This window comes from Romboutsia sp. 1001713B170131_170501_G6 (assembly GCF_015668195.1).
Taxonomy (GTDB): domain Bacteria; phylum Bacillota; class Clostridia; order Peptostreptococcales; family Peptostreptococcaceae; genus Romboutsia_C.
Genome location: NZ_JADPFC010000009.1, coordinates 22,528 through 63,319, shown reverse-complemented (window position 1 = coordinate 63,319; position 40,792 = coordinate 22,528). Strand labels below are relative to the sequence as shown.

Below are 40,792 nucleotides of genomic sequence, written 5' to 3'. Positions count from 1 at the left end.
TACCTGGTTGATAGGTCGAAGGTGTAAGTGCAGTAATGTATTTAGCTTATCGATACTAATAGGTCGAGGACTTGACCAAAATAAACCTAAAGGTTTATATCGCCAACCAAATCATTATTAAAATTTTAATAAGGAAGATTTCGGTTGCTAAAAATAAATGATTAGCTCTAAATGATATGCAGTTTTCAGAGTATTAACTCTAAAAGATAAAGATTATGTGGTTATTATAGCAAAGAGGATACACCTGTTCCCATACCGAACACAGAAGTTAAGCTCTTTAGCGCTGATGGTACTTGGGGGGCGACCTCCTGGGAGAGTAAGACGTAGCCACGTAATCTTTTTTTTATACGAAAAATAGTAATATTTATATTTTAAAGCATATAATAAAAAATAAGTCTTTATAAAAATCAATACTAAGCCATACAATATTTCTAAAATCATTCATTTATTTAATGCAAATGCGATAAATTTGTTATATAAAATGATATCTAAATAAATGATTAGTTCAAAATATGCATCAATTCGAATAAATTTCTATATTAAAAATAAAAAATTTAAATACTTAATAATATAATCTAAACCACCTTAACTAAAGTTAGGTATTTTTTGTTATATAAGACAAAAGTTATTTATTTAAATGTATTTATATTATTTATTAAGGACTTCAAGTAAACATATTTAAACATTAAATAATATAGTTTATAATCTTTAATATTAAAAGAAAAAGGGAGGGGATTAGGATTATGTTTAAAAAATTTAATAAAATCTTAGTTGCTAACAGGGGAGAAATAGCTATAAGGATATTTAGAGCCTGCTCTGAATTGGGGATAAAGAGCGTGGGGATATATAGTAAAGAGGATAAATATAGTTTGTTTAGAACAAAAGCAGATGAATCTTACTTAATAGGAGAAGATAAAGGTCCAATAGATGCATACCTAGATATAGATAGTATTATAGAATTAGCTAAGAAAAAAAATGTAGATGCAATTCATCCAGGATATGGTTTCTTATCTGAAAATCCAGAGTTCGTAAAGAAATGTGAAAAAAATGGAATAACATTCATAGGTCCATCAGCAGATATAATGAATATGATGGGAGACAAAATAAATTCAAAACGAATAGCAAAAGAGGTGAATGTAGCTACTATACCAGGAATAGATGAACCAATCAAAGATATTAAAAGGGCAAAAGAAATAGCACAAGAAATAGGATATCCAATAATGCTTAAAGCCTCTAATGGTGGTGGCGGTAGAGGTATGAGGGTTGTTTATAACGAATCAGATTTAAGTATAGAATATGAAACAGCATGTAGTGAATCAAAAAAAGCTTTTGGTGAAGATATGATATTCATAGAAAAGTATATAGCAAACCCTAAACATATAGAGGTACAGATATTAGGGGATAAATATGGAAATATAGTACATCTGTATGAAAGAGATTGCTCAGTACAAAGAAGACATCAAAAGATAATAGAATATTCACCAGCATTTTCTTTAGACGATAAATTGAGAGAGAATATATGTAGTGATGCAGTCAAAATAGCTAAGCATGTAGGATACATCAATGCAGGTACCTTAGAATTTCTAGTAGATGATAGTGGAGAATACTATTTTATAGAAATGAACCCAAGGGTTCAAGTAGAACATACAGTAACTGAAATGGTAACCGGTATTGATATAGTTCAAAGTCAAATATTAATTGCTCAAGGATATAGATTAGATAGTGATGAGATAAATATAAAATCTCAAGAAGATATAGAAGTAAGAGGGTATTCTATTCAATGTAGAATAACAACAGAAGATCCTAAGAATAGATTTATGCCAGACACAGGTAAAATACAAGTGTATAGAACTGGTTCAGGATTTGGTATTAGACTAGATGGAGGTAATGGATTTGCAGGGGCGAATATAAGTCCATACTACGATAGTCTACTTGTAAAAACTATATCTTGGGATAGAACATTTAAAGGTGCAATAAACAAAACTATAAGATCTATCAAAGAATTTAGGGTTAGAGGTGTTAAAACTAATATAGGATTTTTGGTAAATGTATTGAATAATCCTATATTCATAGAGGGCAAATGTAGCACTAGATTTATAGATATTAATCCAGAATTATTTGAGATAAGAGAAAGTAAAGATAGAGGTACAAAATTACTTCAATTTATAGGGAATACAGTAGTAAATGAAAATAAATGCGAAGATAAACCTTCATTTGATTCAATATATCAGCCTAAGATAAATAAAGACATAGTACTTAATGAAGGCAGTAGAGAGTTATTTAATAGATTAGGTAAAGAAAAGTATATAGAATATATTAAAAATGAAAAGAAGCTATTGCTGACAGATACAACTATGAGAGATGCGCATCAATCATTACTAGCTACAAGACTTAGAACATATGACTTATTAAAAGTAGCAAATCCAACTAATGAGTATATGAAAGATTTATTCTCTATTGAGATGTGGGGGGGAGCAACTTATGATGTGGCATATAGATTTTTAAAAGAATCTCCATGGATTAGACTGCAAAAACTTAGAGAAGAGATACCTAGTATATTATTCCAAATGTTATTTAGAGCATCAAATGGAGTTGGATATAAAAATTATCCAGATAATGTAATTGAAGAATTTATAAAGCAATCAGCAGAACAAGGAATAGATGTATTTAGAATATTTGACTCTCTAAACTGGGTGGAAAATATGAAACCATCTATATCAACAGCTTTAGAAACTGGAAAAATAGTAGAGACTAGTATATGTTACACAGGAGATATATTAGATCCAACAAAGAATAAATATAATCTAGAATATTATATAAGGATGGCTAAAGAGCTAGAAGAATTAGGTACAGATATCATATGTATAAAAGACATGGCAGGCTTACTTAAGCCATATTCAGCATATACACTTATAAAGGAATTAAAAAATAATGTCAATACTCCGATACATCTTCATACACACGATACAAGTGGAAATGGTATTGCAACTTGCCTTATGGCATCTGAGGCAGGAGTAGATATATTGGATGGAGCATTAGAAACTATGGCAGGTTTAACTAGTCAACCATCATTAAACGCTATTGTAGAAGCACTTAAAAATACTGAAAGAGATACTCAGATTAATTTATATGGATATGAAGAAATAGGAAACTATTACAAAGACTTAAGAAAAGTATATTCTAGATTTGAAAGTGATTTATCAAACCCTTCTGCTGAAATATATAAATATGAGATACCAGGAGGTCAATATACAAATCTAAAACCACAAGCTGATAGCTTAGGACTATCAAATAAATTTGATGATGTAAAAGAAAAGTATAAAGAAGCAAATGAAATACTAGGAGATATTATAAAGGTAACGCCATCATCTAAAGTAGTAGGAGACCTTGCTATATTTATGGTAAAAAATAAATTAGACAAGAATAACATAATAGAAGAGGGTGAAAAATTATCATTTCCAGATTCCGTATTAGACTACTGTAAAGGAATGATAGGTCAACCAGAAGGAGGAATACCGAAAGATATTCAAAGGGTAGTATTAAAAGGAGACACTCCAATAGAAGAAAGACCTGGTAAATTAATTCCAAAGGAAGATTTTGATAGTATAAAAGTTGATTTAGATAAGAGATTCAATATGAATACAAATATAAGAAATATATTAAGTTATACTTTATATCCAAAAGTATATGAAGATTATTTAAAACATTTGCAACTATATAATGATATATCTAAGTTAGATAGTCATGTATATTTCCATGGGTTAAGTAAAGGTGAAGAGTGTGAAGTAGAGATAGAAGAAGGTAAAATACTTACTATAAAGTTAGTAGATATAGGTGATGTTAAAGAAAATGGAAATAGAACAGTATCATTTGAGTTAAATGGTATGATAAGAGATATAGAGATAAAAGATAATAACTACTCTGGCAACATAAAAGATATAATAAAAGCTGATATGAATGATCCTATGCAAATAGGAGCTAGTATACCTGGAAAAGTGGTTAAAATTTTAGTTAAAGAAGATGATGAAGTAAAACAAAATCAACCAATGATTATTATAGAAGCAATGAAAATGGAAACTATAATAGTTGCTAAAACAGATGGTATCGTAAAATCGATAAAAGTTGAAGAAGGGGAATTAGTAAGAGATAAGCAATTACTTATAACTATGAAAAATAAATAAAAACTCCTTTAGCTTATATATTAGAACAATATTTAACAATTTTTAATATAAATTAAATAGATTAAAATATGAAGATATTCTTCTTTAAAGTTAGTTTGTAATAATATGATAAGCTAAAAAAGAACTTATGCCTAAAAGGCATAAGTTCTTTTTATTTATTGAAAAATAGAAGAAGTAATTGTCAGTATAAAGACATAAGTAATTGAATGAATTAGACTCCAATAAATCGATGAAATGTATAGTAATAGTGAAGTATGATAAAAATTATTATTAATATACTATATTAGAATTGTATAGATAATAAGTGGAATTATATATAGATTATTGAATATATATATATAAAATAAAATTTATTATTAAGTATGAAATTACAGTAAAAGAGAGGAAAGAGGTAATAAGTATAGAATTAATGACTAAGACCTTAAGTACTAACTATTTCTTGGGAAATATTTATATCACTACCTAGAGTTAAGATGTTTACATACTTATTATCAAAAAATAAAAGTTAGTTATGTAATTATAGTGAAATACTCAAAGTAATTTATAAATTATAAAGGTAGGTGCTTATATGAAAATTTACGATAGTAGTAATATAAGAAATATAGCAATACTAGGTCATAGTGGATGCGGAAAGACAAACTTAATTGAAGCTATAGCATATACATCAAAGTTAACTAGTAAAATACCGAGAATAACTGATAAGTTAAATATGACATACAGTATAGGGTTAACTCCAGTAGAGTATAATGACTATAAATACAATCTATTAGATACACCAGGTTACTTTGACTTCTGTGGAGAAGTGATATCATCTCTTACTGCAAGTGATGCAGCTATAATAGTTATAGATGCAACAACTGATGTCCAAGTGGGCACAGAAAAATCATTAGAATTAACTGAAAACATGCCAAAAATAATGTTCATAAATAAAATTGATAATGAAAAATCTAGATACAAAGATACACTAGCTATGCTTAGAGGGAAGTATGGCAATAAAGTAGTACCTATGATTATACCTATATATAAAAATAAAGAATTTATAAAATTACATAATGTTTTTGAAAATATGGATGGATTAGATGGAGAATTTAAGCAAGAAGCTATGAGTGTAAAAGAAGCATTAATGGAGCTTATAGCAGAAACAGATGATGAGTTATTAGATAAGTATTTTAGTGGAGAAGATTTAAGTGATGCAGACATACAAAAAGGAATAACGATAGGTATGCAAAGAGGAGATATAATTCCTGTTATATGTGGTTCAACGATAAACAATATAGGAACAGCTGAAATACTAGAAACTGTTTCAAAGTATTTGCAGCCAAAGCACTCTAATATAGAAGCTAGATTTAAAGGTCAAGTATTTAAAACAATAGTGGATCCATTCATAGGAAAAATGTCTTATATAAAAGTAACTCAAGGTAAAATAAATAAAGACTGCGAATTATTTAATTTGAATAAATCAGAGAAAGAAAAAATATATAATATATATACTATGAAAAATGGAGATCTCATAGAGTTAAGTGAGGCTAGGTGTGGAGATATAATAATCGTAACAAAAGTAAATTCACTTCAAACTGGCCACACCGTATCCATAAGTAAAGATGAAGACGAATTAGAAGATATAAACTTACCAAAGCCACAAATATATTATGCAGTGGTTCCTAAAAATAAAGGAGATGAAGATAAGATAGGTTCTGCGTTAAATAAAGTGGTTGAAGAAGATCCAACTATTAAGTGGTATAGAAATCCTGAGACAAAACAAGTATTAATAGGAGGTCAAGGTGAACTCCATATAAATACTATAAAAAATAAGATTAAGTCAAAGTTTGGTGTAGATATTGATCTAGAAGATATAAAAGTAGCTTATAGAGAAACTATAAAAGGAAAAGCTGAAGTTCAAGGTAAGCATAAAAAACAATCAGGAGGTCATGGGCAATACGGAGATGTCAAAGTTAAATTTGAAAGAAGCGATTTAGATTTTGAGTTTGCTGAAGAAATATTTGGTGGGTCTGTACCAAAACAATATATCCCAGCAGTAGAAAAAGGTATAAAAGATTCAATGGTAAAGGGTGTTTTAGCAGGCTTTCCAGTTACAAATATAAAAGCAACTTTATATGATGGGTCATATCATGATGTAGATTCATCAGAAATGGCATTTAAATTAGCAGCAGGTATAGCATTTAAGAAAGGTATGGAAGAGGCTAAGCCAGTTTTACTAGAGCCTATAATGAAGTTTAAAATAACAGTTCCAGAAGAGTATATGGGAGATATAATGGGGGATATAAATAAGCGAAGAGGAAAAATACTTGGAATGGAGCCTAATGAAAAAGGAAAACAAGTAATATATGCAAATGCTCCACAAGCAGAAACTTTTAAATATGCAATAGATTTAAGGGCCATGACTCAAGGAAGAGGTTATTTTGAGATGGAATTAGAAACATATGAAGAAGTTCCAACTCAATTAGCTCAAAAAATAATAGAGTTGGAAAATAATAAATAAAACTTAAGGCTCTAGATTATTCATCTAGAGCCTTAAATTTTTTAGAAAGTACAAGTTAAATCTTGGAACAATAATGAAAAAACTGCATATAAATTATATATTAAATATACATTTAGTAGATGTGTATTATGAAGTAACTGAATGATATTAAAAAAGTTGACTATAATTAATTACTAAATTAATCAAATATAGATAGCATTAAGTAATTATTATAATAGAGAGGAGGGTAAAGCTTGTATTTCAACAGATTTACTCAAAGGGCAAAGAGGTCAATAGATATAGGTATAGAAAGTGCACAAAGATTGGGTCATAAAGTGGTAGGTAGTGAACATATCTTATTTGGCTTAATCAAGGAAAAAGGAGGAATAGCAGGAAAAGTATTAATACAGTTAGGGCTAACAGATAGCATAATCAAATCAAATATAATTGAAATAAAAGGCAACGCTAATGAGCCAGTAGAAGATGTAACATTAAGTCCAAGGAGTAAACAAATATTAGAGCTCTCTGGTATGTTTGCTAATAAGTTAAGAACTAATTATATAGGAACAGAACATATTTTGCTAGCTATAGTTCAAGAAGGCAATGGTACTGCTATGAAAATATTAAACTTAGAAGGTATTGATGAGAGCGCTATTGTGCAGTTAATAATTGATATGATGGGATTAGAGGAATACTCGATACAACAAGAAAAAGAAGAAAAATACACAGTTAAGGTACATGAGGAATCTCTAAAACTTTTAGATAAATATGGTAAGAATCTTGTAAAATTAGCTTCCCAAGGTAAATTAGATCCTGTAGTTGGTAGAGAAATTGAAATAGAGAGAGTTATACAAATATTAAGTAGAAGAACAAAAAATAATCCAGTTGTAATAGGAGATCCAGGGGTAGGAAAAACTTCTATAATAGAAGGGTTAGCTATAAATATAGCAGAAGGAAATGTACCTGAAACTTTAAAAAATAAAAGCTTATATACTTTAAATATGGGTTCTATGTTAGCAGGTGCAAAATATAGAGGAGAATTTGAAGATAGAATAAAGCAAGTTATAGATGAAGTTATAAAAAATGGTAATGTAATTCTATTTATAGACGAAATACACACAATAATAGGCGCAGGTGCAACTGGAGAAAGTACAATAGATGCATCAAATATACTTAAACCTGTGCTATCAAGAGGAGAACTACAAATCATAGGAGCAACAACAATAGATGAATATAGAAAGCATATAGAAAAAGATTCAGCTCTTGAAAGAAGATTTCAACCTGTAGCGCTTAAAGAACCATCTAGAGAAGAAAGTATAAAAATTTTAGAGGGGATTAGAGATAAATATGAAGATTTTCATAAAGTAAAAATAAGTAATGAATCTTTAGTTGCAGCAGTAGATTTATCTATAAGATATATAACAGATAGATTTTTGCCAGATAAAGCTATAGATTTAATAGATGAAGCTGCATCAAGAGTTAGGCTAAAAATAGGCAAATCATCGGTTAAAATTTTAGGATTAGAAGAAGAAATCGAAAGTATAGATAAGGAAAAAGAGAAAGCAGCAATGTATCAAGATTTTGAAAAAATTGAAAAAATAAAAAAACAGCAAGAAAACTTAAAAAAAGAACTTAAAGAAGTAAATCAACAATGGAATACTATGGGGAAATATACAGAAGTAGTTAAACCAGAAGATATTGCAGAAGTTGTAGAATTATGGACCAGCATACCTGTAAATAAAATAGTAGAATCTGAGTCTAGTAAATTATTAAGGCTAGAGAAAATATTACATGAAAGAGTAGTTGGTCAAGAACAGGCAGTGAAGTCAATTTCCAGAGCTATAAGAAGGTCAAGGGCGGGATTAAAAGATCCAAACAGACCAATTGGGTCTTTTTTGTTCTTAGGTCCTACGGGTGTAGGTAAGACAGAATTATCAAAAGCTTTAGCAGAAGTGCAATTTGGAGATGAAAATAAGATAATAAGACTTGATATGTCTGAGTATATGGAAAAACATGCAGTATCTAGACTAATAGGATCACCACCAGGATATGTAGGTTATGAAGAAGGTGGCCAATTAACGGAAAAAGTAAGGCGAAATCCTTACTCTGTAATTTTACTTGATGAAATAGAAAAAGCGCATATAGATGTATTTAATATTTTATTACAAATATTAGATGATGGAAGATTAACAGATTCCAAAGGAAGAACTGTAGACTTTAAAAATACTATAATCATAATGACTTCTAATGTAGGGGCAACAAAAATAAGTTCTCAAAAAATATTAGGATTCACTACAAATATAAATAAAGAGGAAAAAGCCAAGAGTGATTATGAAAATATGAAAGAATGTATAATGGAAGAAGTAAAACAAAAATTTAGACCAGAATTTTTAAATAGAATAGATGATATAATAGTATTCCATTCATTAACAGAGGAAGATTTAGATGAAATAGTAAAATTAATGATGAAAGAATTAGCATCAAGGTTGCAAGCTATGAACATAAACCTAAATATGACCGAAGAATCCATAAGATTTATATCAAAAGTTGGATTAGACTTACAGTATGGTGCAAGACCACTAAAAAGAGCCATACAAAAAGAGATCGAAAATCCACTTTCAGAAGTAATACTAAAAGGAGATATACAAGGTGGAAATGTTGTTATAGCAGAGGTAGAAAATAATAAGATAGTATTTAAGTGTAAATAGTAGTAATATATATAATAAGGGGGAGAGTATTCCCCTTTATTTTTATAAGCAAAAAGTATTAGCATAATATATAGTTATATTCGTTATAAAGTATTTTAAAGATTCTACATAATATTATATAGATATGCTAAAATTATATAGACAAAAAGAATTTAAGGGTGAATTATATGGCAAAAATAAAAACAAAATATGTATGTCAAGAATGTGGGTATGAAACTTCAAAATGGTTAGGGAAATGCCCTGAATGTACAAAATGGAATACTTTTGTAGAGGAAATTGAGCAAAAAGGAAGTAAAAAAGAAGTTTTCATTATAGATAAATCATCATCAAGACCAGTAAGTATAAACTCTATACAAACTAAAGAGGAAGAGAGATTTTCAACGTGTATAAATGAATTGGATAGAGTGTTAGGTGGAGGTGTTGTAAAGGGGTCATTAGTTCTTGTTGGAGGAGATCCAGGGATAGGTAAATCCACACTACTAATACAAGTTTCAAGTAATGTTGCAAACTCAGGAAAAAGAGTACTTTACATATCAGGAGAAGAGTCTGAATCTCAAATAAAAATGAGAGCTCAAAGATTAGGTATAAGTTCCGACAATCTGTATATATTCGCAGAGAATAATTTAAGTATAATAGAAGCTCATTTAGAAAGTATAAATCCAGAACTTATCATATTAGATTCTATTCAAACTGTTTATAGCCCAGAAATATCATCAGCTCCAGGAACTGTGAGTCAAATTAAAGAAGGTACGTCTAAATTCATGAAAATTTCTAAGAAAATGGGTATATCAACCTTCGTAGTTGGACATGTAACAAAAGAAGGTTCATTGGCAGGTCCTAAATTACTAGAGCATATGGTAGATACAGTTTTATATTTTGAAGGAGAAAGATATAATACATATAGACTAGTAAGAGCTGTAAAGAATAGATTTGGTTCGACTAATGAACTAGGTGTCTTTGAAATGAGAGATTTAGGATTGGTAGAGTTAGAAAATCCATCTAAGATACTTATATCAGAAAAGCCAAAAGATGTGGCTGGTTCTGTAATAATATCTACAGTAGAAGGTACTAGACCAATGCTTTTAGAATTGCAAGCATTAGTATCCCCAACTAGTTTTGGTATTCCTAAAAGGACAGCTACAGGGGTTGATTATAATAGAGTTGCTATGCTATTAGCTGTTTTAGAAAAGAGAGTAGGATTACAAATTCAAAACCAAGATGTGTATTTAAATATTGTAGGGGGTATAAAAATAAATGAACCTTCTATAGATTTAGGTATAATAATTGCAGTTGCATCAAGTTTTAGAAACATTGAAGTTGATGAAAAAATAGCGGTAACAGGAGAAGTAGGCTTAACAGGAGAAGTAAGAGCAGTTAGCTATATAGAAAAGAGAATAGCTGAGTGTAAAAAATTAGGATTTTCAAAAATGGTTATACCAAGAAGCAATTATGATGCAGTAAAAGATATTAAAGGTATAGAAATATGGCCAGTTGATAATTTAAGACAAGCTATAAATATAGTACTAGGGGGTAATAAATAATAATGGAAGATATCTTAAATAATAAGAATGTATTACACGCATTAAAAATGATATCTCCTGGAAGTCCATTAAGACAAGGTTTAGAAAATGTACTAAAAGCTAAGACAGGTGGTTTGATAGTTATATCAAATGGAGAAGATACAATGAAGGTTGTAGATGGAGGATTCAATATAAATGCAGATTATTCGCCTGCATATTTATATGAATTAGCAAAAATGGATGGTGCTATAGTACTTAGTCAAGATGTTAAGAAGATATTATTTGCAAATGCACAATTAATACCTGATTATTCTATTCCTACATCTGAAACAGGGACAAGACATAGAACAGCAGAGAGAGTTGCAAGACAAACCGGTTCTATAGTTATTGCTATATCTCAAAGAAGAAATGTAATAACTGTATATAGGGGAGATCAAAAGCATGCACTAGAAGAAATATCAAAAATATTTACAAAAGCTAATCAAGCATTACAAACTTTAGAAAAATATAAAGCAGTATTAGATCAAGCTGTAGCAAGCCTAAATGCATTAGAATTTAATGACTTAGTAACTATATACGATGTAGCAATTGTAATTCAAAAAATGGAAATGGTTATGAGAATTACAAGTATAATAGAAAAATATATTATAGAGCTTGGGCAAGAAGGAACACTAGTCAGAATGCAGTTAGAAGAGTTAGTTGGAACAACTAAAATTGATCAAAAACTTATACTAAAAGACTATAGCAAAGAAGATATAGACATAAAGTTATTTAAAAAGAAAATAAAAACATTATCTCCTGAAGAATTAGTAGATTTAACTAACATGGCTAAACTTTTAGGTTATAGCGGATTCTCTGAAAATATGGATATGGAGATAAGACCAAGAGGGTATAGGGTATTAAATAAGATACATCGATTACCATCAACTATAATTGAAAATTTAGTAAACTACTTTGAAGATTTCCAAGAAATATTAGATGCATCTATTGAAGACTTAGATGATGTAGAGGGAATAGGTGAAATAAGGGCAACATATATAAGAAATGGACTAATAAAAATGAAACAATTGGTATTATTAGATAGGCTTATATAATTTATTAGTAATGATTTAAGAAATATTTAAGGACTTTGTTGTTGAATAAATATGGTATTATAGATTATAATAAAAAAATATTAAGTATTAATCCGGGGGTGAAGAATTGATACCAAAAGTGATAAGATTTATAACAAGCATACTGGGATTTGCTCTAGGTATGACTACATATGCAACTTTAATGAAAGCATTTCCGGCACTTAAATTTGGTGCAGAGATATATGGTTTAATCGCATCTGTTTCAGTTGGGATAGTTGTAGGAATCATATTCTATGCAATAGAGCCGTGGTTTACTGATAAATTTAAGGACATTGCTAAGGTTATGGATAAAGAAATATCAAAATATCCTCAAACAGATATATTACTAGGATCTATAGGTCTTATAGTTGGGTTTGTAATAGCTTACTTAGTAAGTGGTATAATGAGCACAATACCTATAATCGGAGGATTCTTAGCTTTTATTACATATGGATTTATGGGCTACTTAGGTATAAGAGTAGCATTAAAGAGTAAAGATGACCTATTTAACTTAGGAAAATTAAGCAAAATTTCAGCATCTATGAAAGATAAAGGATCTAAGAAGGAAATAAATAGGGTTATACCGCCTAAGGTATTAGATACAAGTGTAATCATAGATGGTAGAATAGCAGACATATGCAAAACTGGATTCGTTGAAGGGAAATTAGTTATACCCGAATTCGTTTTAGATGAATTAAGACATATAGCGGACTCTTCAGATGACTTAAAAAGAGTTAGAGGAAGAAGAGGATTAGATATACTTAATATAATAAAAGAAGAACTACAAATAGAAGTTGAAATTACTAAAACTGATTTTGATGATATAGCTGAAGTGGACAGTAAGCTTTTAAAGCTAGCTAAGACTCTAAATGGTAAGGTTGTAACCAACGATTACAATTTAAATAAAGTAGCACAAGTTCAAGGTGTTGAAGTATTAAACATAAATGAACTAGCTAATGCTGTTAAGCCAGTAGCAATACCAGGAGAAGCTATGGTAGTTCAAGTAGTAAAAGAAGGTAAAGAACATAGTCAAGGTATAGCATACCTAGATGATGGTACTATGATAGTTGTAGATGGAGGTAAAAAATACATGGGACAAACTATAAGTGTTTTAGTTACATCTGTATTACAAACTCCAGCTGGAAGAATGATATTTGGAAAACCTAAAGTTTAAATTTTAAAAGTCTTCGTATTTTCGAAGGCTTTTTTGATATAATTTACTATACAAGATAAATAATTAATATAAGAGAAGAATATTAAAATTGATTATATAAAATATAGACTACAAAGAGGTGATTAAATGAATGGTGTTGTTATAGTAGCAGCTGGTAGTGGAAGTAGAATGAAAATGGGGATAAATAAACAATTTATAAAGCTTAATAACAAAGAAATAATAGCATATACAATAGAAAAGTTTTATAAAAATGATGATATACAAGATATTGTTGTAGTTATAAAAAAAGAAGAAGAAGAATTCTTTAAAAAAGAAATTATAGAAAAGTATAATTTACATAACATAAAGATTGCCTTTGGTGGGAAAGAAAGACAAGACTCTGTATATAATGGACTGAGAAGTTTAAATAAAGATTGTGAGATAGTATTAATACATGATGGGGCAAGGCCATTTGTAACGAAAGAAATTATAAGAAAATCAATAGATGAAGCAAAAGAAAATAATGCAGTAGTTGTAGGTGTGCCGGTAAAAGATACTATAAAAGTGGTTAATGAAGATAAAGATATAATAGACACACCGAATAGAAGTACTTTGTGGGCAGTTCATACACCACAGACATTTAAATATGATATATTATTAAAATCATATGAAGATGCCTTTAAAAATAATTTTTATGGGACAGATGATGCAATGCTAGTAGAGAGAATAGGATATAAGGTTAAAATGATAGAAGGTTCATATAATAACATTAAGATAACAACACAAGAAGATTTAAGTATAGGATCACAAATATTGAAAGAGCAAATTTAACGGAGGTTATATAATGAGAGTAGGATTAGGATATGATGTTCATAAATTAGTTGAAGGTAGGAAACTTATAATGGGCGGAGTTAATGTTCCACATGAAACAGGATTATTAGGACATTCAGATGCAGATGTTTTAGTTCATGCAATAATGGATTCTATGTTAGGAGCATTAGCATTAGGAGATATAGGTAAGCATTTCCCTGACACAGATGAAAGATATAAAGGAGCAGATAGTATAGAATTACTTAGACATGTAAATAATCTAATAATAGAAAAGGGATATACTATAGGAAATATAGATGCTACAATAATAGCGCAAGCGCCAAAAATGGCACCACATATTCAAAGTATGAGAGAAAATATAGCAAATGCTTTAAATACTGACTTAGACAGAATAAATGTAAAAGCAACAACAGAAGAAGGACTTGGTTTTACAGGTACAAAGCAAGGTATAGCATCACAAAGTATTTGTTTATTAGTTAAAGTTGACAACTAATATGAAATAATATAATATTATCTCATAAGTATGGAAAAATAAAATTAATAATTAACTATTCATTAACATGTATAACAAAAAATGAATACAATAATATTATTAATAACAACATACAATAAATAAAAAATATAAATCAAAGCTATAATAAAGAAATAGTAAAAGACTAAAGTCTTCACAGAGAGGAAACATTTGGTGAAAGTTTCTAAGATATAATCTTTGAACCAATCTTTTAGCATAAAGGTGGTAACAAACCTTTACGGTAGGGACCGTTATATCCCCTAAAGAGAGCCAATGGCTAATTAGAGTGGTACCGCGGAAATTCAACCTTCCGTCTCTATACATATGTATAGAGACGGAAGGTTTTTTTAATATTAAGACTTTCAAAATATAAAATAGGAGGAAATAACTATGAAAATGTCAAAAATGTTTATGCCAACATTAAGAGAAGTTCCAGCTGATGCAGAAATAACAAGTCATCAATTAATGATGAGAGCTGGTATGATAAGAAAGATGGCATCAGGAGTATATAATCAATTACCAATGGGTATAAGAGTTTTCAAAAAAATAGAAAACATAGTAAGAGAGGAATTGGAGAAAAAAGGATGCCAAGAAATACTATGTTCAGGATTAATACCATCTGAGTTATGGAAAGAGTCTGGAAGATGGGACGTAATGGGTGCAGAAATGATGAGAGTGAAAGATAGAAATGATAGAGATTTCTGCCTTGGGCCAACTCATGAAGAAGTATTCACAGACTTAATAAGACAAGAAATAACTTCTTACAAGCAATTACCACTTAACTTATATCAAATACAAGTTAAATATAGAGATGAGAGAAGACCTAGATTTGGGGTTATGAGAACTAGAACTTTCACTATGAAAGATGCATATAGTTTTGATATAGATGAAGCAGGATTAGATAAATCATACCAAGATATGTATGATGCTTATACAAATATATTCGCTAGATGTGGATTAGATAATAGCCCAGTTCAAGCAGATACAGGAGCAATAGGTGGATCTGTTTCAGCAGAGTTCATGGTTAAATCAGAAGTAGGAGAAGATGAAATAGTATTCTGTAGTGGATGTGACTATGCAGCAAACATGGAAAAAGCTGTTTCAGTAAACACTTCTTTAGATAAAGAAGAAATGAAAGAATTAACAGAAATACACACTCCAAATGTTCACACAATAGAAGATTTAGAAAAATTCTTCAACCTACCAGCAAACAGATTTGCTAAGACTTTAGTCTATGAAGTAGATGGAAAGACTGTTGTGGTTGTAGTAAGAGGAGATAGAGAAGTTAATGAAACTAAGGTTGCTAACGCTATAGGTGGAGCAGTAGAGTTCGAGCTTGCTAGAGAAGAAGTTGTAAGAGCTGTAACTAAAGCAGGTATAGGATTTGCTGGACCAATAGGTGTTGAAGCTGACTATGTATTTATAGACAATGAAGTAGCTGAACAAAATAACTTAGTTATAGGTGCTAATAAAGATGAATACCACATACAAAATGCTAACTATGGAATAGATTTCGAAGGTACAGTTGGAGATTTCAGAAATGTTACTGAAGGAGATAAGTGTACTAAATGTGGATCTGAATTAGAAATAGCTAGAGGGGTAGAAGTTGGTCATATATTCAAGTTAGGAACTAAGTACTCAGAAACTATGGGTGCTAACTATATAGATAAAGATGGAAAATCTAAGCCAATAGTAATGGGATGCTATGGTATAGGTATAGAAAGAACCGCTGCTGCTATAATAGAGCAACATCATGATGAAAATGGTATAATATGGCCATTATCAATAGCTCCATATCATGTAGTAGTTGTACCAGTAAATATCAAAAAGGCAGAACAAATGGAAGCTGCTGAAAAGATATACAATGAGTTACAATCTATGGGTGTAGAAGTATTATTAGATGATAGAGACGAAAGAGTTGGAGTTAAGTTCAAGGACAGCGAATTAGTAGGTATACCAATGAGAATCACGGTTGGTAAAGATATAACTGACGGTAAAGTTGAATTTAAATTAAGAGATGCCCAAGATAAAGAATTAATAAGCTTAGATGAAATAAAATCTAAAATAGAAGCTGAGTTTGTTAAGAATAACGTTAAGTTAGGATAGTATAGATAATAAATAGTATATATAATTCACTAAACTATCAACAAAAAATGGTTAATATGTGGATATATATACTATTTTAATTGTGTAGAAAATCATATTATCCACAAAATTTAAATATAAAATAAGAGCTTAAAATAAGATAAATTTAAATTTTTTTAAGTTAGTACTTATAAAATAGATTTATAGGTGTATACTTGTAGGTATAAAAATATAATAATATCGCGATTTTAACATAGATTTGGGTAAAATAACATTACAATATATGTGTTATTCTGATATTATAAATTTATACATAACAACTATTAGAGGAGGCTATTCAAATGAATGTAAGAGTAAGATTTGCTCCAAGTCCAACTGGATTTGTACACATAGGTAGTTTAAGAACTGCTTTATATAACTACTTATTTGCAAAGAGAATGGGTGGAGAGTACATATTAAGAGTAGAAGACACAGACCAAACTAGATTAGTAGATGGTGCAATAGAAAATATGCTTAATGCTATGAGTTGGGCTGGAGTTAATCATAGCGAAGGTGTTATGATAGACGAAAATGGAAATATAACTCAAGTAGGTGAAAATGGGCCGTATATACAATCTGAAAGATTAGATATATATAAAGATTATATAAAACAATTATTAGATAATGGACAAGCATATTACTGTTTCTGTACAAAAGAAAGATTAGACGAAGTAAGAGAAAAGCAAAAAGAAGCTGGAGAAACTCCAAGATATGATGGGCACTGTAGAGACCTTTCTAAAGAAGAGATCGAAGCTAAAATAGCAGCAGGAGAACCATATGTTATAAGATTAAAATTACCTGAAAATCATGTTATAAAGTTCACTGACTTAGTTAGAGGTGAAACAGAATTTAACACTAATGATTTAGATGACCAAGTTTTAATAAAGACTGATGGATTCCCAACTTATCACTTTGCAGTTGTAGTTGATGACCATTTAATGAAAATAACTCATGTTATAAGAGGAGAAGAATGGGTTTCTTCAACTCCAAAGCATGTTTACTTATATGAAGCATTTGGATGGGAAGCACCAACATTTGTACATTTACCAAATATACTTAACAAAGAAAAGAAAAAATTAAGTAAGAGACATGGTGATGTTGCAGTTGAAGACTTCAAGAAAAAAGGATATTTACCACAAGGATTAGTTAATTATGTTGCATTAGTTGGTTGGTCTCCAGAAGATAACCAAGAAATATTCACTATGGAAGAATTAGAGAAAGCTTTCTCTGTAGAAAGAGTATCTAAGAGTGGTGGAGTATTTGATACAGAAAAACTAAACTGGGTTAACCAACATTATATAAAGGAAGCAGATGATAGCTACTTAACAGACTTAGCTATACCTTTCTTAATTGAAGCTGGTCTTATAACAGAAGAAGAAGCTACTACTAAGTATGATTTTATAAAAGGAATGGTATCAGTTGTTAAAGAAAAATTACAGTATGTAAAAGAAATAACTGAACATGCTAATATATTCTTCTCAAATGAAGTTAAATTAGAAACTGAAGAATGTAGAGAGTTCTTAAACTTAGAACATATACCAACTTTAATAGATGCATTACAAACTAAGATAGAAAATGCAGAAGTTGTAGATGAAGCATTTGTTAAAGCTATGTTTAAAGAAATACAAAAAGAACACGGTATAAAAGGTAAAAACTTATTCATGGGTTCTAGAGTAATATTAACAGGACAAATGCATGGACCAGATTTACCAAAGACTATGGAAGTTCTAGGAAAAGAAAATTGTTTAGAGAGAATAGCATACGTTAAAAATAACATATTATAATATGAAAAAAGCTCACCTAGTTAGGTGAGCTTTTTTATTAATTTCAACATAGATTATATAAATAGCGTTAACTAATAATTATATTTATTTTAAAATTTTACTAAAAATATTATATTCAAAAAACGTAGTATATCTAGGAGTTTTATATATAATAAGGGAAATAAACAAAATAGAAAGAACGAAATATATGTTAATTATTAGTACTATTAAGAGTAAAAAAATATTTGTGTAGTATTTTGATGAAAAGATTTATGGGTATAACTAAAGGAATTACTTAAAACAGAGTTAATATATAAAAAGCATAAGAAAATAAATTGTTTGAAAAGTTATTTTTAACATACAATATAGTTTTACTTTATACCAGGGAGGGTAACTATGTATAGTAATAATAAAGATGATATAAAAAAAGAATTGAAAAATTTATGTGCAGATTATGTTAACATACTAGAGAAGTTAAAAAAAGAAAAAATTATAAGTGAAGAAACTTATAATACTTGTTCCTTAAAAAAAATTTCATTTTTAGAAGAATAAACCTATAATTTTTTTGCAATCAGATTTTTTTAAAATCATAAGGACATAATAGTAGTACTATTAATTGTAAAGAATTTAAACTATAATATAATATATAGATAGTTAAGAAATAATATAACAATCAGTGAGGTGATAAGAGTGAAGTTATACAATACATTAACAAGAACAAAAGAAGAATTTGTTCCATTAGAAGAAGGAAAGGTAAAAATGTATGTGTGTGGACCTACAGTTTACAACTATATACATATAGGTAATGCTAGACCTTTCATAATGTTTGATACACTTAGAAGATATTTAGAATATAGAGGTTTTGATGTAACTTACGTTCAAAACTTTACAGATGTAGATGATAAAATAATAAAAAGAGGTCATGAAGAAAATATAGCACCAGAAGAAGTGGCTAATAAATACATAAATGAGTATTTTGTTGATGCTGATGGATTAGGAATAAAAAGAGCAGATGTTCATCCTAGAGTAACAGATAACATACAACAAATAATAGATTTTGTTAAGGAATTAGAAGAAAAAGGATATGCTTATGAATCTAACGGAGATGTATACTTCGACACTAAAAAATTTGAAGGATACGGAAAACTTTCTAAACAAAATCAAGACGATTTAGAAGCTGGAGCAAGAATAGAAGTTAATAGTCAAAAGAGACATCCAATGGATTTTGTTCTGTGGAAAGCAAAAAAAGAAGGAGAACCAGGATGGGAAAGTCCATGGGGAGAAGGTAGACCAGGATGGCATATAGAATGTTCAGTTATGTCTAAGAGATACTTAGGTGAAACTATAGATATACATGCTGGAGGTCAAGATTTAACATTCCCTCACCATGAAAATGAAATAGCTCAAAGTGAAGCTAGAAGTGGAAAAACTTTCTCTAATTATTGGGTACACAATGGATACATAAATATAAACAATGAAAAAATGAGTAAATCTCTAGGAAACTTCTTTACAGTAAGGGAGATATCTGAAAAATATGATTTAGAAATAGTAAGATTCTTCATGTTATCTGCACATTACAGAAATCCAGTTAACTTCAGTGATGAAATGTTAGCACAAGCTAAAGCAGGGCTTGAAAGACTTTACAATGCTAAAGAAAAATTAGAATTCACAATAGAAAACTTAAAAGAAAGTTCTTTAACTGAAGGGGAAAAAGATTTAGTATCTGAATTAAATAGTTACAGAGAAAAGTTTATAAACGCTATGGAAGATGACTTAAATACAGCAGATGCAATAAGTGCTATATTTGAATTATCTAAGTTTATAAACACTAATGTAAATGAAAATTCTTCTTTAGAATTTGCTAAATTATGTCTAGATGAATTTAATGAATTAACTTCTGTATTAAATATAGTTAATAAGAAAAATGATGATATATTAGATGAAGAAATAGAAAATCTTATACAAAAAAGAGTAGATGCTAAGAAAAATAAAGATTATAAATTAGCAGATGATATAAGACAAGAGTTATTAGAAAAAGGCATAATACTAGAAGATACTAGACAAGGAACTAAGTGGAAGAGAGCATAATTATGAATAGAACGGAATTAATAACAATGTCTCCATTAGTATTAGCCTATATAGGTGATACAATATATGAGTCATATATAAGAGAGTATCTAATAAGAAAGAACATCAACAAAAAGGTCAATGACCTTCACAAGTCAGCTATAAAGTATGTTAATGCTAAAGCACAGGCGACAGTGATGCATGAAATAGAAGAGGAGTTAAGTGAAGATGAATTAAGAATCTACAAAAGAGGTAGAAATCAAAAATCTCATACTTCTCCTAAAAATGCAGATATTATAGACTATAAATGTGCAACTGGGTTCGAAGCTTTAGTGGGATATCTACATTTAGGCGGAGAGAAAGATAGGCTTGACTATATAGTTGAAAAAGGCATAAATATCATAGAAAAAAATATGTAAAGGTATTGTTAAAAACAATACCTTTTTATATACGAGTATATATACTTTTTTATGATAGACAAAATAAATAAAAAAATATAATTTTAATATTGTATAATAAAAAATATGAATATTTTAAGGAAGAGGTTTTAGAGATGAAAGTAAAATTATTAGCACATACACCAGAACCAGAAAAGGTAATATCAATGGCTGCAAAACTATGTTATTCAGCAGTAGGGGTGGATCAAATAGAAGAAAATCTAACAGATGAATCGGTAGATAGATTTCTAAATATGTTAATAAATATAGGGCATGAATCTCCATTAGAGCATGTATCATTTACATTTGCAGTTGAAGGAATATCAAGAGCTTGTTCTCACCAATTAGTTAGACATCGTATAGCAAGCTATTCACAACAAAGTCAAAGGTATGTAAAGTTAGATCAATTTGAGTATATAGTACCACCAGAGATAGAAGCAGTAAAAGAAGCTAAAGAAGTATTTATACAAGCTATGGAAGAAGATCAAAAATCATATGATAAATTAGTGGATATATTATTTGATAAACATTATAATAATATGATAAAAGATGGAAAAAATGAAAAAGAAGCTAAAAGACAAGCTGAAAAGAAAGCAATAGAAGATGCTAGATATGTATTTCCTAATGCATGTGAAACAAAAGTAGTATTTACTATGAATACAAGAAGTTTATATAATTTCTTAAATCATAGATGCTGTGAGAGGGCACAATGGGAAATAAGAGAGCTATCAATAGAAATGCTAAGACAATTAAAGCAAGTAGCTCCAATCTTATTTAAAAATATAGGACCTAAATGTGTAAAAGGACCTTGCCCAGAAGGTAACATGACATGTGGTAATATAGTTCAGATAAGAGACAAGTTTAAAAATTTATAGGCGGTGGAAGAATTGGCAAGTATAGAAGGTAGAAATCCTGTAATAGAAGCAATAAAAAATGGTAGAGAAATAGATAAGATAATGGTATCTAACTCTGCAAAAGAAGGTTCAATAAAAAAAATAATAGCAATGGCTAAAGAGAAGAACATAATAGTTCAATATGTTGATAAGCATAAATTAGATGAAATTAGTACAAGTCACTCTCATCAAGGTGTAATAGCTCAAGTAAGTGAACTTAAGTATTGGGAATTAGATGATTTAATAGATAGTGTTAAAGAAAAAGGAGAAGATCCATTTTTTATAATACTAGATGAAATAACAGACCCTCACAATTTAGGTTCAATAATTAGAACAGCAGATGCAGTTGGAGCTCATGGGGTTATAATACCAAAAAGAAGATCAGTTCACGTTACCCCAGTAGTTGCTAAAGCATCAGCAGGAGCTGTAGAATATGTACCTATATGTAAGGTAACTAATATAGTTAATACGATAAAGAGACTAAAAGAAGAAGGTCTATGGATAGCAGCAGCTGATATGGATGGACAAGTATTTTATGAGCAAAACCTTACAGGTTCAATAGGTCTTGTAATAGGAAGTGAAGGTTTTGGTATATCTAGATTAGTTAAACAAAACTGCGACTTCACTATAAAAATGCCTATGATAGGTAATGTTACATCGCTAAATGCATCTGTAGCAGGTGGAATACTTCTTTATGAGATATTTAAACAAAGATCAGGTGTAAAATAAATTGAGAAGAAATGTAAAAAGTTATCTAATAATAGATGGTTACAATATAATAAATGCATGGGATGAATTAAAGGACGTTGCTCAAACAAGTCTAGAAAGTGCTAGAGAAAAATTAATAGACATAATAATTGAGTATGCTGAATTTACAGGAAGAAAAGCTATAATAGTGTTTGATGCATATAATGTAAAGCATAGTAGAGAAACTGTAGAAGACAGGAAATATATAACTGTGGTATACACTAGAGAGCATCAAACTGCAGATAGCTACATAGAAAAATTTATAAGTACTCTTTCCAGATACGACGATATAAAAGTTGCTACAAATGATTATGCAGAACAGCAAATTATTTTAGGAAAAGGAGCAACAAGAATATCTGCCAGAGAGTTAAAGTTGGACTTAGATAAAGCTAAGTCGAATATAAGGGAAAAAAACAGTAGCAACCAAAAAAAGATACAGCGAAATTGGTTAGAAGAAAGGCTAGATAAAGAGACATTGTCGAAACTTGAGAACATTCGTAGAATGCATTGAAATTACTGAAATTATTCGCTTATAATATAGCTATGAAAATGTTTTATTGGGGGAGATTTACATGTTCGTAGCTAATGACGAAAAATATGGGTTAATAGATAATTCGCAACAAGATGAGTATGAAATAGTATTAAAAGCGAGTAAGGGGGATACAATAGCATTAGAATATATTATAAAAAAATATAAAAATTTCGTTAAAGCAAAAGCGAAATCATATTTTTTAATAGGGGCAGATAAAGAAGATATAATACAAGAAGGTATGATAGGTTTATACAAAGCAGTTAGAGATTTTGATGCTACTAAAACAAATTCTTTTAGAGGATTTGCTGAAATATGCATAACTAGACAAATAATAACTGCTATAAAAACAGCAACTAGGCAAAAACATATACCGTTAAATTCCTACATATCATTAAATAAACCGATATATGATGAGGAGTCTGATAGAACTCTTTTAGATATAATAGCAACAAGCATAGTTAGTGATCCAGAGGAGCTTATAATAAGTAAAGAGGAGCTAAAACACATTCAAAGTAAGATGGATGAGCTTTTAAGTGATCTAGAACAAGAAGTATTAGAACTATACTTAAATGGTAAGTCTTATCAGTATATAGCAGACAAGCTTGGAAGAGATGTAAAATCAATAGATAATGCTCTTCAAAGAGTCAAGAGAAAATTAGAAAAACATCTTGAAAACAGGAATAATTAATAGTAAAATACTTATCATAAGCTTAATGTAAGCTATAACTAATAATATAAAAACAGGAGGTATTTCAAAATGGCTAAAGCTAAATTTGAAAGAAATAAACCACATGTTAATATAGGAACTATAGGTCACGTTGACCACGGTAAAACTACATTAACAGCTGCAATAACAAAAACTTTATTCGATAGATATCAATTAGGAGAAGCAGTAGATTTCGCTAACATAGATAAAGCTCCAGAAGAAAGAGAAAGAGGAATCACAATATCAACTGCTCACGTTGAATACGAAACTCCAAACAGACACTACGCACACGTTGACTGTCCAGGACATGCTGACTACGTTAAGAACATGATAACAGGAGCAGCTCAAATGGATGGTGCTATATTAGTTTGTTCAGCAACTGATGGACCAATGCCTCAAACAAGAGAGCATATATTATTATCAAGACAAGTTGGTGTACCATACATAGTAGTATTCTTAAACAAGTGTGACATGGTAGACGACGAAGAATTATTAGAGTTAGTTGAAATGGAAGTTAGAGACTTATTAAATGAGTACGAATTCCCAGGAGATGACACTCCAATAGTAAGAGGATCTGCTTTAATGGCATTACAAGATTCTTCTTCAGAGTGGGGAGACAAAATAGTTGAATTATTCGAGCAAATAGACGAATATATACCAGCTCCAGAAAGAGACGTTGATAAAGACTTCTTAATGCCAGTAGAAGACGTATTCTCTATAACAGGTAGAGGAACAGTTGCTACAGGTAGAGTTGAAAGAGGAGTATTAAAGGTTCAAGACGAAGTTGAAATAGTAGGACTTGCTGACGAGCCAAGAAAAGTTGTAGTAACAGGAGTAGAAATGTTCAGAAAGTTATTAGACCAAGCACAAGCTGGAGATAACATAGGAGCATTAATAAGAGGTGTACAAAGAAATGAAATAGAAAGAGGACAAGTTATGGCTAAGCCAGGAACAGTTAAGCCTCACACTAAGTTCAATGCAGAAGTATACGTTCTTAAAAAAGAAGAAGGTGGAAGACATACTCCATTCTTCGATGGATACAGACCACAATTCTACTTCAGAACAACTGACGTAACAGGAACTTGTAAGTTACCAGAAGGTACAGAAATGGTTATGCCTGGAGATAACATACAAATGACTATAGAGTTAATAAACTCAATAGCAATAGAAGAAGGATTAAGATTCGCAATAAGAGAAGGTGGAAGAACAGTAGCATCAGGTGTTGTTGCTTCTATAATAGAGTAATCTTTTCTTAGGTGATTAATCTATAGATGAAAGAGGGGTTTTAACCCCCTCTTTTTTTAAAGAGTGAAACCACAAAAACATTGACACCACTATAATTTTGTGATAACTTATACAAGGTAATGATTCAGGAAGGTAATAATACCTCAATAAATAATTAAGGTGTTATATTATTATATATATATATTAATTATTATTGCATAAAAAAGTTGGAGGTGTAGCAGATGAGAGTTAAAGTAACTTTAGCATGTACAGAGTGTAATCAAAGAAACTACAACACTACTAAGAACAAGAAAAACAACCCAGACAGAATAGAATTACAAAAATACTGTAGATTCTGTAAGAAGCACACTACTCACAAAGAAACAAAATAGTTTTTTATAAGGAGTGGATCAAATGGCTGCCCAAGCAAATCAAGGCGCAGGAACTAAGAAAAAAAGAACTGGTTTAGTATCTTATATAAAAGAAACAAAACAAGAACTTAGTAGAGTTTCGTGGCCAAGTAGGAAAGAATTACTTAAAAATACAGGGGTAGTTTTAACTGTAGTTATTTCATCTACTATATTAGTGTGGGTTTTAGATAGTGTATTATCTGGTGCACTAGGGCTGATACTAAAATAGAAAAGGAGAATCAAAATGTCGGAATTACAAGAAGCAAGATGGTATGTTGCGCATACTTATTCAGGACATGAGAATAAGGTTAAAGCTACGATAGAAAAAGCTGTAAAAACTAGAGGTATGGAAGACTACATAAAGCAAGTAGTTGTACCTACTGAAGATGTAGTTGAAACTACTAAAACAGGGAAAGAAAAAACTAGACAACGTAAGATATTTCCAGGTTATGTTCTAGTAAAAATGATAATCACTGATGAGTCTTGGTATGTCGTAAGAAATACTAAAGGAGTTACTGGATTTGTTGGACCAGGGTCTAAGCCAGTACCATTAAGTGATGATGAAGTACTAGCTATGGGCATAGAATTAACTGAACCTAAAATAGGTAACAGCAATATCGACTTAGAAATAGGTGATGCTGTTGAAGTTTCAAACGGACCATTCGCTGGACAAGTAGGTACAGTTGAAGCAATAGACGTAGAAACTAAAGAAGTTAAAGTGTGCATAGATGCATTTGGAAAGAAGACTCTATTTGTTGTAGAGTCAGATAGTATAGAGAAATTATAATAGTTACTCAAATATAAAAATAAGGAGGTACGAAAAATGGCTAAAAAAGTTATAGGTCAAATAAAATTACAAATACCTGCAGGAAAGGCTACTCCAGCACCACCAGTTGGTCCAGCATTAGGACAACACGGTGTTAACATAATGGGATTCACAAAAGAATTCAATGCTAAGACTGCAGATCAAGCTGGAATGATAATACCAGTTGTTATAACTGTATACCAAGATAGATCATTCTCATTCATAACAAAAACTCCACCAGCTGCAGTATTATTAAAGAAAGCTGCTGGTTTAGACACTGCATCAGGAGAACCAAACAAGAAGAAGGTTGCTACTTTATCTTCAGCTAAGATAAGAGAAATAGCTGAATTAAAGATGCCTGACTTAAACGCTGCTTCAGTAGAATCTGCTATGAGAATGATAGCTGGTACTGCAAGAAGTATGGGAATCGTTGTAGAAGACTAATTTCAAATAAATTAGACACTTCTTTAAGAAGTGGGAGGTTTAAAAACCGAATATAACCACAAGGAGGAAAATAAAAATGGCTAAAAAAGCAAAGAAATATGTAGAAGCATTAAGCAAAGTAGACAGAGCTAAGTTCTACGATGCTACAGAAGCTTTAGCATTAGTTAGTGAAATAGCTACTGCTAAGTTCGATGAGACTGTTGAAGCTCATATAAAATTAGGTGTTGACTCAAGACATGCTGATCAACAAGTTAGAGGTGCTGTAGTATTACCTCACGGAACTGGTAAAACTAAGAAAGTTTTAGTTTTCGCTAAAGGTGAAAAAGCTAAGGAAGCTGAACAAGCTGGAGCTGACTTTGTAGGAGCTGAAGAATTAGTTCAAAAAATACAAGGTGAAAACTGGTTTGATTTCGATATAGTTGTTGCTACTCCAGATATGATGGGTGTAGTTGGTAGATTAGGTAGAGTATTAGGACCTAAAGGTTTAATGCCAAACCCTAAATCAGGAACAGTTACATTTGATGTAGCTAAAGCTATAGATGAAATAAAAGCAGGTAAAGTTGAGTACAGATTAGACAAAACTAACATAATACACGTTCCAGTAGGAAAAGTATCATTTGGTGGAGAAAAGTTAGCTGAAAACTTTGCAACTTTAATGGAAGCGATAGTTAAAGCTAAGCCAGCTGCTGCTAAAGGACAATACTTAAGAAGTATAACAGTTGCATCTACTATGGGGCCTGGAGTTAAAATAAACCCAGCTAAAATAGCAGAATAATAAAAACTGTTGACATAGCTAAACAAAAATGTTAATATAACATTTGTTGATATAAAAAAGAATAGATTTGCCGTAGACAGTAGGTGCTTAAGAGCTTAATATCCTACCGAGGTTTTAGATAAATTGAAATTACTAAAGCTTTTGTTGTCTACTTTTAGACACGAAAGCTTTTTTAAATGAGATTGCGGCGAATACTAAACCTAATCAGGTGAAGGAGGTGCACATCTAGATGAGAAAAGCTATAGAACTTAAATCACAAGTTGTGGCTGAAATAGTTGAAAAATTAGAAAAGTCATCTGCTGCTGTTGTTGTTGATTACAAAGGATTAACAGTTGAAGAGGTTACTGAACTAAGAAAGAAAATGAGAGAAGCTGGTGTTGAATACAAAGTATACAAAAACACTTTAGTTAGAAAAGCTGCTAAAGAAGTTGGTATAGAACAATTCAACGATGAATTATTAGTTGGAACTAATGCAATAGCTTTCGGATACGAAGACCCTGTTGCTCCAGCTAGAATATTAAAAGAATTCATGGATTCTCATCCAAAAATGCAATTAAAGATGGGTATAGTAGAAGGAGAATTCTACAACGAGTCTCAAATAGTTGAGTTCGCTAACATACCATCAAGAGAAGTTCTTCTTGCAAAATTACTTGGAAGCTTAAAAGCTCCAATGTCAAACTTCGCATACTTATTAGATGCAATGATAAAGAAACAAGAAGGTCAAGAAGCTTAATAAACATTAACCAAGAAAAAGTTGGATTGGTTATATAATTAATTAAAAATTAACGAAAATAATTCGGAGGTGCTAAAAATGACAATAGAACAAATATTAGAAGCTATAGAAAATATGAAAGTTTTAGAATTAAATGAATTAGTTAAAGCTGCTGAAGAAAAATTCGGTGTATCTGCTTCAGCTCCAGTTATGATGGCTGGTGCAGTTGCTGGTGGAGCTGCTGAAGAAAAGACAGAATTCGACGTAGTATTAGCTAACGCTGGTTCTTCAAAAGTTGGAGTTATAAAAGCTGTTAGAGAAATAACTGGATTAGGATTAAAAGAAGCTAAGGAATTAGTTGACAACGCTCCTAAGACATTAAAAGAAGGAGTTTCTAAAGAAGAAGCTGACCAAATGAAAGAAAAATTAGAAGCTGCTGGAGCTTCAGTAGAAGTTAAGTAGTTTTCTTTTAGGAGGTGTCCTGTTTGGGACACCTTTTTTGTTTTCTAAAAAAATATGTAAAAAATGAGAATTTTAGTTTAATATTTTGCGCATAATAAATAATGCATATTTTGTAGGATAAATTAAATGTAAAGAATAGAATAATATTACATATTGAAAAATGCTTGACATTATGATAAAATTATTAGATGCGTTAGAATAAACTATGGTTTTATTTTTTATTATTGAGAGGTGAAAAGTGAATGCCACATCCTGTCACGATAGGTAAAAGAACTAGAATGAGCTTTTCTAAGATAAAAGAAATAGCTGATGTGCCAAATCTTATAGAATTACAAGTTGATTCTTATAAGTGGTTTATCGAAGATGGATTAAAAGAAGTTTTCGAAGACATATCTCCAATAGAAGATTACACAGGTAATCTTATATTAGAATTTGTTGATTACTCTTTAGACGATAAGCCTAAGTATGACATAGAAGAATGTAAAGATAGAGATGCCACATACTGTGCACCTCTAAAAGTTAAGGTTAGACTTATAAATAAGGAAACTGGGGAAATAAAAGAGCAAGAAGTATTTATGGGAGATTTCCCTTTAATGACAGAAAAAGGAACTTTCATAATAAATGGTGCTGAGAGAGTTATAGTAAGTCAGTTAGTTAGATCTCCTGGCGTTTACTATGCTTTAGAAAGAGATAAAACAGGTAAGAAGTTAATATCATCTACTGTAATCCCTAACAGAGGAGCATGGTTAGAATACGAAACAGATTCTAATGATGTAATATCTGTAAGAGTTGACAGAACTAGAAAGCAACCAGTAACAGTATTATTAAGAGCTCTAGGAATAGGTACGGATGCAGAAATAATCGAACTTCTTGGAGAAGATGAGAGATTAGCTGCAACATTAGAAAAAGATAATACTACTTCTGTTGAAGAAGGTTTAATTGAGATATACAAGAAGTTAAGACCGGGTGAACCACCAACAGTAGAAAGTGCATCATCATTATTAAATGCATTATTCTTTGATGCTAAGAGATATGACTTAGCAAAAGTAGGTAGATACAAGTTCAACAAAAAGCTTGCTTTATGCTACAGAATAATGAACAGAGTTTCAGCTGAAGATATAGTTAATCCAGAAACTGGAGAAGTATTTGTAAAAGCTGGAGAAAAAATAAGCTACGAAATAGCTAAGGATATTCAAAATTCTGGAATAAATGTAGTTAATTTATTACTAGAGGATGAAAAGACTGCTAAGGTTATAGGTAATAACTTTGTAGATATAAAATCACATATAGAATTCAATATAGATGATTTAAATATAAAAGAAAAAGTTCATTACCCAACTTTAAAAGAGATAATGGATGAATATAGTGACGAAGAAGAAATAAAAGAAGCTATAAAATCTAGAATAAAAGAACTTATACCAAAGCATATATTATTAGATGACATAATAGCATCTATAAACTACCAATTCAACTTATTCCATGAAATAGGTTACATAGATGATATAGATCATTTAGGTAACAGAAGAATAAGATCAGTTGGTGAGTTATTACAAAACCAAGTTAGAATAGGTTTATCTAGAATGGAAAGAGTTATAAAGGAAAGAATGACTGTTCAAGACATGGAAGCTATAACTCCTCAAGCTCTAGTTAACATAAGACCTGTTTCTGCTGCTATAAAAGAATTCTTCGGTAGTTCACAGTTATCTCAGTTCATGGATCAAACTAACCCATTATCTGAGTTAACACACAAGAGAAGATTATCTGCACTAGGACCAGGAGGTCTTTCAAGAGAAAGAGCTGGGTTCGAAGTTCGTGACGTTCATCATTCTCACTACGGAAGAATGTGTCCTATAGAGACACCAGAAGGACCAAACATCGGTCTTATAAACTCATTAGGTACTTATGCTAAGATAAATGAATTTGGTTTCATAGAATCTCCTTATAGAAAAGTAGATAAGGAAAATGGTAGAGTAACTGATGAGATACATTACTTAACAGCTGATGAAGAAGATTTATTCATAAGAGCTCAGGCTAATGAACCATTAGAAGAAGATGGAACATTCATAAATAAGAGATTAGTATGTAGAACTAAAAATGGTGCTGTTGAACTAGTTCCAGTATCAAGAGTTGACTACATGGATATATCTCCAAAGCAAGTTGTTTCTATAGCAACTGCAATGATACCATTCTTAGAAAATGACGATGCCAACCGTGCGCTGATGGGATCGAACATGCAACGTCAAGCAGTACCTCTAGTGAGAAGAGAAGCTCCAATCATAGGTACAGGGGTTGAATACAGAGCTGCTAAAGACTCTGGAGCAGTTGTTGTTGCTAAGAACTCTGGTATAGCTGAAAGAGTTACAGCTGATGAAATAATAATAAAAAGAGAAGATGGAAACAAAGATAGATATAAATTACTTAAGTTTAAGCGTTCAAACCAAGGTACTTGTATAAATCAAACTCCTATCATAAATAAAGGAGATAAGATAGAAAAAGGTGATGTTATAGCTGACGGACCTTCAACAGATCTTGGAGAAGTAGCATTAGGAAGAAACTGCTTCATAGCGTTCATGACTTGGGAAGGTTATAACTACGAAGATGCCATCTTAATAAATGAAAGATTAGTTAAAGAAGATAGATTATCAACAATTCATATAGAAGAATATGAATGTGAAGCTAGAGATACTAAATTAGGACCTGAAGAAATAACTAGAGATATACCTAACGTTGGAGAAAGTGCTATAAAGAACTTAGACGAAAGAGGTATAATCAGAATAGGTGCTGAAGTAGATTCTGGAGATATATTAGTTGGTAAAGTAACTCCAAAAGGAGAAACTGAACTTACTGCAGAAGAAAGATTACTTCGTGCTATATTCGGAGAAAAAGCTAGAGAAGTTAGAGATACTTCACTTAAGGTTCCTCATGGAGAATCTGGTATAATAGTTGATGTTAAAGTGTTCACTAGAGAAAATGGTGACGATTTATCTCCAGGTGTTAATGAATTAGTTAGATGTTATATAGCTAAGAAGAGAAAGATAACTGTTGGGGATAAGATGGCCGGACGTCATGGTAATAAAGGGGTTATATCTAGAATCTTACCAGAAGAAGATATGCCATTCATGCCAGACGGAACACCATTAGATATAGTTCTTAACCCACAAGGTATACCATCTCGTATGAACATCGGACAGGTTCTTGAAGTTCATTTAGGGCTTGCTGCTAAGGCTTTAGGATGGCATGTTGCTACATCAGTATTTGATGGTGCAAAAGAGCCAGATATAAGAAAAGCATTAGTTGAAGCTGGATATCCAGAAGATGGAAAAATAACTTTATATGATGGTAGAACAGGAGATACTTTCGACAACCCAATAACAGTTGGATACATGTACATGTTAAAACTACATCACTTAGTTGATGATAAGTTACATGCTAGAAGTACAGGACCATACTCATTAGTAACTCAACAACCACTAGGTGGTAAAGCACAATTCGGTGGACAAAGATTCGGTGAGATGGAGGTTTGGGCTCTAGAAGCATACGGAGCTGCTCATATACTTCAAGAAATACTTACTGTTAAATCTGACGACGTTGTAGGACGTGTTAGAGCATACGAAGCAATCGTAAAAGGTGAAAATATACCTGAACCAGGAATACCAGAATCATTCAAGGTTCTTATAAAAGAACTTCAAAGTTTATGCTTAGATGTAAAAGTATTAACTGATGAAGATCAAGAAATAGAAGTAAGAGAATCACTAGATGTAGAGGAAACTACTGGTGAATTTGAATTAGATATAATAGAAAATGTTAAAGAAATGGAAGATGACCATATAATAGAAGAAATCGAAGAAGAAGATTTCGAGAATGGTGATATGGATAACATTGAATTTGAAGAAGACATAGTTTATGATGAAATAGACTATGATGATACAGAAGACTTTGATGTATAATATTTTTATTAATGTAAATATCAAATAGAAGGGAGAGAACTCCTTGTTTGAATTAAACAATTTTGAGTCGATAAAGATAGCACTAGCTTCTCCAGAGAAAATAAGACAATGGTCTAGAGGAGAAGTAAAAAAGCCTGAAACTATAAACTACCGTACACTAAAACCAGAAAAAGATGGTCTTTTCTGTGAAAGAATATTTGGACCTCAAAAAGACTGGGAATGTCACTGTGGTAAATATAGAAGAGTAAGATACAAAGGTGTAGTTTGTGATAGATGTGGAGTAGAAGTTACTAAAGCTAAAGTAAGAAGAGAAAGAATGGGACATATAGAGCTAGCAGCTCCTATGTCTCACATCTGGTACTTCAAGGGGATACCAAGTAGAATGGGACTTCTACTTGATATGTCTCCTAGATCTTTAGAGAAGATACTATACTTTGCTTCATATGTAGTAGTTGATCCAGGAGAAACTGGATTAAATGCTAAGCAATTACTAACAGAAAAAGAATACAGAACTGCAGTTGATAAGTATGGATACAATACTTTCACAGTGGGGATGGGTGCTGAAGCTGTAAAACAATTATTACAAAATATTGATTTAGAGCAAGAAAGCAAAGAGTTAAGAGCTGACCTTAAGGACAGCACTGGACAAAAGAGAGTTAGAACTATAAGAAGATTAGAAGTTGTGGAAGCATTCAGAAAGTCAGGAAACAAGCCTGAGTGGATGATATTAGATGCTATTCCAGTAATACCACCAGATTTAAGACCGATGGTACAACTTGATGGTGGAAGATTTGCAACTTCTGACCTAAATGATTTATACAGAAGGGTTATAAATAGAAATAACAGATTAAAGAGATTATTAGAACTTGGAGCTCCTGACATAATTGTTAGAAATGAAAAGAGAATGCTTCAAGAAGCAGTAGATGCTTTAATCGATAATGGTAGAAGAGGTAGACCTGTAACAGGACCTGGTAATAGACCACTTAAGTCTTTATCAGACATGTTAAAAGGTAAGCAAGGACGTTTCCGTCAAAACTTACTTGGTAAACGTGTTGACTACTCAGGACGTTCAGTTATAGTTGTTGGACCAGAACTTAAATTTTACCAATGTGGTCTTCCAAAGAAAATGGCCCTTGAATTATTCAAGCCATTCGTTATGGATAGATTAGTTAAAGAAGGTTATGCGCACAACATAAAGAGTGCAAAAACTATAGTAGAAAAAGTTAAGCCAGAAGTTTGGGATGTTTTAGAAGAAGTTATAAAGAGTCATCCAGTTCTACTTAACCGTGCTCCTACTCTACACAGACTAGGTATACAAGCATTTGAACCAGTATTAGTAGAAGGTAAAGCAATAAAACTACATCCACTAGTATGTACAGCGTACAACGCTGACTTCGACGGTGACCAGATGGCGGTTCACGTTCCTTTATCAGTAGAAGCCCAAGCAGAAGCAAGATTCTTAATGCTATCTGTAAACAACATACTTGCACCTAAAGATGGTACTCCGATAACTACTCCTTCTCAGGATATGGTTCTAGGTTGTTACTATTTAACAATTGAAGATCAAGGTGGAGAAAAAGGAACAGGTACGATATTTAAAGATTACAATGAAATGTTACTTGCTTATGAAAATAAAGCAGTTGAATTACATTCATTAGTAAAGATGAGAGTTGTACTTGAAGATGGAAGAAGTTCTTTAGTTGAAAGTACAGTAGGTAGATTTATATTTAATGAAAATATACCTCAAGACTTAGGATTTGTTGACAGAGAGAAAGATCCATTTGGATTAGAAGTTGATTTCTTAGTTGACAAAAAATCTCTAGGTAAAATAATAGATAAGTGTTTCAGAAGACATGGAAACACTAGAACAGCTATGATGTTAGACCACATAAAATCTTTAGGATTTAAATTCTCTACTAGAGGTGGTATAACAGTTGCCGTTGCAGATATGAAGATACCTGAAGAAAAGAAAGGTCATATAGCAGCTGCAGAAGAAAAAGTTGATAAATATGAAAAAGCATACAGAAGAGGTCTTATATCTGACGAAGAAAGATATGAAAGAGTTATAGAAACTTGGACAGAGACTACTGAAAAAGTTACAGATGCTCTTATGTCAGGTCTAGAAAGACTTAACAATATATTCATAATGGCTCACTCTGGAGCCAGAGGTTCTAAGAACCAGATAAGACAGTTAGCTGGTATGCGTGGTCTGATGGCCAATGCATCTGGTAAAACAGTTGAAGTTCCAGTTAAATCTAACTTCCGTGAAGGTTTAACAGTAATGGAATACTTCACATCATCACACGGTGCTAGAAAAGGTCTTGCCGATACAGCGCTTCGTACAGCCGATTCAGGTTACTTAACAAGAAGACTTGTTGATGTCAGTCAAGATGTTATAGTAAGAGAAATAGACTGTGGAACTAGTGATGTAACAGAAGTTAGTGCAATAAAAGATGGAAACGAAGTAATAGAAGAACTATACGATAGAATAGTTGGAAGATATACTATAGCTCCTATAGTAAATCCTACAACAGGTGAAGTTATAGTTGAAGCTGATGCTATGATACAAGAAGATGATGCTGATAGAATAGTTGAAGCTGGAATAGAAAAAGTTGAAATAAGAACAGTTCTTAACTGTAAGACAAACCACGGAGTTTGTTCTAAGTGTTATGGTAGAAACCTTGCAACAGGTAAGGAAGTAAACATAGGTGAAGCTGTAGGTATAATAGCTGCTCAATCAATCGGGGAGCCAGGAACACAGCTTACAATGCGTACATTCCATACAGGTGGGGTTGCCGGTGGAGATATAACTCAAGGTCTTCCAAGGGTTGAGGAATTATTCGAAGCCAGAAAACCAAAAGGTTTAGCAGTTATAACAGAAGTTGCTGGTAGAGTTGAAATAGATGAAACTGGTAAGAGAAAAGAAGTAGCTGTAATACCACAAGAAGGAGAAACTCAAGTATACGCAATACCTTACGGATCAAGAATAAGAGTTAAACAAGGTCAAATGGTTGAAGCAGGAGATCCATTAACTCAAGGTTCTATAAATCCACATGATATAGTAAGAGTACAAGGTATAAGTGGAGTTCAAAACTATATAGTTAAAGAAGTTCAAAGAGTTTATAGAATGCAAGGTGTTGACGTTAACGATAAGCATATAGAAGTTATAGTTAGACAAATGCTATCTAAAGTTAAGGTTGAAGATCCAGGAGATACAGAATTATTACCAGGTGGTTATGAAGATGTATTAACATTCAATAAATGTAATGAAGAAGCTATTGCTAACGGCTTAAGACCAGCAGTTGCTAAGAGAACTTTACTTGGTATAACTAAGGCTTCTCTTGCTACAGAATCATTCTTATCTGCAGCTTCATTCCAAGAAACAACAAGAGTTCTTACTGAAGCAGCTATAAAAGGTAAGGAAGATCACTTAATAGGTCTTAAAGAGAATGTTATAATAGGTAAATTGATACCAGCAGGAACAGGTATGAAGAGATACAAGAACATAGCTGTTGAAAAAATTGAAGAGTAAGCTTAAACTAGCCGATTAATAGCTAGAAAGTAACTTGACAGTAATTATGTCTGGTGATAAAATGTTAAAGTGTGCAATTGAAAGTTATCTAAGAGCCTATGGCTCTTAGAGTTTTCAATTGGACTTTATATAATTAAAGAACTAGCAGCACCAAACTGCAAAGAGCTAAAACCACAGGAATGTGAGTTAATAGACATTTAATTGTGAGTAACGTAAGTTACTATGAATCAATATGTTTTCATATTGATGTAGTTGGCGGTCATTAAGATCGAAAATTTGGAAAAGGAGGTGCAGATGATGCCAACAATTAACCAATTAGTTCGTAAAAGAAGACAAGCAATAGAAAAGAAATCTACTGCTCCAGCATTACAAAAAGGGTACGATTCTTTACACAAGAAATCTACTAACACAAGTTCACCACAAAAAAGAGGAGTTTGTACTTCAGTTAAGACAGTAACTCCTAAGAAGCCTAACTCAGCTTTAAGAAAAGTTGCCAGAGTTAGATTAACAAACGGAATAGAAGTTTCTGCTTATATACCAGGTGAAGGACACAACTTACAAGAGCATAGTGTTGTTCTTATAAGAGGAGGAAGAGTAAAAGACCTTCCAGGGGTTAGATACCACATATTAAGAGGTACATTAGATACTGCAGGTGTTGATAAGAGAATGCAAGCAAGATCTAAGTACGGTGCTAAGAGACCTAAAGCTGCAAAAAAATAGTAAAAATTAACAATTGATTATAGTGCGGTGCTTTAAATATATATAGATATTTATGGCATCACGGCATATTATGATGTCGAGTACCTATGATTTAATAATATCAAATAATTAAGGAGGGAAGCAAAATGCCAAGAAAAGGTAATGTTCCAAAGAGAGAAGTATTAGCTGATCCAATGTATGGAAGTAAAGTTGTTACTAAGTTAATAAACAATTTAATGATAGATGGAAAAAAAGGAAAAGCTCAAACAATAGTATATGATGCTTTTGCTTTAATAGCTGAAAGAACAGGAGAAGAAGCCATAGAAGTATTCAACAGAGCTATGGATAACATAATGCCTGTTTTAGAAGTTAAAGCTAGAAGAGTTGGTGGAGCTAACTACCAAGTTCCAGTTGAAGTTAGACCAGAAAGAAGACAAACTTTAGGTTTAAGATGGTTAGTAAACTACACTAGAGCTCGTGGAGAAAAAGGAATGGTTGAAAAGTTAGCGAAAGAAATAATGGACGCTGCAAATAACACAGGAGCTTCAGTAAAGAAGAAAGAAGATACTCATAAGATGGCAGAAGCTAATAAAGCATTTGCTCACTACAGATTCTAATAGTAGGATATAAAGATACCTTTTAAGGGATATCGTAAGGAGGAGAACCATGGCTAGAAAGTTTCCTTTAGAAAGAACTAGAAATATAGGAATCATGGCTCATATAGATGCAGGAAAAACTACTACTACAGAAAGAATCCTATTCTATACAGGGCAAACACATAAAATAGGAGAAACTCACGAAGGAGCTTCTCAAATGGACTGGATGGAGCAAGAGAAGGAAAGAGGTATAACAATAACTTCTGCCGCTACTACTGCTGCATGGAAAGACCATAGAATAAACATAATAGATACACCAGGACACGTCGACTTCACAGTTGAGGTTGAAAGATCTTTAAGAGTTCTTGACGGTTCAGTTGCTGTATTCTGTGCTAAAGGTGGGGTTGAACCTCAATCTGAGAACGTATGGAGACAAGCTGATAACTACGGTGTACCTAGAATAGCATTCGTAAATAAGATGGACATCATGGGTGCAGACTTCTTTAACGTTGTATCAATGATGAAAGAAAGATTAAATGCAAATGCTGTACCAATGCAATTACCAATAGGTAAAGAAGATTGGTTAGAAGGTGAAATCGACTTATTAGAAATGAAAGCTCATATCTATAAAGACGACTTAGGAAAAGAAATAGAAATAACTGAAATACCAGAAGATATGAAAGAATTAGCTCAAGAGTGGAGAGAAAAAATGGTTGAAGCAGTAGCTGAAACTGATGAAGAGTTAATGATGAAATATCTTGAGGGTGAAGAGCCAACTATAGAAGAATTAAAAGCTGCTATAAGAAAGGCTACTATAGCTTGTGAAATGAACCCAGTATTCTGTGGATCTGCTTACAAGAACAAAGGTGTTCAGTTATTATTAGATGCAGTTGTTGATTATTTACCAGCTCCAACTGATATACCAGCTATAAAAGGTATATTAGAAAATGGTGAAGAAGCAGAAAGACACTCATCTGATGAAGAACCATTCTCAGCTTTAGCATTCAAAATAATGACTGACCCATTCGTTGGTAAGTTAGCATTCTTCAGAGTTTACTCTGGAATAATGCAAGGTGGATCATACGTACTAAACTCTACTAAAGGTAAGAGAGAAAGAATAGGACGTATACTACAAATGCATGCTAATACAAGAGAAGAAATAACAGAAGTATACGCAGGAGACATAGCTGCAGCAGTAGGATTAAAAGATACTACTACTGGAGATACTTTATGTGATCCAGCTAATCCAATAATACTTGAATCTATGGAATTCCCTGAGCCAGTTATATCTGTTGCTATAGAGCCTAAGTCTAAAGCAGCTCAAGAAAAGATGGGTATAGCTCTTCAAAAATTAGCTGAAGAAGATCCAACTTTCAGAGTTAAGACTGATGAAGAAACAGGACAAACTATAATATCTGGTATGGGTGAATTACACTTAGAGATAATAGTTGATAGATTATTAAGAGAATTCAAAGTTGAAGCTAACGTTGGTGCTCCACAAGTTGCTTACAGAGAAACTATAACTCAACCAGTAGATGTTGAATACAAGTACTCTAAGCAATCAGGAGGTAGAGGTCAATACGGACACGTTAAGATCAGAGTTAATCCTCAAGAGCCAGGTGCTGGTTACAAGTTTGAAAACAAAACTGTTGGTGGATCTGTTCCTAAGGAATATGTTGGACCAACTGATGCAGGTATACAAGGTGCAATGCAATCTGGTATAGTTGCTGGATACCCAGTTGTTGACGTTGCTGTTGAATTATACGATGGTTCTTACCATGAAGTCGATTCATCAGAAATGGCATTCAAAATGGCTGGTTCTATGGCTATGAAGGAAGCTATGAAGAAAGGTAATGCAGTATTACTTGAGCCTTACTTCAAAGTTGAAGTTGTTACTCCAGAAGAGTACATGGGAGACGTTATGGGTGGATTAAACTCTAAGAGAGGTTTAATACAAGGTATGGAAGCTAGATCTGGTGCACAAGTTATAAATGCATTCGTTCCACTTTCAGAAATGTTTGGATACTCTACTGAGTTAAGATCATCTACTCAAGGTCGTGCAACATACACAATGATATTCGACCACTACGAGCAAGTTCCAGCTTCAGTTGCTAAGAAAATAGCTGAAGGAAAATAATAATTTTTAAAAAAATAAGTATAATAAGTAAGGCGAGGTTACCTCGTCTTACATAAAATATATATAGGGAGGTATTTCAAAATGGCTAAAGCTAAATTTGAAAGAAATAAGCCGCACGTTAATATAGGAACTATAGGACACGTTGACCACGGTAAAACTACATTAACAGCTGCAATAACAAAAACTTTATTCGATAGATATCAATTAGGAGAAGCAGTAGATTTCGCTAACATAGATAAAGCTCCAGAAGAAAGAGAAAGAGGAATCACAATATCAACTGCTCACGTTGAATACGAAACTCCAAACAGACACTACGCACACGTTGACTGTCCAGGACATGCTGACTACGTTAAGAACATGATAACAGGAGCAGCTCAAATGGATGGTGCTATATTAGTTTGTTCAGCAACTGATGGACCAATGCCTCAAACAAGAGAGCATATATTATTATCAAGACAAGTTGGTGTACCATACATAGTAGTATTCTTAAACAAGTGTGACATGGTAGACGACGAAGAATTATTAGAGTTAGTTGAAATGGAAGTTAGAGACTTATTAAATGAGTACGAATTCCCAGGAGATGACACTCCAATAGTAAGAGGATCTGCTTTAATGGCATTACAAGATTCTTCTTCAGAGTGGGGAGACAAAATAGTTGAATTATTCGAGCAAATAGACGAATATATACCAGCTCCAGAAAGAGACGTTGATAAAGACTTCTTAATGCCAGTAGAAGACGTATTCTCTATAACAGGTAGAGGAACAGTTGCTACAGGTAGAGTTGAAAGAGGAGTATTAAAGGTTCAAGACGAAGTTGAAATAGTAGGACTTGCTGACGAGCCAAGAAAAGTTGTAGTAACAGGAGTAGAAATGTTCAGAAAGTTATTAGACCAAGCACAAGCTGGAGATAACATAGGAGCATTAATAAGAGGTGTACAAAGAAATGAAATAGAAAGAGGACAAGTTATGGCTAAGCCAGGAACAGTTAAGCCTCACACTAAGTTCAATGCAGAAGTATACGTTCTTAAAAAAGAAGAAGGTGGAAGACATACTCCATTCTTCGATGGATACAGACCACAATTCTACTTCAGAACAACTGACGTAACAGGAACTTGTAAGTTACCAGAAGGTACAGAAATGGTTATGCCTGGAGATAACATACAAATGACTATAGAGTTAATAAACTCAATAGCAATAGAAGAAGGATTAAGATTCGCAATAAGAGAAGGTGGAAGAACAGTAGCATCAGGTGTTGTTGCTTCTATAATAGAGTAATCTTTTCTTA

At 31.8% G+C, this 40,792-nt stretch carries 31 protein-coding genes, 2 rRNA genes and 2 other annotated features; all 33 genes read left to right on the top strand.

From position 1 onward, the window contains the following. Positions 1–79, top strand: a 23S ribosomal RNA gene (locus I4U89_RS13815); the annotation flags it as partial. A gap of 137 nt (positions 80–216) precedes the next feature. Next, positions 217–333, top strand: a 5S ribosomal RNA gene (gene rrf / locus I4U89_RS13810). A gap of 410 nt (positions 334–743) precedes the next feature. Then, positions 744–4,181, top strand: coding sequence for a pyruvate carboxylase (locus tag I4U89_RS13805; RefSeq protein ID WP_195940869.1), 3,438 nt, complete (start codon positions 744–746; stop codon positions 4,179–4,181). Between the two features lie 568 nt (positions 4,182–4,749). Continuing rightward, the gene (locus I4U89_RS13800) at positions 4,750–6,681 is read left to right on the top strand and encodes an elongation factor G (RefSeq protein WP_195940868.1); all 1,932 of its coding nucleotides are present in this window, start codon (positions 4,750–4,752) and stop codon (positions 6,679–6,681) included. Between the two features lie 233 nt (positions 6,682–6,914). Beyond that, a complete protein-coding gene (locus I4U89_RS13795; protein ID WP_195940867.1) occupies positions 6,915–9,368 on the top strand; it encodes an ATP-dependent Clp protease ATP-binding subunit in 2,454 nt (817 codons plus the stop codon). A 167-nt stretch (positions 9,369–9,535) separates the two neighbouring features. Next, on the top strand, positions 9,536–10,909 hold the full coding sequence (gene radA, locus I4U89_RS13790; RefSeq protein WP_195940866.1) for a DNA repair protein RadA: 1,374 nt from the start codon (positions 9,536–9,538) through the stop codon (positions 10,907–10,909). A 2-nt stretch (positions 10,910–10,911) separates the two neighbouring features. Continuing rightward, a complete protein-coding gene (gene disA / locus I4U89_RS13785; protein ID WP_195940865.1) occupies positions 10,912–11,982 on the top strand; it encodes a DNA integrity scanning diadenylate cyclase DisA in 1,071 nt (356 codons plus the stop codon). Positions 11,983–12,088: 106 nt separating this feature from the next. Continuing rightward, positions 12,089–13,174 carry a PIN/TRAM domain-containing protein gene (locus I4U89_RS13780; RefSeq protein WP_195940864.1) on the top strand — a complete coding sequence of 362 codons (1,086 nt, stop codon included), beginning with the start codon at positions 12,089–12,091 and terminating at the stop codon, positions 13,172–13,174. Positions 13,175–13,300: 126 nt separating this feature from the next. Then, positions 13,301–13,984, top strand: coding sequence for a 2-C-methyl-D-erythritol 4-phosphate cytidylyltransferase (ispD, locus tag I4U89_RS13775; RefSeq protein WP_195940863.1), 684 nt, complete (start codon positions 13,301–13,303; stop codon positions 13,982–13,984). A gap of 13 nt (positions 13,985–13,997) precedes the next feature. Then, the gene (gene ispF, locus I4U89_RS13770; RefSeq protein ID WP_195940862.1) at positions 13,998–14,477 is read left to right on the top strand and encodes a 2-C-methyl-D-erythritol 2,4-cyclodiphosphate synthase; all 480 of its coding nucleotides are present in this window, start codon (positions 13,998–14,000) and stop codon (positions 14,475–14,477) included. Between the two features lie 132 nt (positions 14,478–14,609). Then, positions 14,610–14,816 (top strand) — a binding site (T-box leader). A 69-nt stretch (positions 14,817–14,885) separates the two neighbouring features. Then, entirely contained in the window at positions 14,886–16,601 is a 1,716-nt protein-coding gene (locus I4U89_RS13765; RefSeq protein WP_195940861.1) for a proline--tRNA ligase, read from the top strand. A 320-nt stretch (positions 16,602–16,921) separates the two neighbouring features. After that, the gene (gene gltX, locus I4U89_RS13760) at positions 16,922–18,403 is read left to right on the top strand and encodes a glutamate--tRNA ligase (protein WP_195940860.1); all 1,482 of its coding nucleotides are present in this window, start codon (positions 16,922–16,924) and stop codon (positions 18,401–18,403) included. Positions 18,404–18,778: 375 nt separating this feature from the next. Beyond that, positions 18,779–18,934, top strand: coding sequence for a hypothetical protein (locus I4U89_RS13755; RefSeq protein WP_195940859.1), 156 nt, complete (start codon positions 18,779–18,781; stop codon positions 18,932–18,934). Between the two features lie 138 nt (positions 18,935–19,072). Next, on the top strand, positions 19,073–20,470 hold the full coding sequence (gene cysS / locus I4U89_RS13750; protein WP_166506183.1) for a cysteine--tRNA ligase: 1,398 nt from the start codon (positions 19,073–19,075) through the stop codon (positions 20,468–20,470). Positions 20,471–20,472: 2 nt separating this feature from the next. Then, positions 20,473–20,868: a Mini-ribonuclease 3 gene (locus tag I4U89_RS13745; protein WP_195238536.1), complete on the top strand. Its 396-nt coding sequence runs from the start codon at positions 20,473–20,475 to the stop codon at positions 20,866–20,868. 134 nt (positions 20,869–21,002) lie between these two features. Continuing rightward, positions 21,003–21,761 carry an FAD-dependent thymidylate synthase gene (gene thyX / locus I4U89_RS13740; protein ID WP_166506185.1) on the top strand — a complete coding sequence of 253 codons (759 nt, stop codon included), beginning with the start codon at positions 21,003–21,005 and terminating at the stop codon, positions 21,759–21,761. Positions 21,762–21,773: 12 nt separating this feature from the next. Next, a complete protein-coding gene (gene rlmB, locus I4U89_RS13735; RefSeq protein ID WP_166506186.1) occupies positions 21,774–22,508 on the top strand; it encodes a 23S rRNA (guanosine(2251)-2'-O)-methyltransferase RlmB in 735 nt (244 codons plus the stop codon). 1 nt (position 22,509) lies between these two features. Next, positions 22,510–23,037: an NYN domain-containing protein gene (locus tag I4U89_RS13730; RefSeq protein WP_195940858.1), complete on the top strand. Its 528-nt coding sequence runs from the start codon at positions 22,510–22,512 to the stop codon at positions 23,035–23,037. Between the two features lie 61 nt (positions 23,038–23,098). Continuing rightward, a complete protein-coding gene (sigH, locus tag I4U89_RS13725) occupies positions 23,099–23,746 on the top strand; it encodes an RNA polymerase sporulation sigma factor SigH (RefSeq protein WP_166506188.1) in 648 nt (215 codons plus the stop codon). Positions 23,747–23,815: 69 nt separating this feature from the next. Continuing rightward, on the top strand, positions 23,816–25,009 hold the full coding sequence (gene tuf / locus I4U89_RS13720; RefSeq protein ID WP_092921788.1) for an elongation factor Tu: 1,194 nt from the start codon (positions 23,816–23,818) through the stop codon (positions 25,007–25,009). 221 nt (positions 25,010–25,230) lie between these two features. Further along, entirely contained in the window at positions 25,231–25,380 is a 150-nt protein-coding gene (gene rpmG / locus I4U89_RS13715; RefSeq protein ID WP_092921766.1) for a 50S ribosomal protein L33, read from the top strand. A gap of 22 nt (positions 25,381–25,402) precedes the next feature. Beyond that, a complete protein-coding gene (gene secE, locus I4U89_RS13710) occupies positions 25,403–25,627 on the top strand; it encodes a preprotein translocase subunit SecE (RefSeq protein ID WP_092921768.1) in 225 nt (74 codons plus the stop codon). A 15-nt stretch (positions 25,628–25,642) separates the two neighbouring features. Next, complete coding sequence (gene nusG / locus I4U89_RS13705; RefSeq protein WP_195940857.1) at positions 25,643–26,185, top strand: transcription termination/antitermination protein NusG; 543 nt, start codon at positions 25,643–25,645, stop codon at positions 26,183–26,185. Positions 26,186–26,221: 36 nt separating this feature from the next. After that, entirely contained in the window at positions 26,222–26,647 is a 426-nt protein-coding gene (gene rplK / locus I4U89_RS13700; protein ID WP_021121982.1) for a 50S ribosomal protein L11, read from the top strand. A gap of 76 nt (positions 26,648–26,723) precedes the next feature. Beyond that, positions 26,724–27,422, top strand: coding sequence for a 50S ribosomal protein L1 (gene rplA / locus I4U89_RS13695; RefSeq protein ID WP_092921771.1), 699 nt, complete (start codon positions 26,724–26,726; stop codon positions 27,420–27,422). Positions 27,423–27,474: 52 nt separating this feature from the next. Beyond that, positions 27,475–27,605 (top strand) — a sequence feature (ribosomal protein L10 leader region). Positions 27,606–27,651: 46 nt separating this feature from the next. Continuing rightward, complete coding sequence (gene rplJ, locus I4U89_RS13690; RefSeq protein WP_092921773.1) at positions 27,652–28,155, top strand: 50S ribosomal protein L10; 504 nt, start codon at positions 27,652–27,654, stop codon at positions 28,153–28,155. Positions 28,156–28,233: 78 nt separating this feature from the next. Then, positions 28,234–28,596, top strand: coding sequence for a 50S ribosomal protein L7/L12 (gene rplL, locus I4U89_RS13685; protein WP_092921776.1), 363 nt, complete (start codon positions 28,234–28,236; stop codon positions 28,594–28,596). Positions 28,597–28,838: 242 nt separating this feature from the next. Further along, positions 28,839–32,543, top strand: coding sequence for a DNA-directed RNA polymerase subunit beta (gene rpoB / locus I4U89_RS13680; protein ID WP_195940856.1), 3,705 nt, complete (start codon positions 28,839–28,841; stop codon positions 32,541–32,543). 43 nt (positions 32,544–32,586) lie between these two features. Next, positions 32,587–36,075 carry a DNA-directed RNA polymerase subunit beta' gene (gene rpoC, locus I4U89_RS13675; RefSeq protein ID WP_195940855.1) on the top strand — a complete coding sequence of 1,163 codons (3,489 nt, stop codon included), beginning with the start codon at positions 32,587–32,589 and terminating at the stop codon, positions 36,073–36,075. A 297-nt stretch (positions 36,076–36,372) separates the two neighbouring features. Then, positions 36,373–36,795, top strand: coding sequence for a 30S ribosomal protein S12 (gene rpsL, locus I4U89_RS13670; RefSeq protein WP_092921782.1), 423 nt, complete (start codon positions 36,373–36,375; stop codon positions 36,793–36,795). A gap of 125 nt (positions 36,796–36,920) precedes the next feature. Continuing rightward, positions 36,921–37,391 carry a 30S ribosomal protein S7 gene (rpsG, locus tag I4U89_RS13665; RefSeq protein ID WP_195940854.1) on the top strand — a complete coding sequence of 157 codons (471 nt, stop codon included), beginning with the start codon at positions 36,921–36,923 and terminating at the stop codon, positions 37,389–37,391. Positions 37,392–37,440: 49 nt separating this feature from the next. Then, positions 37,441–39,507 carry an elongation factor G gene (gene fusA / locus I4U89_RS13660; RefSeq protein WP_195940853.1) on the top strand — a complete coding sequence of 689 codons (2,067 nt, stop codon included), beginning with the start codon at positions 37,441–37,443 and terminating at the stop codon, positions 39,505–39,507. A gap of 81 nt (positions 39,508–39,588) precedes the next feature. Then, positions 39,589–40,782 (top strand): elongation factor Tu, encoded by a 1,194-nt coding sequence (gene tuf, locus I4U89_RS13655; protein WP_092921788.1) that lies wholly within the window; start codon positions 39,589–39,591, stop codon positions 40,780–40,782. Positions 40,783–40,792 lie beyond the last annotated feature (10 nt).

Coding starts and splice junctions, on each gene's coding strand:
- I4U89_RS13805 (WP_195940869.1), top strand. CDS start 744: ATGTTTAAAAAATTTAATAAAATCTTAGTTGCTAACAGGGGAGAAATA.
- I4U89_RS13800 (WP_195940868.1), top strand. CDS start 4,750: ATGAAAATTTACGATAGTAGTAATATAAGAAATATAGCAATACTAGGT.
- radA (WP_195940866.1), top strand. CDS start 9,536: ATGGCAAAAATAAAAACAAAATATGTATGTCAAGAATGTGGGTATGAA.
- disA (WP_195940865.1), top strand. CDS start 10,912: ATGGAAGATATCTTAAATAATAAGAATGTATTACACGCATTAAAAATG.
- ispD (WP_195940863.1), top strand. CDS start 13,301: ATGAATGGTGTTGTTATAGTAGCAGCTGGTAGTGGAAGTAGAATGAAA.
- ispF (WP_195940862.1), top strand. CDS start 13,998: ATGAGAGTAGGATTAGGATATGATGTTCATAAATTAGTTGAAGGTAGG.
- I4U89_RS13765 (WP_195940861.1), top strand. CDS start 14,886: ATGAAAATGTCAAAAATGTTTATGCCAACATTAAGAGAAGTTCCAGCT.
- gltX (WP_195940860.1), top strand. CDS start 16,922: ATGAATGTAAGAGTAAGATTTGCTCCAAGTCCAACTGGATTTGTACAC.
- I4U89_RS13755 (WP_195940859.1), top strand. CDS start 18,779: ATGTATAGTAATAATAAAGATGATATAAAAAAAGAATTGAAAAATTTA.
- I4U89_RS13745 (WP_195238536.1), top strand. CDS start 20,473: ATGAATAGAACGGAATTAATAACAATGTCTCCATTAGTATTAGCCTAT.
- thyX (WP_166506185.1), top strand. CDS start 21,003: ATGAAAGTAAAATTATTAGCACATACACCAGAACCAGAAAAGGTAATA.
- sigH (WP_166506188.1), top strand. CDS start 23,099: ATGTTCGTAGCTAATGACGAAAAATATGGGTTAATAGATAATTCGCAA.
- tuf (WP_092921788.1), top strand. CDS start 23,816: ATGGCTAAAGCTAAATTTGAAAGAAATAAACCACATGTTAATATAGGA.
- rpmG (WP_092921766.1), top strand. CDS start 25,231: ATGAGAGTTAAAGTAACTTTAGCATGTACAGAGTGTAATCAAAGAAAC.
- secE (WP_092921768.1), top strand. CDS start 25,403: ATGGCTGCCCAAGCAAATCAAGGCGCAGGAACTAAGAAAAAAAGAACT.
- nusG (WP_195940857.1), top strand. CDS start 25,643: ATGTCGGAATTACAAGAAGCAAGATGGTATGTTGCGCATACTTATTCA.
- rplK (WP_021121982.1), top strand. CDS start 26,222: ATGGCTAAAAAAGTTATAGGTCAAATAAAATTACAAATACCTGCAGGA.
- rplA (WP_092921771.1), top strand. CDS start 26,724: ATGGCTAAAAAAGCAAAGAAATATGTAGAAGCATTAAGCAAAGTAGAC.
- rplJ (WP_092921773.1), top strand. CDS start 27,652: ATGAGAAAAGCTATAGAACTTAAATCACAAGTTGTGGCTGAAATAGTT.
- rplL (WP_092921776.1), top strand. CDS start 28,234: ATGACAATAGAACAAATATTAGAAGCTATAGAAAATATGAAAGTTTTA.
- rpoB (WP_195940856.1), top strand. CDS start 28,839: ATGCCACATCCTGTCACGATAGGTAAAAGAACTAGAATGAGCTTTTCT.
- rpsL (WP_092921782.1), top strand. CDS start 36,373: ATGCCAACAATTAACCAATTAGTTCGTAAAAGAAGACAAGCAATAGAA.
- rpsG (WP_195940854.1), top strand. CDS start 36,921: ATGCCAAGAAAAGGTAATGTTCCAAAGAGAGAAGTATTAGCTGATCCA.
- fusA (WP_195940853.1), top strand. CDS start 37,441: ATGGCTAGAAAGTTTCCTTTAGAAAGAACTAGAAATATAGGAATCATG.
- tuf (WP_092921788.1), top strand. CDS start 39,589: ATGGCTAAAGCTAAATTTGAAAGAAATAAGCCGCACGTTAATATAGGA.